The following is a 55,391-nucleotide window of genomic DNA, read 5'->3' as shown; positions in this document are numbered from 1 at the left end:
CGACAGGAACGGCAGGTATTGCTTCGGATTGGCCGACTTTGCGCTCGCCATCGCCGTGGCCATCGCCATCACCGCGTCATACGAATACGGTGCGTAGATCTGCAGTTCCTGGCCATAGCGCTTCTTATAGCGGCCGGCGAACTCTTCCATTTTCTTCTGCTGCGCCGGCGTCACGCCGCCTGCTTCCGCGCACACGATCGCGTCGTCGCCTGCGGTGGGGCCGGCCAGTTTCGGCATCGCTTCGGTGCAGATGCCGTCGCCACCCATCAGCTTGGTCTTGATGCCCAGCGCCTTCATCTGGCGCAGCAGCGGGCCGCCCACCGAATCCATGCCGCCGAAGAAGACCAGGTCGGGATTCTTCGATTTGATGCTGGTAAGGATCGCGTTGAAATCGGTGGCCTTGTCGTTGGTGAACTGCTTGTCGACGATCTGCGCGCCCTTCGCGGCCTTGACGAACTCGGTGGCCACGCCCATGCCGTAGGCGGTGCGGTCGTCGATCACGGCGATCCGCTTCGCACCCAGCTTCTGCACGGCGTACTTGCCCAGCGTGCCGCCCAGCTTCAGGTCGTTGGCGACCACGCGGAACGTGGTGTTGAACTTCTGCCGCGTGTAGACCGGGCTGGTGGCCGATGCCGAGATCTGCGGGATGCCGGCGTTATAGTAGATGCGCGAGGCTGGGATCGACGTGCCGGACGTCTGGTGGCCGATCACGCCGTTCACTTTCTGGTCGGCCAGCTTCTGCGCGGCAGCCGTGGCCTGCTTCGGCTCGGCGGCGTCATCCTCGGCCATCAGCACGAACTTGACGGCTTTGCCGTCGATCTTGAAGCCCTTGGCGTTCAGGTCTTCGACGGCCAGCCGCGCGCCGTTCGAGGTGTCCGTGCCCAGGTGGGCGGACTGGCCCGACAGCGGGCCGACATAGCCGATCTTGACCACTTCCTGCGCCATCGCGCCGCCAGCGGAGAGCAGGGTGGCGCCGATGGCCAGGGAAATCAGCTTCTGTTGCATATGCGGTTTACTCCAATACTTATGCGGCCAGCAAATAAGGGCCGCTGAAAAAACAAAAGGCCGTCCACCAGGGGACGGCCGCACGGTTTGTCTCCGTCTTATCCTTCTTACTTGACCACTTCCATTCGCGTCTTCTTGCCGCCGGTGTACGTGAACAGGGTCAGCGCGCCATCGTTGATGTCGCCGAACTGGTCGAACGTGATCAGGCCCGTCACGCCCTGGTACTTCACTTTCTTCAGGAACGGCAGGTATTTCTTCGGATCGCTCGATCCGGCATCCTGCATCGCCTGCGCCAGCGTCATCACGGAATCGTAGACGTATGGCGCGTACAGCTGCACTTCCTGGTTGTACGCCTTCTTGTAGCGGGCGCGGAAGTCGTCCATGTTCTTCTGCAGCTCCGGCGGCACGCCGCCCGCTTCGGCACAGGTCACCACGCCATCGGCGGCGGCGCTGCCGGCCAGGCGCGGCAGCGCGTCGGTGCAGACGCCGTCGCCGCCCATGAACTTGGCCTTGATGCCCAGTGCCTTCATCTGGCGCAGCAGGGGGCCGCCCACGGCATCCATGCCGCCGAAGAACACCAGGTCCGGATTTTTCGCCTTGATACTGGTGAGAATGGCGTTGAAGTCGGTGGCCTTGTCGTTCGTGAACTGCTTGTCGACGATCTGCGCGCCCTTGGCACCCTTGATGAACTCGGTCGCCACGCCCATGCCGTAGGCGGTGCGGTCATCGATCACGGCGATCTTCTTTGCAGCCAGCTTGTCGACGGCATACCGGCCCAGCGTACCGCCCAGCTTGGCATCGTTGGCGACCACGCGGAACGTGGTGTTGAATTTTTGCTTCGTATAGACGGGGTTGGTGGAGGCCGGCGAAACTTGCGGAATACCGGCATTGTAATAGATACGCGATGCCGGCACCGTGGTGCCCGAATTCAGGTGGCCGACCACGCCGTTGACCTTGGCATCGACCAGTTTCTGCGCCACGGTGGTGCCCTGTTTCGGATCCGCGCCGTCGTCTTCCAGCACGAGCACGAACTTCACCGGCTTGCCGCCGATCTTGATGCCCTTCGCGTTCAGGTCGTTGACCGCCATGTTGGCGCCGTTCTCGTTATCCTTGCCGAGGTGGGACTGGGCGCCGGAGACCGGGCCGACATGGCCGATCTTGATGACTTCCTGCGCGCTGGCCGGCATCGTGGCGGAAGCCGCGAAGGCGAGGGCGATGGCAACTGCGATGGACTTCGTCTGCATACTCGTCTCTCCAATGAAAGTAGGTGGACGCCTCGTGAGCGTCATTCTGGCAGAAGGTACAACAAATTTTTCGATTGGCAAAGGCGCAAATGGCGATTGTTGCGGCGTGCACCGGCAGGGGGCATCCATGCACCGGCCGGGGCCGCCATTCCAGCCGCGGCTCACGCCATTTTCACTCTTGTGGTGCCTGCAGCGCCGCAAGCTCCTGCCGCACCGAGGCTGCCACGGCTTGCGCGATCGATTCGCCGAGGCCGGCCTGCAGGTCGGCGGCGAGATGGCGCAGCACCTGGTCGAGACGCTCCGCGACGAGCGCGTCGACGCGTGGCATCAATTGCCGCACGATGCGTTCGCTGAGCGCCTGCTCCAGCGCGGCGAGATCCAATCCGGCGGCCGCTGCGACGGGCGCTACGGCTTCCTTTGCCGGATCGGCTTCCTTGCCCGGATCGGCTTCCTCGTCAGCTTCCGCTGCCATGCCGGCTTCGACGTCGGCTTCGGCGGGCACGACCAGGTCGATCACCGGGGTCGGTGCCGGAACGGGCCCGGTTGCCGCCGCGCCCACGCCGGTGCGCCAGACCGCCGGCCTGTGACCGGAAACGGCGGGAGCCGGCGCTGGAGGGGCGGGCGGCGGAACTTCCTGCAGCACTTCCGTCAGCACCGGAATGCCGGCATCGAACGGGCCCGGGCTCACGATTTGCCCACGCTGAGGTGGGCGGGCTGGAAGTCCTGCCGTTTATAGGCGACGAAGCGGATGCGGCCGGCGGCCGCGTCGTCTTCATCGGTGGACACCACTTCGATCAGGCGGGGAAAGCTCTCGAACTGCACGGGAGCGCGGCGCGACAGGTTGACCAGCAGGTCGGCCTGCGGCAGTTCCACGCTGTCGCTGTCGACCAGCACGATCGGCGTGTCGGGCGCCAGCGGATCGTTCGCGTGCACATGCGGCAGGAAATCGACACCGGAAAAACTCCACAGCGCCGCATCGAGCCGGGCCAGCTGCGCGCTGTCTTCCGTCATCACGACGATGCGGCTTTTCGCGCCGGATGCGCTCGCGGCGTCGGACGAGCTCGAAGCGTTGTAGGCCTTGCGCAGCAGGCGGCACGCGTAGGCGATCTTGTCGGGAACGTTGGTGTGGAAATCGATGCGGGTCATGGGCGCTATTGTAGCGCGGCGGGGCAGGGGGAAACCGGTGTCGGACACCCGTTGGGTGTCCGGCACCATGCACTTACCGCGGCCGCATCATGCGGCCATGCCGCTGTGGCGGAGAAGGGCGTCGATCTGCGGCTCGCGGCCGCGGAAGGCAGTGAACGATTCCAGCGCCGGCCGCGATCCGCCGACGGACAGGATCTCGTGCAGGAACTTGCGGCCCGTATCGACCACGCGCTCGTCGGCACCTTCCAGTTCCGCCGCTTCCTCGAATGCCGCGTAGGCATCGGCGGACAGCACCTCGGCCCACTTGTAGCTGTAATAGCCCGCCGCGTAGCCGCCGGCGAAGATATGGCCGAACGAGTTCTGGAAGCGGTTGAACGGCGGCGGGACGATGACGGCGAAGCGCCGGCGCACGTCGTCGATCACGTCCTGCACCGACTTGCCGGACTCCGGCTGATAGTCGTAATGCAGGTGCATGTCCAGCAGCGAGAACTCGACCTGGCGCAGCGTCTGCAGGCCGGACTGGAAGTTCTTCGCGGCCAGCATCTTGTCGTACAGCGCGCGCGGCAGCGGCTCGCCGGTCTTCACGTGCGCCGTCATGTGCGACAGCACGTTCCACTCCCAGCAGAAGTTTTCCATGAATTGTGAAGGCAGTTCCACCGCATCCCACTCCACGCCGGCAATGCCGGACACGCCCAGTTCCTCGACGACGGTCAGCATGTGGTGCAGGCCATGGCCGAATTCATGGAACAGCGTGATCACCTCGTCGTGCGTAAACAGCGAAGGCTGTACCTTGCCGTCGATGACGGCCGGCTCCGTGAAGTTGCAGGTGAGGTAGGCGATCGGCGTCTGCAGCTGGCCGGCTTCCACGCGGCGGCTGCGCGCATCGTCCATCCACGCGCCGCTGTTCTTGCCGGGGCGGGCATACAGGTCCAGGTAGAACTGGCCCACCAGGTTGCCATCGCGCTCGATGCGGAAGAAGCGTACGTCCTTGTGCCACGTGGGCGCCTGGTCCGGCAGGATCTGCACGCCGAACAGGTTCTGCACCAGCTTGAACAGGCCGTCGATCACCTTGTGCTCGGGGAAGTACTGCTTCACTTCCTGCGCCGAGAACGCGTAGCGGTGCTGCTGCAGCTTTTCGGAAGCGTACGGCAGGTCCCACGCGTTCAGTTCCGTCATGCCCAGGTGTTCGGCCGCGAACGTCTTCAGCTCTTCCAGGTCCTTCTCGGCATACGGGCGGGCGCGCTTTGCCAGGTCTTCGAGGAAACCGATCACCTGCTCGGGGCTCTGCGCCATCTTCGGCACCAGCGAGACCTCGGCGAAGTTCTTGTAGCCCAGCAGTTGCGCCTCTTCCGCGCGCAGCTTCAGCAGCGTGACGATGTTGGCGCCGTTGTCCCACTTGTCGCGCTCGCTGAATACATCGCCCAGTTCGGAAGCCTTGGTGGCGTTGGCCCGATAAATCTTTTCGCGCAGCGCGCGGCTGTCGGCGAACTGCAGGATCGGGTAGTACGAAGGGAAGTGCAGCGTGAACTGCCAGCCCTGCTTGCCGCCTTTTTCCGCCAGCGACTTCGCGGCGTGCTTCACGTCGTCCGGCAGGCCGGCCAGCTCGGCTTCATCCTCGACCAGCAGTTTCCAGTCGTTGGTGGCATCCAGCACGTTCTCGGAGAAACGGGTGGATGTGGCGGCATGCTCTTCCTGGATTTGCGCGAAGCGTTCCTTCTGCTCGGCCGGCAGCTCGGCGCCGCCCATGCGGAAATCGCGGATCGCGTTGTCGACGATGCGCTTGCGGGCCGGCGACAGCGCCGCGAATTCCGGCGAGGCCTGCAGCGCCTTGTACTTGGCGAACAGCGCCTCGTTCTGGGCCAGCTCGGTCCAGAACTCCGTCACCTTCGGCAGGTTCTCGTTATAGGCCGCACGCAGCTCGGGCGTGTCGGCCACATTGTTCAGGTGACTGACGATCCCCCATGCACGGCCGAGAAGTTCGGTGGCGTTTTCCAGCGGCGTCACGAAGTTCTGCCACGTCACCGGGTCCACCGGCGCTTCCAGCTGCGTCACCACGTCGCGGTTTTTCGCCAGCAGCTCGTCGATGGCCGGCGTCACGTGTTCCGGCTTGATCGCGTCGAAACGCGGCAGGCCGCCAAAGTCCAGCAGGGGGTTGTCAGTCGTCATCGTCTATTCCTAAGGTTGGCTGAAAGGCTTACACCCTTTCAGCGGATTCGATCGTGTTCATCAAAAGCATCGTGATCGTCATCGGGCCCACGCCGCCGGGTACCGGCGTGATGTGCGCGGCCACTTCCTTGATGCCGGCAAAGTCCACGTCCCCGCACAGCTTGCCATTATCGTCGCGGTTCATGCCCACATCGATCACGATTGCGCCTGGCTTCACCATGTCGGCGGTCAGCGTGTTGCGGCGGCCGACGGCTGCCACAACCACGTCGGCCTGCTTCGTATACACGGAGAGGTCCGGGGTAGCACTGTGGCAGATGGTGACGGTAGCGTTGGCCTGCAAGAGCAGCAGGCCCATCGGCTTGCCGACCGTGTTGCTGCGGCCGATCACCACCGCGTGCTTGCCGCGCAGGTCGACGCCGGTCGATTCGATCAGCTTCATGCAGCCGTACGGCGTGCAGGGGCGGAAGCCTTCCAGGCCGGTCATCAGTTCGCCGGCCGACAGCACCGAATAGCCGTCCACGTCCTTCGACGTGGAAATGGCTTCGATGACCTTGTGCGGATTGATGTGCTTCGGCAGCGGCATCTGCACCAGGATGCCGTGGATCGCCGGGTCCGCGTTCAGTGCCGCGATACGGTCGAGCAGGGCCTGTTCGCTCAGGTCGGCGTCATATTTTTCCAGCACCGAGTGGATGCCCACGTCGCCGCACGCCTTCACCTTGTTGCGCACGTACACCTGGCTGGCCGGGTCTTCGCCCACCAGGATCACGGCCAGGCCGGGCTGCTTGCCCTGGGCGGTCAATGCGGCGGCGCGGGAGGCGATTTCGGCGCGCAGTTTCTGGGAGAGGGCAATTCCGTCGATGAGTTGGGCAGACATGATGATTGGCTAGTGGTGGGATGAAAGACCGACATTATAAATGCGCACCGCAAGCCGCCGGCACTTCGCATCGCGCCATAGGGAGGCCAGGCGGGCGGCGGCCATGTCCGGTCCGTCCCGGGCCCGCATCGGGAGCGACTGATGGTTTTCAGCCGGGTTTCGGCGATCCGGGCATCCCGGCGGCGGAAACGCTTCCGTTCCGCTCAATAAGTTGATTTATTTACCTCGAACGATGATCGGAAACCGCGTATTTATGCGGCATTGCAGCATTTTTCCATAGGGGGATTTCACATTATAAAAACAGCTTCCATATTTTGAAAATGGCGAAATTCACTGTTAGAATCCTCACACTTCGTAAAAGTCTTGGTAAATAATCACCCCTCGCGTCCGCCACGATCACCGCATCGGTTCGGGCCAATTCACTCAGGAGACTAGATAGATGTCAGCTCAACTTGACCAGGTCACGGCCCAAACCGCCAACGATCCGGACGCACTGGAAACCAAGGAATGGCTCGAGGCGCTCGAAGCCGTATTGCAGAATGAAGGTCCGGAGCGCGCCCAGTACCTGATGGAGCGCCTGGCCGACCTGGCCCGCCGCCGCGGCGCCGACATTCCGTTCTCGGCCAACACCGCGTACGTGAACACGATTCCTGCCGACGTGGGCGCGCACTGCCCGGGCAACCTGGAATACGAAGAGCGCCTGCGCTCGTGGATGCGCTGGAACGCGATGGCGATGGTGGTTCGCGCCAACCGGGCCGACGGCGACCTGGGTGGCCACCTGTCCTCGTTCGCCTCGCTGGCGAACATGCTGGGCATCGGCTTCAACCACTTCTGGAAAGCCGCGAGCGAAGAGCACGGCGGCGACCTGCTGTACATCCAGGGCCACTCGTCGCCCGGCGTGTACGCGCGCGCCTACCTGGAAGGCCGCCTGACCGAAGACCAGCTGATCAACTTCCGCAAGGAAGTGGACGGCCGTGGCCTGTCGTCGTACCCGCACCCGAAACTGATGCCGGACTTCTGGCAGTTCCCGACCGTGTCGATGGGCCTGGGCCCGCTGATGGCGATCTACCAGGCGCGCTTCCTGAAGTACCTGCACGCGCGCGGCATCGCCAACACCGACGGCCGCAAGGTCTGGGCCTTCTGCGGCGACGGCGAGATGGACGAGCCGGAATCGCTGGGCGCGATCGGCATGGCTGCCCGCGAAATGCTGGACAACCTGGTCATCGTCGTCAACTGCAACCTGCAGCGCCTTGATGGCCCGGTGCGCGGCAACGGCAAGATCATCCAGGAACTGGAAGGCGAATTCCGCGGCGCCGGCTGGAACGTCGTGAAAGTCATCTGGGGCCCGGGCTGGGACGAGCTGCTGGCCAAGGACAAGGAAGGCATCCTGCAGCGCGTGATGATGGAAACGCTGGACGGCGAATACCAGAACTACAAGGCCAAGGATGGCGCCTACGTGCGCAAGCACTTCTTCGGCAAGCATCCGAAGCTGCTGGAAATGGTCGCCAACATGAGCGACGACGACATCTGGCGCCTGACCCGCGGCGGCCACGACCCGCACAAGATCTACGCCGCGTTCAAGGTGGCGCAGGAAGCCCAGGGCAAGCCGACCGTGCTGCTGGTGAAGACGGTCAAGGGCTACGGCATGGGCAAGTCCGGCGAGGCGCGCAACACCGCCCACCAGACCAAGAAGCTGGACGACGAGGCGATCCGCGAAATGCGCGACCGCTTCAACATTCCTATCCCGGACGACAAGCTGGCCGAGATCCCGTTCTTCAAGCCGTCCGACGACGCGCCTGAAATGAAGTACCTGCACGAGCGCCGCAAGGCTCTGGGCGGCTACCTGCCGGCGCGCCGCATGAAGGCGGATGAAACGCTGGTCGTGCCGCCACTGGAAGCGTTCAAGAACGTGCTGGAGCCGACCGCGGAAGGCCGCGAGATCTCGACGACCCAGTCATTCGTGCGCATCATCACCGCGCTGCTGCGCGACCAGAGCCTGGGCCCGCGCGTGGTGCCGATCCTGGTCGACGAATCGCGTACCTTCGGCATGGAAGGCCTGTTCCGCCAGATCGGCATCTTCAACCAGCAAGGGCAGCTGTACGAGCCGGTCGACAAGGACCAGGTGATGTACTACCGCGAAGACAAGGCCGGCCAGATCCTGCAGGAAGGCATCAACGAAGCGGGCGGCATGAGCTCGTGGATCGCGGCGGCCACGTCGTACTCGACGAACAACCGCGTGATGATCCCGTTCTTCACGTACTACTCGATGTTCGGCATGCAGCGCGTGGGCGACCTGGCCTGGGCGGCAGGCGACATGCGCGCCCGCGGCTTCATGATGGGCGGCACCGCCGGTCGTACCACGCTGAACGGCGAAGGCCTGCAGCACGAGGATGGCCACAGCCACCTGTTCGCCGCGGCGATCCCGAACTGCCTGCCGTACGACCCGACCTTCGGCCACGAGCTGGCGGTGATCATTCATGACGGCCTGCGCCGCATGGTGACGGAACAGGAAGACGTGTTCTACTACATCACCATCATGAACGAGAACTACGCTCATCCGGGCCTGAAGGCTGGCCAGGAAGAGGGCATCCTGAAGGGCATGTACCTGCTGCAGGAAGGCACCGCGAACGCCGGCCAGCGCGTCCAGCTGATCGGCTCCGGCACGATCCTGCGCGAATCCATGTTCGCCGCCGAGCTGCTGGAAAAGGACTGGGGCGTCGCCGCCGACGTGTGGTCCGCACCGTCGCTGACGCTGGTGGCGCGCGACGGCCAGGACGCCGAGCGCTGGAACCTCGTCAACCCGACGAAGGAACAGCGCGTGCCGTACGTGACCGGCCTGCTGAAGGACACGCAGGGCCCGATCATTGCCACGACCGACTACATGCGCCTGTACGCCGAGCAGATCCGCGCCTTCATGCCGAAGGACCGCACCTACCGCGTGCTGGGCACCGACGGCTTCGGCCGCTCGGACAGCCGCGCCAAGCTGCGCGAGTTCTTCGAGGTGAATCGTTACTACATCACGGTTGCCGCGCTGCGTTCGCTGGCCGACGAAGGCAAGATCGACCTCGCCGTGGTGGAACAGGCTGTCGTGAAATATGGCCTGAACCCGAACAAGCCAAATCCGGTGACCCAATAACGAGAATACGGAGCAAACGCTATGAGCATTGTGGAAGTCAAAGTCCCGGATATCGGCGATTTCAAGGAAGTCGAGATCATCGAGCTGATGGTGAAGGTCGGCGACACGATCAAGGTCGACCAGTCGCTGGTCACCGTCGAATCGGACAAGGCGTCGATGGAGATTCCGTCGTCGTCGGCCGGCGTCATCAAGGAAATCAAGGTCAAGGTCGGCGACAAGGTCGCCGAGGGTTCGCTGCTGCTGCTGGTGGAAGGTGAGGGCGCCGCTGCCGCTGCACCGGCTCCCGCCGCCGCCGCGCCGGCACCTGCTGCCGCTGCTGCACCGGCTCCGGCGCCTGCGCCGGCCGCTGCTCCGGCAGCCGCCGCCGGCCCGGTCGACGTCAAGGTACCGGACATCGGCGACTTCAAGGAAGTGGAAGTCATCGAACTGATGGTCAAGGTGGGCGACACGATCAAGAAGGACCAGTCGCTGATCACCGTGGAGTCCGACAAGGCCTCGATGGAAATCCCGTCGTCGCACGACGGCGTGGTGAAGGAGATCAAGGTCAAGGTCGGCGACAAGGTCGCCGAAGGTTCGCTGGTGCTGGTCGTGGAATCGACCGGCGGCTCGGCTGCTCCTGCTGCCGCCGCTCCGGCACCTGCCGCTTCTGCTCCTTCCCCGGCTCCTGCTGCTGCCCCGGCGGCGGCACCTGCCGCGGCTCCAGCTCCGGCCGCTGCAGCGCCGGCAGCTCCGGCTGTATCGGGCAAGCTGGCCCACGCATCGCCGTCCGTCCGCAAGTTCGCCCGCGAACTGGGCGTGGACGTCACGAAAGTGCCGGGCACCGGCCCGAAAGGCCGCATCACCCAGCAGGACGTGCAGAACTACGTGAAGGGCGTGATCGCCGGCGCTGCCGCGCCGACCGCCGCCCAAGGTGGAGGAAATGCAGCAGCCGGCGGTGGTGCCGGCATGAACCTGCTGCCATGGCCGTCGCTGGACTTCTCGAAGTTCGGCGAAACGGAACTGCAGCCGCTGCCGCGCATCAAGAAGATCTCCGGCCCGAATTTGCACCGCAACTGGGTGATGATCCCGCACGTGACGCAGTTCGAGGATGCCGACATCACCGACCTGGAAGCATTCCGTGTCGAGACTAACAACGCCAACGCGAAGAACAAGGATGCCGCCAAGCTGACGATGCTGGCTTTCGTCATCAAGGCATCGGCCGCGGCGCTGAAGAAGTACCCGGCGTTCAACTCCTCGCTGGACGCGAAGGGCGAGAACCTGATCCTGAAGAAGTACTACAACATCGGCTTCGCCGCCGACACGCCGCAAGGCCTGGTAGTACCGGTGGTGAAGAACGCCGACCAGAAGAGCGTGTCGCAGATCGCCCGCGAAATGACGGAACTGTCGCTGGCGGCGCGCGAAGGCAAGCTGAAACCGGCCGACATGCAGGGCGCCACGTTCACGATCTCGTCGCTGGGCGGCATCGGCGGCTCGCACTTCACGCCGATCGTGAATGCGCCGGAAGTGGCGATCCTGGGCCTGTCGAAGGCTTCGATGAAGCCGGTGTGGGACGGCAAGCAGTTCGTGCCGCGCCTGATGATGACGCTGTCGCTGTCGTACGACCACCGCGTGGTCGACGGCGCGTCCGGTGCCCGCTTCGCAGTCTACCTGGCAGAAGTGCTGGGCGACATGCGCAAAGTGCTGCTGTAAGGAGCCCGATACATGAGCATCGTTGAGGTAAAAGTACCGAACATCGGCGACTTCAAGGAAGTCGAAGTCATCGAGGTGATCGTCAAGGTGGGCGACACGATCAAGGTCGACCAGTCGATCGCCACCGTGGAGTCCGACAAGGCTTCCATGGAAATCCCGGCCACGCACGCCGGGGTGGTCAAGGAGCTGAAGTTCAAGGTGGGCGACAAGGTGTCCGAAGGCTCGCTGCTGCTGTTGCTGGAGGAAGCGGCAGGCGCCGCTGCCCCGGCTGCAGCTCCGGCGGCGGCACCCGCTGCCGACGTTGCCAAGCCTGCCGAAAAAGGCGAGGCACCCGGCCAGGCGGCGCCGGTCTACGGCGCACCGGCCGTGCCGGCGCCTGCCGCTCCGGCGGCAGGTCCTGCGCCGGCTGCCGGTTCGTACTCCGGCAATGTCGACATCCAGTGCGACATGATGGTGCTGGGCGGCGGCCCTGGCGGCTACTCGGCAGCGTTCCGCGCGGCCGACCTGGGCCAGAACACCGTGATCGTCGAGCGTTACGCGACGCTGGGCGGCGTGTGCCTGAACGTCGGCTGCATCCCGTCGAAAGCGCTGCTGCACCTGGCTTCCGTGATCGACGAGACGGCCCACCTGGGCAAGCACGGCGTCAAGTTCGCCAGGCCGGAAGTCGACATCGACGAAGTGCGCAAGTACAAGGAAGGCGTGATCTCGAAGATGACCGGCGGCCTGTCCGGCATGGCCAAGGCGCGCAAGGTGCAGGTGGTGCAGGGCGTGGGCCAGTTCGTCAGCCCGAACCACATCGAAGTCACCGGCGCCGACGGCACGAAGAAGGTCGTGCAGTTCAAGCAGGCGATCATTGCTGCCGGTTCTTCCGTCGTCAAGCTTCCGTTCGTGCCGGAAGATCCGCGCATCGTCGATTCGACCGGCGCGCTGGAACTGCGCTTCATGCCGAGGCGCATGCTGGTGATCGGCGGCGGCATCATCGGCCTGGAAATGGCCACCGTGTATTCCACCTTCGGCGCGCGCATCGACGTGGTCGAGATGATGGATGGCCTGATGCAGGGCGCCGACCGCGATGCCGTCAAGGTCTGGCAGAAGTACAACGCCGCGCGCTTCGACAACATCATGACCAAGACGAAGACCGTGGGCGTGGAAGCGCTGCCGGAAGGGATCAAGGTCACGTTCGAAGCCGCCGAAGCCGGTGCCACCGCACCGGAACCGCAGATCTACGACATGGTCCTGGTGGCCGTGGGCCGCAGCCCGAACGGCAAGAAGATCGCCGCCGACAAGGCCGGCGTGAACGTCACGGATCGCGGCTTCATCAACGTCGACAGTCAGATGCGCACCAACGTGCCGCACATCTTCGCCATCGGCGACCTGGTGGGCCAGCCGATGCTGGCGCACAAGGCGGTGCATGAAGGCCACGTGGCTGCCGAAGCGGCAGTCGGCCAGAAGTCGCACTTCGATGCCTCCGTGATCCCGTCGGTCGCCTACACCGATCCGGAAGTGGCGTGGGTCGGCCTGACCGAAGACGAAGCGAAAGCCAAGGGCATCAAGGTCGAGAAGGGCCACTTTCCGTGGGCCGCCTCGGGCCGCGCCGTGGCCAACGGCCGCGACGAAGGCTTCACGAAAGTGCTGTTCGACGCTGAAACCCACCGCATCGTGGGCGGCACCATCGTCGGCACGCACGCTGGCGACATGATCGGCGAGATCGCGCTGGCCATCGAGATGGGCGCCGACGGCACCGACATCGGCAAGACGATCCACCCGCACCCGACCCTGGGCGAGTCGATCGGCATGGCCGCCGAAGTGTACGAAGGCGTCTGCACCGACCTGCCGCCAGTGCGCAAGCGCTGATCCCGGCACCCCCCGCAGCACACAAAACGCCACCTTCGGGTGGCGTTTTCACAACAGGGACAGTCCCCGATTTTTTACAACAAAATCCGTTGTATAAATTTGGGGACTGGGAGGAGTAATGGCATGCATGCCATTACCGCTTGTCAGGCGCGGAGCATGCTCCGCGAAACCCCTGCCGCGCCCCCAGTGTTGTTTTGCGACCAGCTGATCAGTCGTGAGGTATCAGGCGAAGCGGGCCTGGTAGTCGCTGGGCAGCACGCCCAGCCTTTGCATGAAGGCGCGCCGCAGGTTGTATTCGCTGCCGTGGCCGCTGCGCCGGGCGGCTTCCTTGACCGTCATGCGCGGCCGCTCCAGCAGGCTGCACGCGACTTCCATCCGCAAGCGGGCGAGCAGTTGTGCGGGTGTGACGTCCGCTTCCTGCCGCAGCCGGCGATGCAGCGTGCGGACGGTGAGCGCGCACGCCGCGGCCATCTGTTCGACATCGAGCTGGCGCTCCAGGCGGGGGCGCAGCCACGCCGTCAGCTGCGCGGTGACGCCTTCCGGCTGCGACTGCGCCAGCAGCTCGGCGCTGAACTGGCGCTGTCCGCCGGGGCGTTTCAGGAACAGCACCATCCGCCGGGCCACCGCCAGCGCGGCTGCGCGGCCCAGGTCTTCCTCGACGAGGCTGAGCGCCAGGTCCATGCCGGCGCTGATGCCGGCGGAGGTGCGGAACTTGCCGTCGCGGACGTGGATCGCGTCGTCCTGCACGTCGATCTCCGGATGCTGCTCGCGCAGCGCAGGCACGTCCTGCCAGTGCGTGACGGCGCGGCGGCCGTCCAGCAGGCCGGCGCGGGCCAGCACGAAGGCGCCGGCGCAGACGGAGCAGCAGCGCGCCGCGCTCTCGCTGGTCCGGGCCACCCAGCGCAGCAGCGCGCATCCTGCGTCCGTCGTGGAGGAAGGCAGCGACGCGCTGCCGCCGCCGGACACTACCAGCGTGCCGCCCGCGATGCCGCGCCGCGGCAACGGCGCAGCCAGCATACTCACGCCGGCCGACGATGCGATGGCGCCGCCGCCTTGCGCCACCAGATGGATGCGGTAGGGCTCCGGCAGGCCGGCATCGCGCGCCTCGTCGTTGGCGCTGGCGAATACCTGGATCGGCCCGGTGGCATCGAGCAGCAGGAAGCCCGGAAACACCAGCAGCCAGATGTCGAGCGGTATGGCAGGGGAGGGAGGCATGTGGCAGATATTCAACCATCGCTGTCATTCCTGTCAATCGCGGCCCGCCTATCATCGGGTCATCGATGAAAGGAAATGCCATGCTCGAACTCAGGCCTACCTGCGAACACTGCAACAAGGCGCTGCCGCCGCACGCGACGGATGCTCGCATCTGCAGCTACGAATGCACGTTCTGCGCCGATTGCGTCGATGGCCTGCTGCAGAACGTCTGCCCGAACTGCGGCGGCGGATTCGTGCCGCGCCCGGTGCGCCCGGCGCGCAACTGGAAGAACGACAATTACCTCGGCAAGGACCCGGCGCGTACCGGGCCGAAATCCCGGCCCGTCGACCCTGCCGCCCATGCTGCGTTCGCCGCGGCTCTCCGCCATATCCCGCCAGACAAAAGATAAGCCCGGCAGCGGATGTGCAGGGCCGCATCGCAGCGTGACGATCCGCGCATTTTGACGGCCTTGCGCGATGCTAGGATGAATGGCTGCATCCCATTGCCATGCTTTCATCCTGAAAGGAATCATGAACAAGCGCATCCTCGCAGTAATGCTCGCCGGCCTTGTGTCGGCCAGTGCCTGGGCCGCCGATACCGGCGCCCGCGCATCCGCAAGCCAGCAGGCCGCGCAGCCCAAGCGCCAGTTGGTCCTCGACCAACCGTACAGTGCCACGCACACGCTGACGATGCGCCGCGAGCAGCCTGGCGGCGGCGAGTCCACGCGCGAGACCGTAACGAAACGGTACCGCGACAGCGCGGGCAGGGAGCGCCAGGATATGCTGGACGGTGACGGCAACCTGGTCACCTCGTTCATCACGGGAACCGATGGCTCGGCAATCGTCCTGAATCACAGGGACAAGACCGCGTCGACGAGGAGCACGGGCCGGCTCGCATCCGTGCATCGCGACAGGCAAAGCGCCATCACCCAGCCGCCTGCGCTGCGCAACGCAGCCGCGAGGCCTGTCGTGGAACAGCTGGGTGAACGCGACATCGAAGGCGTGGCGGCAACCGGCCAGCTCACCCGGTACCAGATTACCGGCGGCGGCAAGACCCGGGACGTCAGCACCGAAAGCTGGACGGCGAAAGAGCTGGGCATTCACCTGTATGTCAAGAACACCGATGCGCAGGGCGAATCCATCCTCGTCATGAGTAACCTCGACCGCAGCGAACCGGATCCCGCATTGTTTGCCGTGCCGGAGGATTACCGTCCGCGCGCCCTCAAGCTTGGCGGGAACTGAGAACTGCCACCATTCGTGCGTTTCGGCGACAGTACGAGGTGTAGCATGAATGCCCCACCTCCTTCGCATGCTGTCCTGCATTCCGAAAGGCACGCCATGAACAAGCACCTACCCTCGATACTGCTGGCCGGCTTCGTGTCGGCCAATGCCAGCTCGGCGAATCAGGAAATCCAGGCGAACCAGGCGAACCAGGCCGATGCCGCGGAGCCCGCCGCCCGGCAATCCCGGCAGGCGGCCGCGTCGCTGGTCACCGGGCGCCCGTACAGCGTCATCCAGACCGTGACGATCCGCCGCCTCCTGCCGGACGGCGACGAATTCACCCGGCAAACCGTGATGCGGCTGTACCGGGACAGCGCCGGCCGGACACGCCAGGACACGCTGGACAGCGAGGGCGAACTCGATCACTCCGTTGTCATCGGGCTCGACGGCGCGACGATCTTCCTCGATCATCAGAACCAGCTGGCAACGGCTGGCGCACGGCGGCCGGCGGCGGCGCTCGACAGGGAGGGCGACCCGGCGCAGGCAAGCGCGGCCAAGGCCGGGTCAGCCGTGGAACAGTTGGGGCAGCGCGACATCGAAGGCGTGAGCGCCACCGGCCGGATCGTCCGCACCAGGGTGGGCGGGGAGGGTGAGAACATCGAGGTGACGAAGGAAAGCTGGTACGCGGAAGAGATCGGGATGACGCTGTACCGCAGGCACAGCGATCCCCGTTCCGGCGAGTCGATCGTCGAGCTGTCGGAGCTCGACCGGAGCGAACCAGATCCGGCGCTGTTCGAGGCGCCGGAGGATTACGAACTGCTGGCCTCGCACTACCGCAAGAACTGAGCGCCGGCCGCGGCGCCGCAGTTCACGCCTCCTTGTGATGGAACGGCGCGAACCAGGTCACCAGGAACGATGGAATGGTGGCCGCCATCACGAACCAGAAGTAATTCACATAGCCCATCCACTCCTGCAGGTGGCCGGACACGGCGCCCGTCACCATCATGCACAGCCCCATCAGGCCGGTACCGAACGCGTAGTGCGTGGTCGAATACTTGCCCGGCGCGAGCTGCTGCATCAGGTAGATCATGAAGCCCACGGAACCAAAGCCGTAGAAGAATTTCTCGATGGCCACGCCGGCGCTGATCGCGAGCAGGCTGCTGGGCTGGTACATCGCCATCAGCAGGAACGTCACGTTCGGGATGTTGACGGCGCAGCACAGCAGGAACAGCGTGGGCTTCAGGCCCCGCTTGGCCACGAAAAAGCCGCCCAGCAGCGAGCCGACCAGCACCGCCACCAGCCCATAGGTGCCGTACACGATGCCCAGCAGTTCGTTGGACAGCCCGAGGCCGCCCTTGGCCACCGGGTCGACCATGAAGAACGGCCCGATCTTTTCCAGCAGCCCGATGGAAAGGCGGAACAGGAAGGCAAAGCCCACCATCAGCCACACGTCGCGCTTCTGGAAGAACGTGACGAACGAATCCCACAGGATATTGAGCGCCTGGCCGATCGACGCGGGGGCGTTTTCCGCCCTGGAGCCTTCCGGCATCGTGCGCAGGTGCCATGCGGACATCACCAGCGTGATGCCGGCCACGATGAAGAACACGATGCGCCAGCTGTCGATCCAGGCTTCGCCGAATACTTTCGGGTCGTGGCCGAACACATTGGCGTGCAGCCAGCCGGACAGGTAGACCATGCCGCCGGAAGCGACGATCGGGCCGACGTTCCACGACAGGCTCTGGATGCCGCAGTACAGCGACTGCGTGCGCGTGTCGAGCGCCGTCACGTACACCCCGTCGGAAGCGATGTCCTGCGTGGCGCCGACGAACGACAGCACGATGAACAGCCCGATCATGATCGCCATGTAGCCGGGCAGGGACATCGCCAGCGCCACCAGGCCGAAGCCGATGCCGATGGCGAGCTGCGCGCACAGCACGAAGAACTTCTTGGTGCGGTACATTTCCACGAACGGCGCGAACAGCGGCTTGATCGTGTAGGCCAGGATCAGATAGCTGGCATATTCGGCCGCCTTGCCGTTGTCCATGCCCAGGTTCTTGAACATGATCGCTGTCACGCTGGTGAGCATGACGTAGGCCAGCGCCATCGTGAAGTACCCGGAGGGCACCCACAGCAACGGGCTGACCCGCGGCGCGGCGCCGGTGGTGCCGTTGGCGGGCAAGGCGCCCGGCGTGGCGGCTTTCGTGTTCATGTCGTCTCCTGTCTTGGTCGTCATTGTCGCGGGCGGCTATATTGCCGCTGTGCCTGCCGCGCTGTACCTGCCATGATAGCGCCAACAGCGCTGCTTTTTGCTTATTTGCGGCGCTGCGTGTCGATGAATTCGCGGTACCAGTGCGCGCTGTCCTTCGGCGTGCGCTTCTGGGTCGCGTAGTCGACGTGGATGATGCCGAAGCGCTTGGCGTAGCCGGAGTTCCACTCGAAGTTGTCCAGCAGGCTCCACAGGAAGTAGCCGCGTACGTCCACGCCCGCGTCCATCGCCTCCTTCAGCGCCGCCAGGTGGCGTTCAACATAGTCGATGCGCTTGGCATCGGCGATGCGGCCGTCGACCAGCTCGTGATCGGGGTTGGCCATGCCGTTCTCGGTGATGTAGATCGGCGGCAGGTCGTATTCGCCCTTCAGCTTCACCAGCAGTTCGGTCAGGCCCTGCGGGTAGATTTCCCAGCCCATGTCCGTGGTGCCCAGCGCGGCGGGCGCCTGGCGCGGCGGCGTCTCGGCGCTGCAGAACGAACGGAAGTAATAGTTCACGCCGAGGAAGTCGATCGTCTGGCGGATGATGTCGAAGTCGCCCGCCTTCACTTCAGGGGCATCGGCACCGTGGCCGCGCAGCGCGTATTCCGGGTAGTGGCCCTTGAAGATCGGGTCCATGAACCACTGCACCGAGCGGGCGTATTCCCAGGTGGCGAGATCGCGGTCGGCCTGGCTGTCGGTGGCCGCGTCGGCGGTCCACTGGTTCAGCACGATGCCCAGCTGGGCCGAGCTGCCGACGGCGCGCATCGCCTTCATCGCCAGGCCGTGCGACAGCAGCAGGTGGTGCGACACCTGCACCGATTGCTTGTTGTCCGCCACGCCGGGGGCGAATTGCGCATTGCCATAGCCCAGGTTGGCCGTGCACCACGGCTCGTTGTGCGTTGCAATCGTTTTCACGCGATTGCCGAAACGGCGCGCCACTTCCGCGGCATATTCGGCGAAGTGGTAGGCGGTGTCGCGGTTCAGCCAGCCGCCTTCATCCTGCAGGCCTTGCGGCAAGTCCCAGTGGTACAGCGTCACGTGGGCAGCGATGTTCTTCTTGTCCAGCTCGTCCAGCAGGCGTTCGTAGAAGGCAAAGCCGGCTTCGTTCCAGGCACCTTTGCCGGCCGGCTGCACGCGCGCCCAGGCCATCGAGAAGCGGTAGGCATCCACGTGCAGGTCCGCCATGATGCCGACGTCTTCCGCGTAACGGTGGTAATGGTCGCAGGCCACGTCGCCGTTGCTGCCATCGATCACTTTGCCAGGCGTGTGGCTGAACGTGTCCCAGATGGACGGGCCCTTGCCATCGGCGGTGGCGGCACCTTCGATCTGGAACGAGCTGGTGGCCACGCCCCACGTGAACGAAGGCGGAAATTGCAGTTTGTCGGTCATTGTCTTAGTCGGCTGGAAGAGAAAAGAGGGCGTGCACGCAAATGCTTGAAAACGATTTCATGCACTGCGGAACATTAGACCGCATGCCGATTCCCCTGTCAATTACAAAAAATCCGGTCCCTCGCACCAATTTTCACCAGCGAAAAAAAACCCGGGACGGCCCGGGTTTCGTATTGCGTGTTTCAGGCTGACGTGTCAGCTGGCGATGAAGCGCGGCGGAATTTCCATGCCGGCGGTAGCCGCATCGGCATACGCACGCAGTTCATTGATCGCCAATTCAAGTTGTTCCTGGCTGGGATTGGCTTGGAAACCACGAATGCGTTCATTCAGCGCAGCAACTTTCTGCGACCATTCCAGCCTGTCGAACTTGCTCATAGAGCCTCCCTGCAAAAATATATTCTTGAGGAAATTATTATCCCTCAGTGGCAGCGCACGGTCCGTGCGACAGCGCACAATTGCGCTGGTCACCAAGGATGAGTTACCGGCGCGAACGTGTCAAGCCTTGGCACCGTGCAGGAACAGGTCCACGCGCTGTTCGACCAGTGCAAGGTCCTCTTGCGGGGTGCCGGCCGCCGGCGCGGCAAACAGATAGCGTTTCAGGTGGTCCCCCATCAGGCAATTCATCAGGTGGACCACCAGCTGGTCGGCGGGGATGTCGCGCAACTGCGCGCGGATGTCCGGCCGGCTGAAGTAGCGCTCCAGTGCCAGCCGGGTCTGCCGTGGACCGGATTCGAAGAATGCCTCGGCCAGCTCCGGATCGTGGTGCGCCTCGGCGATCACCATCCGGTACAGCTTGATCACGGAGCCGGAAGACACCAGGTTGTGGAAGCGTGTGCCGAAGTCGAGCAGCACCTCGCGGATCGGACGGCGGCTGGTTTCCAGGTCTTCCATGGTATCGAAGTAGATACCCCGGCCCGAAGCGAGGATTTCGCGGAACAGGCCGCTCTTGCCGCCGAATTTCACGTAGATCGTGCGCACGGCCACGCGGGCACGGCGCGCGATCATTTCCAGGCTGACCTTGGCATAGCCTTTTTCGAGGAACAGCTCGGCGGCGGCACTCATCAGTTCCTGCGTGCGTGCTTCCGCGTCGCTGGCGCGCGGACGTCCGGCGCCGCGGGCCACGATCGGGCAGGGGGATTCGGCGGTCATTTGCTCGTCAGACATTGGTGTGGACATCTCCTGGAGGCGGGAACGCCAAAGGCTATCAGAGGCCGCCACTTTATTCCAGCTAGAAATGAAATGCAACCGTTTCATTTCTTGACTTCGGGAATCGGATGACCAATAATGCGCGCAGTCCATTTCATTTCTCGGAGTTTCCATGTCCAACCAGGCAGAACAAAAAGCGCTGGGCGCAACCCCGCAGGCAGGCAACGCGGCCGCCGCGGCGAAGAAGCCGAACCGGCGCGTGCTGATCGTGGCCGGCCTGATCGCCGCCGCGGCCATCGCCGGCGGTGGCCGCATGTGGTACCGCAGCGCGCACTTCGTGGAAACCGAGAACGCCTACGTGGCCGGCCACGTGCACCCGGTGTCCTCGCGCGTTGCCGGCACCGTGACGAAAGTGCTGATCGACGATAACCAGTACGTGAAGGCGGGCGACGTGATCGCCGAGCTCGATCCGTTCGACCAGCGCCTGAAGGTCGAGCAGATCCGTGCCCAGATCGCCAGCGCCGAGACGCAGGTGGTGCAGGCCGATGCCCAGGTCGCCCAGGTGAAGGCCCAGGCCAGCGCCAGCGCCGCCCAGGTGAAACAGTCCGAAGCGCTGCTGGTGCGTGCCAACCAGGATGCCGAGCGTTACGGCCAGCTGTACACCAGCCAGATGAAGGCCGTGTCGAAGGCCGAACTGGATGCCGCGAACGCGACCCGCGCCAGCGCGACCGCCGACGTCGCGGCCCGCAAGGACAGTGCCGCCGCCGCCAGGGCGCAGATCGCCGCGGCGACGTCCGCGCGCGATGTGCTGAAAGCGCAGATCGGCGTGCTCGCCGTGCAGCTGAAGGAAGCCGAACAGCAGCTCGCCTACAACACCATCGTCGCGCCGGTCAGCGGCCGCGTGGGCAAGCGCAGCATCGAAGTGGGCCAGCGCGTATCGCCGGGCCAGCAACTGACGGCGCTGGTGCAGGATGACGTGTGGATCACCGCGAACTTCAAGGAAACGCAGCTGGCGCAGATGCATGCGGGCCAGCCGGTGCACATCAGCGTCGACGCACTGCCTGGCCGGGAGCTGACGGGCCGCGTGGACAGCTTCTCGCCCGCTTCGGGCAACCAGTTCGCGCTGCTGCCGGCAGATAACGCCACCGGCAACTTCACCAAGATCGTGCAGCGGGTGCCCGTCAAGATCACGCTCGACGACAAGGACCGGAAGGCGCTGGCCGGCCGCCTGGTGCCGGGCATGTCGGTGATCGCCGAAGTGGCGATCGGCGACGCCGCGCCACGGCATGCGCAGGCCGCTGCGCAGTCCCGGGCGCAAGTTCAGTCGCCAGTACAGCCGCAAGTTCACTAAGCGGCTGACGCAATGAGCACGCAGACAATGGCTGGCAGCCCGCCGGGCGCCCCGGCTTATGGCCAGGCCAGCGGTGCGGTATCCGCCCGCACCTGGGTCGCGGTAGCCGCCGGCATGCTGGGCGCCTTCATGGCGGTGCTGGACATCCAGATCACCAACTCGTCGCTGAAGGATATCCTCGGCTCGCTGTCGGCCACGCAGGAAGAGGGCTCGTGGATCTCCACCGCCTACCTGGTGGCGGAAATCGTCGTCATCCCGCTGACCGCGCTGCTGACGCGGGTGTTCTCGCTGCGCGGCTACATGCTGGGCACCACGGCGCTGTTCCTGGTGTTCTCCACGCTGTGCGGCTTCGCCTGGAACCTGGAAAGCATGATTGCCTTCCGCATGGCGCAGGGCTTTACCGGCGGCGCGCTGATCCCGATGGCGATGACGCTGGTGATGACCAAGCTGCCGCCGTCGAAACGCGCGGCCGGCATGGCGCTGTTCGGCCTGACGGCGACGCTGGCGCCGGCCATGGGCCCCACGCTGGGCGGCTACCTGTCCGAGCTGTATGGCTGGCCGTCGATCTTCTACATCAACTGGGTGCCGGGCCTGCTGCTGATGGCCGGCATTGCCTATGGCCTGGACAAGGAAAGGTGGCAGCTCGACCAGTTGTGGAATGCCGACTGGCTGGGCATCGCCTTCATGGCAATGGGCCTGGCCAGCCTGACGATCTTCCTCGAGGAAGGCAACAGCAAGGACTGGTTCGATTCCGCGTTCATCATCACCTTCGCCGCGCTGGCGCTGGTCGGCCTGCTGGGCTGGGTCGTCACCAGCGCGATGCGCGAGCAGCCGTTCGTCAACCTGGGCCTGTACGGCCAGCGCAACTTCCTCGTCGCCACCATGCTGTCCGCGGTGATGGGCATGGGGCTGTACGGCTCGTCGTTCCTGCTGCCGCTGTTCCTCGGCCAGATCGCCGGCTATTCGCCGATGCAGATCGGCGAAGTGATCATGTGGGTCGGCCTGCCGCAGCTGTTCATCATGCCGTTCGTGGCCAAGCTGTCGGCGAAGATCGACAACCGCATCCTGTGCTCGTTCGGCCTGTTGCTGTTCGGCGGCTCGTGCCTGATGAACGCGTACATGGATGCGACGACGGGCTACGACCAGCTGATGCTGTCGCAGATCGTCCGCGCGTTGGGCCAGCCGTTCGTGATGCTGACCCTGTCGAACTTCGCGATGAACGGCATCGCGCCGAAGGACATGCCGTCGGCATCGAGCCTGTTCAACATGACCCGCAACCTGGGCGGCTCGATCGGCATCGCCCTGCTGGCCACCGCGCTGTCGACGCGCGAGCATTTCCACTCGGCGCGGCTGGGTGAATCGATCACCAGTTTTTCGCTGGCCACGCAGCAGCGGCTCGACCAGATGACGCAGGCCTTCGTCGGCCAGGGATTCGATCCCGCCAACGCGGCCGACAAGGCGCTCAAGGCGATCGACGGCATCGTGCGGCGCGAAGCGTATGTGATGGCCTACAACGACGGCTTCTTCATCGTCGGCGGCATCCTGCTGTCCTGCATCGCCATCCTGTGGCTGTCGGACCCGGTCAAGTCGCCATCGGGCGGTGGCGCCGGCGGACATTGAATACTAGAGGTAACACCATGTTCATCAAGCAAAGCATCTCCGTGGCGGTGGCATCCGCCGTCCTGTTCCTGTCCGGCTGCGCCACCGTCGGCAGCGACTTCACGGCGCCGGCCAACATGGCCGATGCGCACTTCCGGCATGCGCCGCAGGCCGCCGATGCGGCGGCAAGCATGCCGCAGCAATGGTGGAGCGTGTTCGGCGACGACACGCTGGACCGGCTGGAGCGGCAGGCCCTGGCCGACAGCCCGACGGTGAAGGCGGCGGCGCAGCGGCTGCTGCAGGCCGAGGCGCAGCTGGGCGTCACCCGCGCCAGCGAACGGCCGCAGCTGAACGTCAGCGCCGGCGTGTCGAATACGCGCACGTCGGAGAATACGGCGCAGGGCATCGCGCTGGGCCGCCGCGCCGTCGCCGGCAACAATTATTCGGTCGGCTCGACTTTCTCGTATGAACTCGACCTGCTGGGCCGGGTGCGCCGCGCCGTGGAAGCGGCCGATGCGCAGGCACTGGCGGCACAGGCCGACCGCGACGGCGTGATGCTGATGCTGACGTCGCAGGTCGCGACGACCTACTGGCAACTGCGCGGGCTCGATACCGAGATCGGCATCCTGCGTGGCGCGCTCGACACGCGCCGCGAGACCGAGCAACTGGTGAACGCGCGCTTCGATGCCGGCCTGTCCAACGAACTCGACACGTCGCGCGCCAAGATCGAACGCGCCAATGCCGAAGCCGACCTGGAAGAAGTCCAGCGCCAGCGCAACGCGCTGGAGCACGGCCTGGCCGTGCTGCTGGGGGCGTCGCCGTCGTCGGCGGTACTGCCGGTAGCCGCAAATGCCGGCCTGCCGCAGCCGCCGGCCATCCCGGTCGGCCTGCCGGCCAGCCTGCTGGCGCAGCGGCCCGACCTGGCGCAGAGCGTGGCCCTGCTGAAGGCGGCCAATGCCGATATCGGCGTGGCCGAGGGGGCGCTGTATCCGTCGCTGAGCCTGACCGGCAACTTCGGTTTCGCGTCCGAGAGCCTGTCCGAGATCGCCAAGGGCGGCTCGCGCCAGTTCAGCTTCGGCCCGCTGGCCCTGTCGCTGCCGGTGCTGGACGGCGGCCGCAACAAGGCCAACCTGGCCGCCGCGCAGGCGCGCTACGACGAGGCGGTGGCGAACCACCAGGGCAAACTGCTGACCGCCTTGCGCGAAGTGGAAGATGCGCTGTCCGACGTGCAGCAGCGCCAGCGCCAGGGGCAGGCGCAGGCGGTGTCGCGCCAGGCGGCCGAGCGCGCCTATCTGGTGGCGCGTGCCCGCTACGAGCGCGGCCTGTCGACCTACCTGGACGTGACCGATGCGCAGCGCAGCGCGCTGGCCGCCGACCGCGCCGCGGCGCAGATCGATACGCAGCGCCTGCTGGCCGCCGTGTCGGTGGCGCGGGCGCTGGGGGCGGGGTGGCAGCCGGAAGGCAAGCTCGCCCAGCTGGCGCAGGCACCGCGGCAGTAACGGTCAGGCGGAACGCGGCGCGGTTTGCTCGACCAGCAAATCGATCAGCGCCCGTGCGGCAGGGGACAGCCCGCGGTGCGGCGCATAGACCAGCGAGAAGGCGCGCGTGCGCCCGCCCAGCGCGGGCAGCACCTGCACCAGCTGGCCCGCGGCGATGCGTTCGGCGGCCATCAGTTCCGGGCAGGTCGCCACGCCCATTCCCTGCACCGCCAGCGTGACGAGACCCATCACGTCGTCGGACACGGTGATCGCCGGCGGTGGCACCCAGTCGACATCCTTGCCGTCGACCCGCAGTAGCCATGGAATCACGCGGCCGGTGCTGGGGCGCACGAAGGCGATGCAGCGCTGGCGCTGCAGGTCGGCGAAGGTGTCCAGCGGGCCGGCGCCGCGCGCATAGCCAGGCGAGGCGACGAGGATCAGCCGGCCTTCTTCGAGCGTGCGGGCAACCATGCTGCTGTCCGGCAGGGGGCCGGAGCGGATCGCCAGGTCATAGCCTTCGGCGGCCAGGTCCACGTTGCGGTTCGTGATGTTGAGCTCCACCTGCACGCGCGGATGGCGGCCGGCGAACGTGGCCAGCATCGGCGCCAGCCGGCAGTGGCCATAGCTGGTGGGCACGCTGAGCCGCACGCGGCCGGTCAGTTCTTCCCGCGGCGTGCGCCCGCAGATCGCCTGCTCCGCTTTCTCGACCAGCGCGAACGCCTGCCGGGTCTCGTCCACGTAAAGCCGGCCCGCGTCGGTGAGGCTCTGGCTGCGGGTCGTGCGGCGCAGCAGCTGGGCGCCCAGCCGTGCTTCCAGGCGGGCGATCGAGCGGCTGAGCACCGACGGCGTGGTGCCGAGTACCACGGCGGCATTGGTGAGCGAGCCTTCGTCGACGACGCGCAGCAATGCTTCCACGTCGGCCAGGTGATCGAAACGGCGGGCCATTATTGTCTTTTGAGAATAAACGATTTGTCGAAAAGCCAGTTTATCTGCGCTTCAGCGAAAAATACAATGCTCCACATTCATCCTAGAAAGGAAACACATATGCCATTACTGGAAAAACTGCAGTGGCGCTACGCCACCAAGAAGATGGACCCGAGCCGCGCCGTACCGGCCGACAAGGTCGAGCGCATCATCGAGGCGGCCCGCCTGGCGCCCACGTCGAGCGGCCTGCAGCCCTATGAAATCGTGCTGGTCACCAATCCCGACGTGAAAAAGCGCATCGCCGAAGTGGCGTGGAACCAGCAGCAGGTGGTCGACGGCTCGCACTTGCTGGTGTTCGCCGCATGGGACGACTACACGCCCGAGCGGATCAACCAGATGTTCGACTACACCAATGAAGTGCGCGGATTCAGGAACGAAGGCTGGGAGGCCTATCGCCAGCAACTGCTGGCCAGCTACCCGCAGCGTGGCGCCGCCGTGAACTTCAGCCACACCGCGCGGCAGGCCTTCCTGGGCCTGGGCGCCGCGCTGATCGCGGCCGCGTTCGAGGAGGTGGACAGCGTGCCGATGGAAGGCTTCGACCCGGCCGCCGTGGACGACATCCTGGGCCTGCATGCGCGCGGCCTGAAGAGCGTGGCGATGCTGCCGCTGGGCTATCGCGCCGATGAAGGCGACTGGCTGGTGGACTTGCCGAAAGTGCGCCGTCCGCGCGAGAGCTTCGTCACCGAAGTGGCCTGAAGCCGGCCGCGGTATCCGGGCAAGAGCACCGGCAGGAGCGCGGGCGTCGCCGGCGGTTCTACAATGGGCGTTCAATCACAAGGTGAAGGAAGGCCCATGAAAAATCTCCTGCTTCCAATGGTGCTGGCCGTGTCGGCCGCGACGGCGATGGCGGCGCCGGCCGATGTCGCCGAACTGGACAAGATGACGCGCCGTTTCGCGCCCGTCGCGCTGGCCGTCGACACGTCGATGCTGACGGCAGGCGACCGCAAGGCGATCGCCAGGCTGGTCGAGGCGGCGCAGGTCATCGACACGCTGCAGCTGCGCCAGCGCTGGGTGCACAACGAGGCGCTGTGGGCGGCACTGAAGAAGGACCGCACGCCGCTGGGCAAGGCGCGCGCCGACTACTTCTGGCTGAACAAGGGCCCCTGGTCCACCCTGGACGGCAATGCCTCATTCCTGCCGGCGCAGGTGGCCGGCATCGCCATCCCGCCGAAGAAGCCGGAGGGCGCCAATTTCTATCCCGCCGGTGCCGGCAAGGAGGCGCTCGAGAAGTGGATGAACGGCCTGCCGCCGGCCGACAGGCAGCAGGCCCAGTGGTTCTTCACCACGATCCGCGCCGGCAAGGACGGCAGGTTCGCCACGGTGAAGTATTCCGACGAATACAGGCCGGAACTGGAGAAGCTGGCCGCGCTGCTGAAGGAGGCGGCCGCCGCCACCGGCAACGCGTCGCTGAAAAAATTCCTCACGCTGCGCGCCGAAGCGTTCCTGTCGAACGATTACCTGGCATCCGACTTCGCGTGGATGGACCTCGATTCGGCGGTGGACGTGACGATCGGCCCATACGAAACCTATAACGACGAACTGTTCGGCTACAAGGCCGCGTTCGAAGCGTACGTCAGCATCCGCGACGAAGCCGAAACGGCCAAGCTGGACTTCTTCGCGAAGCACATGCAGGAGATCGAGGACAGCCTGCCGCTCGACGCGAAGTACCGCAATCCCAAGGTGGGCGCGGTCGCGCCGATGGTCGTCGTCAACCAGGTGTTCGGCGCCGGCGACGGCAACATGGGCGTGCAGACCGCCGCCTACAACCTGCCGAACGACGAGCGCATCATCAGCCAGCGCGGTTCCAAGCGCGTGATGCTGAAGAACGTGCAGGAAGCGAAATTCAAGGCCACGCTGACCCCGATCGCGAAGCTGGTGCTGCGCCCGCAGGACCAGCAGGACCTCGACTTCAATTCCTTCTTCACGCACATCCTCGCGCACGAGATCACGCACGGCCTGGGCCCGCACAGCACGCAGGGCGGCAAGTCGACGCCGCGCCAGGACCTGAAGGACACGTATTCGACGATCGAGGAAGCCAAGGCCGACGTGACCGGCCTGTATGCGCTGGCGACGATGATGGAGAAGGGCCAGCTGAAGGACACGCTGGGGCAGGGCGAGGCGGCAGAGCGCAAGCTCTACACCACCTTCCTGGCCTCGGCCTTCCGCACCCTGCACTTCGGCCTTTCCAGCTCGCACGCGCGCGGCATGGCGATCCAGGTCAACTACCTGCTGGACCAGGGCGGTTTCGTCGCGCATGACGACGGCACGTTCTCGGTCGACTTCAGGAAGATCCGCCAGGCCGTGACGAACCTGGACCGCGAGTTCCTGACCATCGAGGCCACCGGCGACTACGCCCGCGCGAAAAGCATGATGGCGAAGTACGTGGTGATACGGCCGGAAATCCAGCGGGCGCTGGACCGCATGAAGTCGGTCCCGAACGATATCCGCCCGTCCTTTCCGACCGCCGCCGCGCTGGTGTCGCAGTAAACGGCCGGCAGCCGCATTGCCGTGGCAGGCCATCCGGCCGGCCACGGATTCCCCCGCCCGCGCCCACGTCGGCGCAGCGCCACAGCCTCATTGCGCTCCCGCAAGAAATTCGCTGCCAGCGAATTTTCCGCTCACTACTAATGTAGCTTCTTCGTGTTTCCTCTCGTTAATTCGTGCAACGGTCGTTAACGTTGCGGCAAAGTTGTAAATTCCTGCATGGAAATAATTTGTAACAGCCGCCCGTTGCCGGTAACAAATTGCCTTGCGGCATGTATAGTAATTCTTCCCGATGGAGTACTTCATGCCGACGCTCTTCCGTATCCTCGCCCTTGCCCTTGCGCCACTGCTGCTGGCTTCGACCGATGCCCATGCCGCCCAGCTCACAGCGCTGGAAACCCGCTGGCTGAGCGCGGCCACGCCGGTACTGAACTATGCAAAAAACCTGCGGCTGCCGATCGATATCATCGTGCAGCCGAAGGCCGGGCCGAACGACGTGCCGCTGGCGATGGGGTTTGCCGACGGCCGCTGCAAGCTGGTGCTGTCGATGCGCGGCAATCCGAATGCGGAAACCATCCTTGCCGACGTCGCCGACGAACGGCGCGATGTGCTGATCGAAGCGATGACGGCGCATGAGGTCGGACATTGCTGGCGTTACGCAAGGGGCAACTGGCATGCGCTGCCAGCCGGGTTTACCGAAGTGGGGCATGAGATGGCCGACAATCCCGCATTGCTGGAACTGTCGAAGCAGATGCGCGAAACGCGTCGGGAAGAAGGTTTTTCGGACCTGGTGGCGCTGGCGTGGACGCAGCAGCGCCATCCCGACCAGTATGGCCATGTCTATGGCTGGATGCGCAAGGTGCGCGACGACCAGCCGACCCAGCACGGCTCGCACGATACCCGGGCGTGGCTGCAGCTGGCCCCGCATGGCGGTGTGTTCATCGCCGGGGCCGGGCCGTTCGAGCAGGCCACTGTGCTGTGGAGCAAGGGATTGCTCACCCCCTGAGTAACAAATCGGCAACAAAATCCCGGACTGTGTACGGCCGCGCACAGAAGGAAGCGTTGCGGTAGCGTTTAATCGTTCCTGCCAATCTTCCTAAGGGGACTTATCATGAAAAAAGCCGCATTCATCACGCTGGCCCTGGTCAGCGCATTCGCCACCGCACAGACCGCGAACAACTCGGCGTACAAGGCAGCCCACGACAGGGCCGAAACCAACTACAAGGCAGCCAAGGAACGTTGCGAGAAGCTGAAGGATAACGCCCAGGATGTGTGCGAAGAGGAAGCAAAGGTCGCGCAAGCCCAGGCGGAACGCGATGCCGTGGCCAACCACAAGAACACCGGCAACGAACTGCAGCGCGCCGAGCGCAAGCTGGCCGACGCCAAGTATGAGCTGGCCCAGGAAAAATGCGACGACCTGTCCGGCGACGCCAAGGATTCCTGCCAGGCCCAGGCACGTTCGATGAAAGCCAACATGACCGCGTCGACGGCCGGCGATGGCCGCACCGCCGTGCTGGTCGATAACGGCACCGGCGCCGCCGTGGCCGGTACCGCCGCCGACGTGCGCGACCGCACCGCCGCTGCCGCTGACCGGGCCGGCGACCGCACCGCCGCCGCGATGGACCGTGCCGGCGACCGCACCGCCGCCGCCACCGCGAATGTCCGCGAAAAAGCTTCCGACATGACCCAGTCGGCCAAGGAAAAGACCGCTGACGCGACCGGCACCGCCAAGGCCGCGATGTCGGACACGATGATCACCGCCAAGGTAAAAGCCGACATGGCCGCCGACAAGACCGTGAAGGCGATGGACGTGCACGTGGAAACCCAGAAGGGCGTGGTGATGCTGAGCGGCTTCGTGCCGTCGAAATCCGAAGCCGACCGTGCCGTCGAACTGGCCAAGGGCGTGCAGGGTGTGACGGACGTGAAAAGCTCGATCCAGGTCAAGAAATAAGATTCACTGAGTGTAGCAACTTCGGTCTGGCCCGCCTTGTGCGGGCCTTTTTTACATGGCGCGCCGCGTGATACCAGCTATCGCAATTGACGGCTTCCCAGCCAGCCGTAACCTGCCTAAGCTCATTGGTCATTCCAACAACCATGGAGACCCCAATGAACCTGGCACTGATCGCCACCCTTGCCGGCAGCCTGCTGCTGGCCGCCCCGGCCATCGCGCAGGATAGCGCCACGAAGAAGCCCATAAGCATGCAGGACATGACGGCCTACCTGGCCGCCAATCCGCCCAGGCCCATCAGTCCCGCCAGCGAAAGTTCGATCCCGCTGTCGTCCGCAGGGTCGGCCGACTCCGAAGTGTGGATGGAAATGTTTGGCCGCCGCGTGGTGCGCAACGTAACGCAGCCGGCGCTGTATCCGGTGCGTCCGGCCCCCGGCAAGGCGAATGGCGCGGCCGTCATCATCGCCCCGGGCGGCGCCTTCCTGAGTCTCGCGATCGACAACGAAGGCCTGATGGTGGCGCGGTATCTCGCCGAACAGGGAGTGACGAGTTTCGTGCTGAAATACCGGCTCGACACGACACCGGCGGACAGCGGCCAGTTCCTGAAGGTCGTGGGTGAACGCATGCGCGGCGCCGATCCGCGCAGGACGCATCGCGATGCCGACGAGAGCCGCGCGATCCCGCTGGCGCAGGAGGACGGCCTGGCCGCGGTGCGCTGGGTACGCGCCCATGCCGGCGAATACGGCATCGATCCCGCCAGGATCGGCATCATGGGTTTTTCCGCCGGCGGCATGACGGCCATGAACGTCGCCACTGCCTACGATGCGGCCAGCCGGCCTGATTTCGTCGGCGTGATCTACGGTGCTTCGCCGCAGCGGGTCGTGCCGAAGGATGCGCCGCCCGTGTTCGTCGCGGTCGCAGCCGACGACGGCATCATGGCTTATGCGAGCGTGCCGATCTTCGAGGCGTGGCGTGCCGCCGGCCGGTCCGCTGAGTTGCACGTGTATTCCGCAGGGGAGCACGGCTTCAGCATGCGCAGCGTGGGTACCAGCGCCGATCACTGGAACGAACACTTCGTGCAATGGCTGAAAAGCAGGAAGATCATTCCCTGACGGGGTGCACGGCGGGAGCGCCGCGAGCCAGGGGCCTGCCGTTCGATCGGGCCGGGCTATACTGGCCGTCAGGAGGATGGCCAATGATCAATGGAGTAAAACGGGTGGCGGCGTTCTGCGCCGGTGATGCAGGCAGCAGCTTCGGCGGCAACCCTGCCGGTGTCTGGACCGGTGCCGGACTGCCGCCGGAAGAGACGATGCAACTGCTCGCTGCCGAAGTCGGCTATTCGGAAACGGTATTCGCGGCACGTGACGATGGCGGGAACTGGCGCGTACGCTACTTCTCGCCCGAATCCGAGGTGCCGTTCTGCGGCCACGCAACGATCGCATTGGGCGCCGTGCTGGCGCTGGAACACGGCGCCGGCACGTTCGCGCTGCGCACCAGTCATGCCCGCGTGACTGTCGAAGGCAAGGCTGAAGGCGGCACGGTTGCCGCCATCCTCGTGTCACCGCCCGCTACCGGTGAAGCGGCTCCGCAGGCCATCGTCGACGAGGCGCTGGCATTGTTCGGCTACAGCCGCGCCGATCTCGATGAACGCATTCCCCCGGCGCTGGCCAACGGCGGAGCCGGCCACCTGATCCTCGCATTGCGCTCGCGCGAGGCACTGGCCGCGATGCGCTACGACCTTGCTGCCGGCCGCGTGCTGATGCGGCGCGAAGGCTGGGCCACCATTGCGCTGGTACATGCCGAAACGCCGCGGCGCTTCCACGTACGCAATCCATTCGCTTCCGGCGGCGTCTACGAGGATCCGGCGACCGGCGCCGCGGCCGCGGCGCTGGCGGGCTACCTGCGCGACAGCGGCTGGCCGGAAACGTCGATCGACATCGTGCAGGGCGAAGACATGGGCGTGCCATGCCGCCTGCATGCCCAGGCATTGCCGGAGCGGGGCGGCGCGGTGCGCGTCTCCGGCCTGGCGCGGCTGATCGGGGACGCGCCATGAGCCGCGCGCCATGGCGTACGCCGCTCCGTGATGTGCTCGCCCGCTGCATACTGGCCAGCACGCCGCAGGGCTGCGGTGCGCTGGCCTGCGGCGTGCTGGCGGCGCTGTTGCACGCGCCTGCCGCGGCGTCTCCGGCTGCCTGTCCGGCGCGCGCGCCGGACGCGGAACCGCCCGGCATCTTCGAAGGCTACGAAGGCTGCAACCCGCTGGGAAAATACTACGAAGCACGGCGCAGCGCGGCGCCGGACTGGCAAGCCGTGCACCGCTGCGCCGTGCAGGACCGCAATGACGCCGTGCTGATGATGCTGCATGCGAATGGGTTCGGCGTGCCGCGCGACATCGGCCGCGCCATCGAACATGCCTGCCGGGTCGACAGCGCAGAGGCCGAGATGGAAGGGCGGCTCGAGCATTTGCGGAACATGCAGGCGGGCAGGGACAAGAAACCGTTCGACCTGTGCGACGACATCACCAGCGGCATGATGATGGGATTCTGTGCCGATATCGCCGAAACTGCCGACGGCAAGGCGCGCAATGACGCGCTGGCGAAGATCGGTGCTTCGCTCGCGCCCGGGCCGCGCGCGAAACTTGCCGCGCTGCGCAAGGCCGGCGACGCGTTTGCACGCCATGTCGGCGACATCGAAACGGACCTTTCCGGCACCGCCCGCGCCGCGCTGTCGATCGGCGCGCGGGCGGCCGTGCAGGACGAGTTGCTGGCCGACCTGAGGGCGGCCGAACAGGGCAGGCTGCCGGCCGGCACGGATGCCGCTTTCGCCGCCGCGGACAAGGCGCTGAACGACGCCTACCGCAAGGTGATGGCGCTGCCCGTGGACGAAGAGGGCAGGCTGGGCTATACCACGGTGAGGAAGCAGGACATCCGCGCCACGCAGCGCAGCTGGATCGCCTACCGCGATGCATGGACCGCGTTCGCGCAGGCCCGTTATCCGGCGGTGCCGGCCGCCGCATGGAAAACCCGCCTGACGGCGCGCCGCACGGCGCAATTGCGCGAGTGGCTGCAGTGAAGCAAACACCGTGGAGCAGGCGGCCTCAGTGTGCGGTGGCCTTTGAAAACAGCTGCATGACCAGCACGCCAGCCACGATCAGGCCGATACCGATGAGCGCCGGCAGGTCGAGCCGCTGGCGGAACATGAAGTAGCCCACCAGCGTGATCAGCACGATGCCGGCGCCGGACCAGATCGCGTAGACCACACCCATCGGGATGGTGCGCAGCGTCAGCGACAGCATATAGAACGCGATGCCGTAGCCAACCACCACCAGCGCCGCCGGGATGGGGCGCGTAAAGCCTTCGGACGCCTTCAGCGCGGAGGTGGCGATCACCTCGGCCACGATGGCGATTGCCAGGTACAGCCAGTTCATTGGGTCTCCTCGTTTGCGAAAGCAGCACTGTAGCACCCCCGTTCCGCTACCTTGCCGCAACATGCAAGCCATATGGCATCATCCCGCGCACCGTATGCCACGCATGCTCCGATCACACCATTCAGAAAGGAAACCCGATGCCATCCCGTCTGTTTGCTTCTTTCTTCGTGCTGGCCCTGGCCGGCTCTGCCGCACCAGCCATCGCCCAGGGCTTGGTCTCCAAGCAAGCCGTTACCCTGGAAAAGGTGGCGGACTTCGGCCACCAGGTCACCGGCGTGACCGTGGCGGAGGACGGCCGCATTTTCGTCAACTTCCCGCGCTGGACCGAGGATTCGCCCATTTCGGTAGCCGAAGTGAAGGACGGTGCCGTGACACCCTTCCCGAACGAGCAGTGGAATGCCTGGCGCAATGCCCGCAAGGACGAGCTGTCACCCGGTGAGCACTGGGTGTGCGTGCAGAGCGTGGTGGCGGACAGGCAGGGCAATGTGTGGGTGCTGGATCCGGCCGCGCCGGCGCAGGGGCCGATCGTGCCGGGCGGACCGAAGCTGGTGCGCGTCAGCCTGGCGACGAACGCGGTACTGCAGAACATCCGCTTCGATGAAAGCGTGGCCACGCAAGGGTCCTACCTGAACGACGTGCGGTTTTCGCCGGACGGGAAATGGGCCTACATTACCGATTCCGGCGTGCGCGGCGCAATCGTGCTGGTGGACCTGGGAACGGGCGAGGCAAAGCGGCTGCTGGATGGCGACCCGTCCACGCAGCCGAAGAAGGGCCTGGTGGTGACCGCCGACGGCAAGCCGCTGCGGCGGCCGGACGGCAAGGGCATCGAGTTCGCCGCCGACGGCATTGCCCTGTCGCCGGATGGCCAGTACCTGTACTGGCAGGCGATCAAGGGCGATACGCTGTACCGCATCGCCACCCGCGCGCTGGTCGAGGATGGCTGGCGTGGCGACGATATCGGCGGCCAGGTGGAAACCGTCGGCCGCAACGGCGTGGCGGACGGTTTGCTGATCGACCGCGGCGGCAGGCACATGTATGTCACATCGCCCGAGGACGATTCGGTCAAGGTACGCAGCCTGGTGTCGCCCGGTGCCGAACCGCGCGTGCTGGTTCGCGACGCGCGGCTGCGCTGGCCGGATACGTTCAGCCAGGGACCCGACGGTACCGTGTACGTGACGACGTCGCGCATCCAGGATTCCGCATTCTTCAAGCCTGGCGCGCCGATCGCATTGCCGACTTCGCTGTGGCGGCTGAAGTACGGCCGCTGAACGGCATTGCGGAGCGGGCGCGCTGCTGGTGCGCCGTTCCGCTCAGTTCGGTTCTGCTGGGTTCAGTTGGGTTCAGTTGCGCTCAGCTACGCTCAGCTGCCCACGGTTGCGCTTGGTTGCGCTTTGGTTGCGCGGCGCAACCGCCAGCCGAGGCCGGCGAGGCCAAGTGTCAGCAGCGCCACCTGCGACGGTTCTGGTACCGGGCTGACACCGGCATAGGCGCTGGCCGCATAACCGAGTTCGCCTTCGAGCGTTGCGTTGCCGCTCGCGAACGTCACCGACAGCTGACGCGCTTCCGTGTTGCCCAGCAAGCTGACCAGGACGTCTTCGGTCTGTGTCGGCTCGCCCGTGACCGCGTCATAGGTAAGGCCGAACAGCAGGCTGTAACTCGAGCCGCCGTACTGGGAATCGGCGCCGGCACCGCCCGTGGCGCTGGCGTCGGCATACAGGACCACCTGGGTATTCGCTGTGAGCGTGAACGAATGGCCGACGGCGACAGTGCTGAAGAACTCGCCTTCATTGCCGGTGAAGTGCGCCGATACATTAGCCGTGCCGTCCGCCAGCGAGGCCGTCGCACTGCCGGTGCCGACCGTGGCGGTCACGCTGCCGTCCTCGGTCAGGTATTCGAACGGGTCGGGAATCCCGACATCGTCGTAATAGCCGGCCGTCAGCACCTTGCCGCCGTCGTCCAGGGTCAATGCCGCGGCGATCCCGTCCTCCAGGTCGAGATCGATCACTTCAAAGCGGAAATTGCTGATTTGCGCGGTAGACGTGACATCGGCAAAGGCGGTCAACGGCAGTGACAGCGCGAATGCGGCGGTGCATGCGGCAGTAATGGCGGACGGTCTCATGAAGGGCTCCAGCGTGTTGGGAAAAGAACATGTTAGCGAAGCCAGTTTCTAGTTTTTAAGTTATTTATAAGGAAATTTGTCGTAAAAGTTCATCCCGATGCGTGGTGCACGGGCGCTCGATATCGGCATGGCCTCCCCGGTCCGGATACTTTGTAGCGCCATGGATGGGCTAACTCGGCTATCCTGCCGTCCTTTATAAAATCATCACGGCCTGCCGGGCTGGATGAGCGGTACAAAGGATGTGGATGAAGTCGGTAAGCAAGTCGGTAAGTGAGTCGGTAAGTGGGTCGGTAAGTGAGTCGGTCAAAGGGTTTGCAGGCAAGCCGGCACCTGTGCGGGCCAGGGCGCAGGCGGGACCCGAGTTCGCAGTGATTAATCTGTTGAAGGCGGTGGCCGCACAATTGATCGTGCTGCATCACCTGGCGTTCTACGGGCCGATGGCCGACCATGCACGCCCCCTGGCGCCTGGCCTGATGGAATGGCTTGGCGATACGGCGCGCATTGCCGTGCAGGTGTTTCTCGTGATCGGCGGCTTCCTTGCCGCGAAGTCGCTGAGCCCGGACGGAAGCGGTGGACTGGCCGATCCGCGCGCGGCGATCTGGCGGCGCTATGTGAAGCTGGCCCCGCCGTTCCTGGCCGCCACGCTGCTGGCCGCGCTCGCTACCGCCTGGGCCGCTTCCTGGATGACGCATGACTCGATTTCCGCGCCTGCCACCTTTGCGCAGCTGTGTGCCCATGCGGTGTTGCTGCATGGGGTGCTGGGGTATGAATCGCTGTCTGCGGGTGCATGGTATGTCGCGATCGATTTCCAGCTGTATGCGGCGCTGGCCGTGACGCTGTGGCTGGCGGGCCGGGTGGCCAAGGGCCGGCCACTGCCGTGCCTGATACCCTGTGCCGTTGCGGCAGGCATCGCGGTTTCGCTGTTCTATTTCAACATGGATGCCGGCTGGGACGATTGGGCGCCGTATTTCTTCGGCAGCTATGGCCTGGGCGCGATGGCCTGGTGGGCTGGCGATCGCAACCGCAAGGGCCGCGCGGTGATCTTGCTGGCGGCACTTGCCGTGCTGCCGGTGCTTGCCGCGCTGGTGCTTGAATTCCGCGACCGGATCGCACTGGCGCTGGCTGTCGCCTGCGTATTGTTCCTGTTCGGGCGCGTGCGGGCGCGGCCGGGCCTTGCCATGTCCGCTGTCGGTGGGCTCGGGCGCATTTCGTACGCCGTCTTCCTCGTGCATTTTCCGGTCTGCCTGGTGATCAATGCGGCGTTCACGCGGTATGTACCGGCCGATCCGCAATGGCAGATGGCCGGTGTGCTGGGCGCATGGGCAGCCAGCCTTGCGGCGGGCGCCATGTTCCATCGTTGGGTGGAACTGCCGCTCGGCCTCACGGTACACGCCGCAACGAGGCGCATGGCTGCGCCAGCGTGGGCGGGAGAAAAGATGACGCTGAGGTCTTGAGGCTGCGCCGCAAAAAAAGGCCAACCGCGCGGGTTGGCCGAAGTAGGGAGGGTGGTGCTGTGCTGCTCAGTGCTTACTTCGTTCGCGCGCCTGCCGGCGTCCTTCCTGCTTCCATGAAGTCGAGCGCGGCGGGCGCCGGCCAGGCCGGAGGGCACAGGTCCGCCATCGTTGCCGCGCAGGATGTCGCAACAGGTTCAACGGCTGCTATCGTAGCCGGGCCCGCCGGGTGATTCTTCAGCAACTGTTGAGGGAAATTGTCATGAATGTATGACGGCGCGCAAGGCGTTCAGCCTTAGCTGGACGTGCGGAATTGCTGAACCGATTTGAAGCGAACAGCCAACAAAAAAGCCAACCGCGAACGGTTGGCTTCTCTGATCTATTCGTGGTAGGCCGTGCGGGATTCGAACCTGCGACCAACGGATTAAAAGTCCGCTGCTCTACCAGCTGAGCTAACGACCCGAAAGAGGCCGTATTATATACGCCTCATTGCGCTCTGCCAAGATGCACATCATCAAAAAATATCCGGGTTTCCCACCAGGGCGAATTCCGGATGCTTGCGGTGCCGAACCCTGCCGTCCTGGTCATACCAGCGATGCGGTGGCCTTCAGTACTTCCTCGGCGGTGGTAACCCCTTCGATCACCTTCCAGGCGCCGGCGATGCGCAGCGGTTTCATGCCGTCGGCGATGGCCTGCCGGCGCAGCGCGCCGATATCGGTTTCTTCCTTGACGAGCGCGTTGAATCCGGCGCTGACGGTCAGCAGCTCGTAGATGCCGGTGCGGCCGCGAAAACCCGTCTGCCGGCACTCGGGGCAGCCCACCGGGCGGTAGACCTGCTGTGGTTTCGGCAGGTTCCAGGCACCGCCGATGCCTTGCCAGATGTCGTCCGCCAGCGTGCCGTCCGCCGCCTTGCAATCGGCGCACAGCGTGCGCACCAGGCGCTGCGCCATGATGCCGACGATCGTTGCTTCCAGCAGGTAGTAGGGCACGCCCAGTTCCAGCAGCCGCATCACGGCCGATGGCGCGTCGTTCGTGTGCAGCGTCGACAGCACCAGGTGGCCGGTCAGCGCGGCCTGGATCGCCATTTCGGCCGTAGCCAGGTCGCGGATCTCGCCGACCATGATGATGTCCGGGTCCTGCCGCATCAGCGCGCGCACGCCGTCCGCGAACGACAGCTCGATGCCCGGCTGCACCTGCATCTGGTTGAAGGACGCTTCCACCATCTCGATCGGGTCCTCCACGGTGCACACATTGACTTCGGAAGTGGCGAGCGCCTTCAGCGTCGTATACAGCGTGGTGGTCTTGCCTGAGCCGGTCGGGCCGGTAACGAGGATGATGCCGTGCGGCCGCTGCGTCAGCGCGTCCCAGCGTGCCGCGTCCTCGGGCGGGAAGCCCAGTTCGGGCAGCGTCTTGACGACGACGTCCGGATCGAAGATCCGCATCACCAGTTTTTCGCCGAAGGCCGTCGGCAGCGTGGAAAGCCGCAGCTCGATTTCCTGGCCGCCGGCGGTGCGCGTCTTGATGCGGCCATCCTGCGGGCGGCGCTTCTCGATCACATCCATCCTACCCAGCAGCTTGATGCGCGCGGTCATCGCGATCATCACCACGGCCGGCACCTGGTAGACCTGGTGCAGCACGCCGTCGATGCGGAAGCGGATGTTGCCGATGTCGCGCTTCGGTTCCAGGTGGATGTCGGAGGCGCGCTGCTCGAATGCGTATTGCCACAGCCAGTCGACGATGTTGATCACATGCTGGTCGTTGGCATCGACCTGCCGGTTGCTCTTGCCCATTTCGACCAGCTGCTCGAAGTTGTTGCGCAGCGCGAGGTCCTGGCCGGTGGACTTGTTGGCGTCCCTGATCGACTTCGCCAGGGAAAAGAACTGCGATGTGTACTGGGCGATGTCGAGCGGATTGGCGATCACGCGGCGGATCGAGCGGCGCGAGATCTTGGCGATCTCCGGCTCCCATTCGAGCGCGAACGGGTCGGCGGTGGCGACCGTGAGGGTGTCGGCCGTGATTTCCACCGGCAGGATATTGAAGCGCGCCGCGTAGCTGGCGGACATCACGTCCGCCACGCGCGTGAAATCCACCTTCAGCGGATCGATCCGGTACAGCGGCAGCCGGGCGCGCCCGGCCAGCCATTCGGTCAGCAGGTCCAGCGTCAGCTGCCGGTGCGGCGGCTGGGCGGACAGGATCTTGCAATGCGCCACGGCGCACAGCGGATGCATCGCGCCGGCGGTGTTGCGCAGGATGCCCTGGGCCTGCGTGTAATGGGCCTTGACGCCGGCTTTCTCGACCATGCCGTCGGCCAGCAGCCACGTGAAGATCTGTTGCAGGTCGAGTGTCTTGGCCATGGCGTCAGGTTTTTGCCGGGGCAAGGCCCTTCACCCACGATTTCGCCGGCAGCTTCGTCTGCGCGTGGATTTCCCTGGCACGCTCTTCCAGGGCAGGAATGTCGATCGGGCGGGCACGCTTGAATGCCAGCGCGACCACGTTGCCTTCATGGACCTCCGGCAGGCTGATTACCTGGGGGAAGGCGTACTTCATCGCCTTCAGGTTCTTTGCATAACTGGGGTGGTCGCCGAACAGGTTCACGGTCATGATGCCGTCCTCGGTGAGGCAGGCAGCGCAGGCGGCATAGAATTCGGCGGAATCGAGCACCGGGCCGCGCGCCGTGGCGTCGTACAGGTCCACCTGCAGCGCGTCGAGCGTGTTGTGGTTGGCCACGTCGTTGACGAAATCGAGTGCATCCATCTCCAGCACGCGCAGTCGCGCATCGTCCGGCGGCAGCTTGAACATTGACTGGCAGATCGCGATCACGTGCGGGTTCAGTTCCACCGCCGTCACCTGCGCTTCGGGAAATGCCTTGTAGCAGAACTTGGTCAGCGAGGCGGTGCCCAGGCCCAGTTGCGCGACGCGCCGCGGCGTTGCGATCCACAGCATCCACGCCATCATCTGCTGCGCATATTCCAGTTCCGGCCAGTCCGGCTTGCGGATACGCATCGCGCCTTGCACCCATTCGGTGCCGAAATGCAGGTAGCGTACGCCATCCTGCTCGGACAGCGTCACCGGTGCGAATTTCGGTTTGTAAGGGGCCAGCTTGCGCGCGGCGCTTTTCGCCGCCGGCTTTGCCGGACGCGACGACTCTTCTTTTTCGATGGATTTACGTTTGATCAGCATGGTGGGTTCCGGTGGAGCCTTATTATCCCGCGTCGCTTTGCAACGTAGCAAGCCTCCGGTAGCACGCCGCGGCAGCAAGTCCCGGTCCCAAGCCCCGGGTGCAACCGTTTCCCACAATGCGAACTGCCGGCCCGCGGGCCGGCAGTTCGCCGTTTCCAGGCAAAGGGGCTTTACTGGACCGGTTCGACCGATACGCGCAGGCGTACGCGTTCGCCCGGGTCCTGCGACATATAGCTGGTGTAATTGCGGCCGCGGTAGTCGTACACGACTTCATAGCCGGTGGTACGCGATTCCCAGTTGTCGACGGTGCGGCATTGTTTTACCGCCTGTTCCTGCACGCCCGGGGGCTGCGCGTTCTGGTTGTCGACACGGTCGCCAACCACGGCGCCGGCGATCGCGCCGGCCGCCGCCGCCGCCGTGCGGCCGCTGCCGCTGCCGACCTGGCTGCCCAGCAGCGCGCCGGCAATGCCGCCGACGATCGAGCCGCCCACGCTGCGCTGCTGCGGTTGCTGTACCTGCACGTATTCGGTACGGCATTCCTGCTGCGGCCGATTGACCCGCTCGACCTGGGGCGTGACCCGCACCACACGGCCGTAATCCTCGAAATCGGCGGCCTGCACGGCCGGCAAGGAACCGAGCAGCATGGCCGACAACATTAATTTGAATGGCAACTGAGCTTGCTGTTTCATTTGAGGTACCTCTATTGGTAATTGTCTTATTATCAGCGACAAACTGCGGAAGAACAGGGGAGTGTGTATTACGCGATTCAATGGTAACGCCGCCGTGCCGCACTAATCTGGGTTCATGGCAACAAAATGTAACCCGCACTCATGGTTTGCCGACAGATACCCACTGCGAAGCGCCGGGAGGCGGATTGTCGGCAAGGCATCTTAAATGGCCCTGAAAATGACCGCTTTTTAACAAATCTTGCGCACGCTGCCACATTAAAGTTGATTCATGCTGGACAACACGTTACCCTTACACTCTAGGGATCGAATTGACGGAGAGAAACGCGACTAGCGCTGCCGGTGCAGCGGCACGCCGCGCATCACGAGGTCGCAGTGGGTCGCAGTGTCGGCTGCAGTACTGTTCGCACTGCTGTTCGCACTGATGCTACTTGCCTCGCAGTGTGCCGCAGTGTGCCTTGTATAGGTGCCTTCAATATAAAACACATACCGTACAACAGGTCGATTTTGAGGGAAAAATGAGTTTGTTCTTAACCGTGCCGCCCAACCTCGTTCAGTCCATCAGGGCATTCCGGATCGCTGAACTGCAAGAGGAGGCCGGCCGCCTGGGCCAGCATTTTTTATATGCGTATTGCAATGCCGGCCTGACCAAGCAGCAAGTGCTGGGCATCATTGCCGAATCCTTTCGGTTCCCCAAGCCCTGTGGCAAGAATTTCGATGCGCTCCGCACCACGCTGACGGAAACGCTGTTCCAGGCCGGCGCTCAGCCCGGTTTCGTGATCGTGCTCGAACAACTGCCCAATACCCAGAAATTCGACCGTGAAGCGCGTGAAACGCTGCTCGACGTGTTCCGCGACGCGGCCGACTGGTGGGCCGAAAAGAAGGTGCCGTTCCGCGTTTTCTATTCCTTTGAATAGCGCCGCGCCGATCGCCTGAGGCGTTCCGCGCCGTCCCGGCGCCGCCGGCCGCTGGTCCGCCGCTGGTCCGCCATTGGTCCACCCTCCCGCAGCGGGTACAATGTCGGCCATGAAAAACATCGTCATCCTTATTTCGGGCCGCGGCAGCAATATGGAAGCCGTGGTCCGCGCCGCCGAAGCGGAGCAGTGGCCCGCCCGGATTGCCGCCGTCATCAGCAACCGTGCCGATGCCAAGGGCCTGGAATTCGCCGCCGCGAGGGGCATTCCCACCGCAGTCGTGCCGAACAGGGATTACCCGACCCGCGAAGCATTCGATGCAGCGCTGCAAACCGTCATCGACGGCTTCGCGCCGGACCTCGTCGTGCTGGCGGGCTTCATGCGCATCCTCACCCCCGGCTTCGTCGAACACTACAGCGGGCGCATGCTGAACATCCATCCGTCGCTGTTGCCGCTGTTCCCCGGCCTGCACACGCACGAGGCGGCGCTGGCGGCGGGCCACGCCGAGCACGGCGCCACCGTGCATTTCGTGACCGCCGAACTGGATCATGGCCCGATGGTGGACCAGGCTTCCATTCCGGTACTGCCGGGCGACACGCCGGAAACGCTGGCGCAGCGCCTGCTGGTGCAGGAACACGTGCTGTATCCGCGCGCCATCCGCTGGTTCATCGAAGATAAACTGACTGTCGAGGACGGCCAGGTCTACGGACCGCATCGCCCGCGCTCATCGGCCCCGTCATCGGCCCCGTCATCGGCCCCGCCGTCGGCCGCGATGGCCGCATCGGACCCATCCGCGAACTGATCGCGAACCAATTCATCACCAGGATTCCCCATGAGATTGCCTCCAGTCGTGCTCGCCAGCGCAGAAGAAGTGCTGCGCGAGATCTTGCGCTTTACCGCGCCCGCGGACACCACCTTGTCCCGCTACTTCAAGGACCACCCCCGCCTCGGCGGCCGCGAACGCGGTGCCATTGCCGAGTGCGTGTATGCGGTGCTCCGCAACAAGAACTTCTTCACCGAGTTTTCCGAGCCGAATGGCGGCGCCACGATGCGCCGCCTGATGCTGCTGGGCATGGTCGATGCCGTTGGCGTCGATGCGCTGCCCGGGCTGACGGACGAGGAAACCGAGTGGCTGACGCGGATGAAGGACATCGACCGCTCGCTGCTGCACAAATCGCTGCGCACCAATATGCCGAAATGGCTGTGGGAAAAGCTCGTCGAGCAGTATGGCGAGGCCGAAGCGCTGCAGCTGGCCGATGCGCTGAATACGCCTGCGCCGCTGGACCTGCGCGTCAATGCGCTGAAGGCGGACCGCGACAAGGTCATCGCGCAACTGGCCGAGGCGCCGATCAAGGCCACGGCCACGCCGTTCGCGCCGCTGGGCCTGCGCGTGCTGCGCAAGCCGCAGTTGCAGAACCTGCCGCTGTTCAAGGAAGGCGCGATCGAGGTGCAGGATGAAGGCAGCCAGGTGCTGGCGCAGATCCTCGGCGCGCGCCGCGGCGAGATGGTGGTCGACTTCTGCGCCGGCGCAGGCGGCAAGACGCTGGCGCTGGGCGCACAGATGCGCAACACCGGCCGCCTGTATGCGTTCGATGTGTCGGAAAAACGCCTGGCCAAGCTGAAGCCGCGTCTGGCGCGCTCGGGCCTGTCGAACGTGCATCCGGTGGCGATCGCCCATGAACGAGATGCGAAGATCAAGCGACTGGCCGGCAAGATCGACCGCGTGCTGGTCGACGCGCCATGCTCCGGCATGGGCACGCTGCGCCGCAACCCTGACGTGAAGTGGCGCCAGCCGGTCGAGGCGATCGCCGAGATGCACGAGAAACAGGTATCGATCCTGGATGGCGCCGCGCGCCTGGTGAAAGCCGGCGGCCGACTCGTGTACGCGACGTGCAGCCTGCTGAGGGAAGAAAATGATGCGGTGGCGGAGCAGTTCATCGCCGGCCATCCGGACTTCCAGCTGGTGCCGATGAGCCAGGTGCTGGCTGAACAGAAGATCAACCTGGACATGGGCGACTACCTGAAACTGCTGCCGCACAAGCACCATACGGATGGTTTCTTTGCCGCCGTGTTCGAACGCAAGCCGATGGCCAAGGCGACGCCGGCCGGTGACTCCGCCGAAGAGGCCGTGGACAAGGCCGAGGCCAGAGACGAATGAAGCAGATCCCGCTGTCGGCATTGTGGAACGACCTGCTGGGCGACCTGCGCGATCCGGGCCTGATGTGGCAGCTGGGAGCGCTGGTCCTGTCGGTGGGGCTGGGCTGGATGCTGTCGCGGCTGGTGCTGTCCCGTCTCGGGCAGCGTGCCGACCGGACCGGCATGGCGCGCTTTGGCGTGGAAAGCTTTGCGCGCGTGATCGCGCCGCTGGCGATCGTACTGCTGCTGTGGCTGTCGCAGATCGTGCTGGGGCGCTGGTACCAGGTCAACCTGCTGAAGGTGGCGCTGCCGATCTGGGGCTCGCTGGCGGTCATCCGGCTGACGTTCTACCTGCTGCGGCGGGTATTCGCGCGGCGCGGCGAAATCGGCGCGGCGATGCTGACGTTCGAGAAGATCTTCCAGTTGCTGGTATGGGTGGCGTTTGCGCTGTACATCACCGGTTATTGGGACGACATCTACCGTTATCTCGACAATATGACGCTGCACCTGGGCAAGAACAAGGTGACGGCGGCGGAGATCCTGCAGGGCATCGTGTCGGTCGTCGTCACACTGGTGCTGGCGATGTGGGCCGGCGCGGCGCTGGAAGAGCGGCTGATGGGCGTGGATACGCTCAATTCGAACGTGCGCGTGGTGCTGGCACGGGTCGGCCGGGCGCTGCTGATCGTGTTTGCCGTGCTGTTCAGCCTGAACCTGGTGGGCATCGACCTGACCGTGCTGTCCGTGTTCGGCGGGGCGCTGGGTGTCGGCCTCGGTCTGGGCCTGCAGAAGATCGCCAGCAACTACGTGTCAGGTTTCATCATCCTGCTGGACCGCAGCCTGCAGATCGGCGACATGATCACCGTCGACCGGTTCAGCGGCCGTGTGGCGCGGATCAACACGCGCTACACGGTACTGCAGGGGCTGGACGGCGTGGAATCGATCGTGCCGAACGAGATGTTCGTGTCGAGCGCGGTGCAGAACACCACGTTGACAAACAAGGAAGTATGGATCGGCACGAAGGTGTCGGTGGCGTATGACACGGATCTCGACTACGCGCTGAAGCTGCTGGAAGAGGCGGCGGCATCGGTGCCGCGGGTACTGAAATCGCGGCCGCCGGGCGCCACGCTGCTCAACTTCGGTGCCGACGGCCTGGAACTGCAGGTGGGCTTCTGGATCGGCGATCCGGAAAACGGCCGCGGCGGCGTCACATCCGATGTCAACCGTGCGATCTGGAAAGCGTTAAAGGATCACCAGATCTCTGTGCCGTTCCCGCAGCGGGAAATGCGCATCATCGGGCAATTGCCAATCCCCGAAATACCACATGACGTTAAGTAATCGTCCCGCCTGTCCCGGACGAATGCGCGTACAATTGATGGTAACGTCTGCTGGCGTTGCGCAAGATTTCCGCGCGACTGGAAATCATTGAAAAGGATGGAACTAGCTTGAACGCTGTCTTGGACTTCCTGACGCATGGCATTACCGGTCTGTCGAACTGGCAAACCGTCATCTATACGCTGATCGTCACCCACATCACGATCGCGGCCGTCACGATCTACCTGCACCGGCACCAGGCGCACCGCGCGCTGGAGCTGCATGCGATCCCCAGTCACTTCTTCCGGTTCTGGCTGTGGCTGACCACGGGCCAGGTCACGAAGGAATGGGCGGCGGTCCACCGCAAGCACCATGCCAAATGCGATACCGAGGAAGATCCGCACAGCCCGGTTACCCGCGGCATCAAGAAGGTATTCTGGGAAGGCGCCGAGCTGTATCGCGCTGAAACGAAAAACAAGGAAACGCTCGACAAGTACGGTCACGGCACGCCGGACGACTGGATCGAGCGCAACCTGTACACGAAATACAGCTGGCAGGGCGTGGCGCTGCTGCTGATCCTGAACGTCATGCTGTTCGGCGCCAAGGGTCTCACGGTGTGGGCCATCCAGATGCTGTGGATCCCGATCACCGCCGCCGGCATCATCAACGGTATCGGCCACTACTGGGGTTACCGCAACTTCGACTGCTCGGATGCGGCCACCAACATCATTCCTTGGGGCATCATCATCGGCGGCGAAGAGCTGCACAACAACCACCATACGTATGCCACGTCGGCCAAGCTGTCGTCCAAGTGGTACGAGTTCGACATCGGCTGGGGCTATATCCGCATGATGGAAATGGTCGGCCTGGCAAAAGTGAAGAAGCTGCCGCCGAAGCCGAAGTTCGCTACCGCCAAGCTGCAGGCCGACATTGAAACGCTGCACGCGGTGATCGCCAACCGCTACGACGTGATGGCCAAGTATGCCAAGTCGGTCAAGCATGCGTGGGAAGAGGAAGTGGAGCACCTGAAGCACAAGGCGCAACTGGAATCGGGCGTGCTGAAGTCTGCCCGCAAGGCCATGCAGCGCGAGCCGGCGAAGCTGGAAGCGGTGCAAAAGGCGCATCTGACCGAGCTGTTCCAGCACAGCAAGGCGCTGGAAACGATGCACAATATGCGCGTCGAACTGGGCGTGATCTGGGAACGCTCGCACTTCACCCGCGAAGAGCTGGTGCACAAGCTGCAGGACTGGTGCCAGCGCGCCGAAGCGTCCGGTATCAAGGCGCTGCAGGACTTCTCGCTGCGACTGCGTACCTACGCCTGATCTTCCCGAGCTTCATCGAGACGGCCCTTCGGGGCCGTTTTTATTTGCCTTCATAAACATTTCCCAAACCCGGGGTCAGACCCCGATCTCAGGCAACATTTCCCAAAACCGGGGTCAGACCCCGATTTCAGGCAATTTGCACACCGGGCACGCGCCACGATCCGGGCAGTCCGGCTGGGTTTTGCAACAGTCCTGATGCAAAAAAGCCGCTCGAGAGCGGCTTTTTTAATGGAGCAAGATCGCGCAATCGCAATGATTACTTGATCTTGGTTTCCTTGTACGTCACGTGCTTGCGGGCTTTGGGATCGAACTTCATGATCTCCATTTTGCCAGGCATCGTGCGCTTGTTCTTGGTCGTGGTGTAGAAGTGACCCGTGCCAGCGGTCGATTCCAGCTTGATTTTGTCGCGGCCAGTTTTTGCCATGATAGCTCCCTATTAGACTTTTTCGCCACGAGCGCGCATGTCGGCCAGGACGGCGTCGATGCCGACCTTGTCGATCACGCGCAGACCGGCGTTGGACAGACGCAGGGAGACCCAGCGGTTTTCAGATTCAACGAAGATGCGGCGGTTCTGCAGGTTCGGCAGGAAACGACGCTTGGTCTTGTTGTTTGCATGGGAAACGTTGTTGCCGACCATCGGCTTCTTCCCAGTGACTTGGCAAACACGTGCCATGTTGCACTCCTTAGATAACTTCCAAAATTGGAAAAACAGGAGTTTATCCAAAAAGCTGAGGTTTTTCAATCACTTGTGAAAAACAATTGTGTCATGAAGTGATCGAAAAATTTAACATTTATTCGGAGTGTGAATCCCGAACAACATGACTTGCGCCGAAGTCCTTGATATCTAACGGTAAACGCCGAGCGGGCAGGGCGCGAATTGTTACATCTGGCCGTTTTCCGCGAAGGAATGCACGCGATGTCCGGCGACAACGAAATGATCGAGGATGCGGATGTCGACCAGCGCCAGCGCCTGAACCAGGGCGCGTGTCAGCAACATGTCGGCTTCGCTGGGTTCCGGCGTGCCCGACGGATGGTTATGCGCCAGCATCACGCTGGCGGCGTTGCGCGTCAGCGCTTCGCGCACCACTTCCCGCGGATAGACGCTGGTATGCGTGAGCGTGCCGCGGAACAGTTCGCGTGCTGCGATCAGGCGGTTGCGCACGTCCAGGAACAGGACATGGAACGATTCGTAGGGCCGGCCGGCCATCGCGAGGCGCAGGTATTGCTTGGCGGCCTGCGGCGAGCAGATCGATTCACCGGACAGCATCTCGTCGCTGATTGCGCGCCGGGCCAGTTCGATCACCGCATTCAGCTGCGCATACTTGGCCGGACCCAGGCCCGGCACGTCGGTGAAGTCCTTCAGGCTGGCGCGCAGCAGGGCCTGCAGCGAGCCGAAATGCCGGACCATGTCGCCGGCCAGCTCGACGGCATTCTTGCCGCGCACGCCCACGCGCAGGAAAACGGCCAGCAGTTCCGCGTCGGACAGGGCCTGCGCGCCTTCGCGGATCAACCGTTCGCGCGGGCGCTGGTGCGCCGGCCAGTTCGAGATACTCATGCTTGCCTCCTTGGCTTGATCGGAAGGCCATTATCCGAGCCGGCGAACCGGGCCATACTGATATGGCGAAGACATCGGCGGACTCGCGGCGCGGGCCGCGCGATCCGCCTGCCAATGCCAAGCTGGCTTACAATACCGGTTTGCCCAGCTTATTGCGCCCAACCAAGGGTCACATCATGTCGAACGTCGTCACTCCTTCCGCCTATCTCACCCTGCATTACCGCCTGGCCCAGCTGGACGGTACCGATATCGTTTCCACCTTCGACGGCAATCCGGCCACGCTGATGCTGGGTTCCGGCCAGCTGGCGCCGGTACTGGAAGAGTTGCTGCTCGGCTTGCCGGAAGGTACCCATCAAACCTTCGACCTGGAGCCGGGCGTGGCCTTCGGACCGCGCAACCCGGAGCTGATCCGCCCCGTCACGCGCGCCACGCTGGACGAAAATTCGGTGCCCGGCGCGGAATACCGCGTGGGCGACCTGGTCGATTTCGCGGCACCGGGCGGCGGCCGCTTCTCCGGCATCCTGCGCGAACTGCATGACGATGCCGCCATCTTCGACTTCAACCACCCGCTGGCCGGCCAGCCGGTGCGCTTTGAAGTGAACCTGATCTCCGTCCTGTAATCCCATGCAAACCGATAAAGAAATTCTCCTGGCCCAGCCGCGCGGCTTTTGCGCGGGTGTCGACCGCGCGATCGAGATCGTCGAGCGCGCGCTGCAGCAGTTCGGCGCGCCGATCTATGTGCGGCACGAAATCGTGCACAACGCCTACGTCGTCGAGGATCTGCGCGCCAAGGGCGCGATCTTCATCGAAGACCTGGATGATGTTCCGGCCGGCAATACACTGGTGTTTTCCGCGCACGGCGTGTCGAAGGCGGTGCGCGCCGAAGCGGAAGCGCGTGGCCTGTCGATCTTCGACGCCACCTGCCCGCTGGTGACGAAAGTGCACGTGGAAGTGGCCAAGATGCGCAAGTCCGGCTGCGAGATCATCATGATCGGCCACGACGGCCACCCGGAAGTGGAAGGCACGATGGGCCAGGCCGAAGAAGGCATGCACCTGGTGGAAACCATCGACGACGTGGCGACGCTGCAAGTCGGCAACCCGGAAAACCTGGCCTACGTGTCGCAGACCACGCTGTCGGTGGACGACACGGCCGAGATCATCGAAGCGCTGAAGGCGCGCTTCCCGGCCATCCAGGAACCGAAGAAGGGCGACATCTGCTACGCCACCACGAACCGCCAGGAGGCGGTGAAGTTCATGGCCCCGCAGGTGGAAGTGGTGGTCGTCGTGGGCAGCCCGAACAGCTCGAACTCGAACCGCCTGCGCGAGGTGGCCCGCAAGATGGGCACGCCGGCCTACATGGTGGACCGGGCGGACCAGATCGACCCCGCCTGGCTCGACGGACACCAGCGCATCGGCGTCACGGCCGGCGCCTCGGCGCCCGAGGTGCTGGTGCAGGCCGTCATCGACCGGCTCAAGGAACTGGGCGCGAAGAGCGTCCGGCCGTTGGAAGGCGTGGAGGAAAACGTCACGTTCCCGCTGCCGCGGGGCCTGGCGTGACGTCGTTCTGCGCATTGTCCATGTTATAACTGAATATTGTTCAGCATCGGCGCCGTTTTTCCGCGCGTAGTTTTCATTGGGAATGGCTATGATGGCGGGCCAACTTGCGGGCCAGTCCAGGAAATTGCCGATCAGACTTCTTTTTGACCGGCTTCCGGGAGCGGGGCGGACGTAGTAGGATGCGGCCGCCGTGCCATCTTCGTGGCGTGCACGTTGGCGGCAATGAACAGCGATGCTGAAGAGCGTCATGCGGCGGCACTGCGGGGCTATCCTCCGGGTGCCGTTTTTGTTACGCGGCGGCAGGTGCCACACGTCCTGCCGGCGCATGAGATCGAGCCGATCACACGATCGAAACAAGGGGAGTGATGGATACCTTCATCCAACAAATTATCAATGGGCTCGTGCTGGGCAGCATGTATGCGCTGGTGGCGCTCGGCTACACGATGGTGTACGGCGTACTGAACCTGATCAATTTCGCCCATGGCGACGTGCTGATGATCGGTGCCATGATCGGCCTGACCATCCTGAATATACTCGGGGCCCATTTCCCTGAAATGAATGGCTGGCTGCAACTGGGTATCGCCATCCTCGGCGCCATTCCCGGCTGCATCATCGTCAATGTGCTGATCGAACGCATCGCTTACCGCCGCCTGCGCAACGCGCCGCGCCTGGCGCCGCTGATCACGGCGATCGGCATGTCGATCCTGCTGCAAACGTTCGCGATGATGATCTGGGGCCGCAATCCGCTGCCGTTCCCGCAACTGCTGCCGGCCGACCCGATCGCCGTCGGCGGCGCCGTCATCAGCATCACGCAGATACTGCTGCTGGCCCTGGCCGCGCTGTCGATGTGCGCCCTGGTGCTGCTCGTCGAGAAAACCAAGATGGGCCGGGCGATGCGCGCCGTGGCCGAGAACCCGCGCGTGGCAGGCCTGATGGGCGTCGACTCGAACCGCGTGATCGTCTATACGTTCGCGATCGGCGCCGCGCTGGCTGCCGTGGCCGGCGTGATGTGGGGCGCCAATTATGCGTCGATCCAGTTCGCCATGGGCACGATCCCCGGCCTGAAGGCGTTCTGCGCCGCGGTTCTGGGCGGCATCGGCAATATCTATGGCGCGATGATCGGCGGTATCGTGCTGGGTATCATCGAAAGCCTGGGCGCCGGCTATATCGGCGACCTGACCGGCGGCTTCCTCGGCAGCCATTACCAGGACATCTTCGCGTTCATCGTGCTGATCCTGGTGCTGACGGTGCGCCCGTCCGGCATCATGGGCGAACGCGTGGCCGACCGCGCTTAAGGAGTCCGACATGGCACTGCTCAATTTCGACACCGCGCGCGATCCGAAGAAGGCCTACACCAGCATGGCCCTGCTGCTGGCCGTGATGCTGGTCTTCCCGTTCATTGCCCAGAATTTCGGCAACTCCTGGGTGCGTATCGCCGACCTGGCGCTGCTGTACATCATGCTGGCGCTGGGCCTGAACATCGTGGTCGGCTTTGCCGGCCTGCTCGACCTGGGCTATATCGCGTTCTATGCGGTGGGCGCCTACCTGACCGGCCTGCTGGCCTCGCCACAGTTCGCGGCACTGCTCGAATCGGTCATCATGCTGCATCCGGCGTTCGGCGAAGCGCTGGCGGCGATCCTCGGCGAGGAGATCCGCACCAACGGCATCCACCTGTCGGTGTGGTTCATCGTGCCCCTGGCGGCGGCGCTGGCCGGCCTGTTCGGCGCCATCCTCGGCGCGCCCACGCTGAAGCTGCGCGGCGACTACCTGGCCATCGTCACGCTGGGCTTCGGCGAGATCATCCGGATCTTCATGAACAACCTGAACGATCCGATCAACTTCACCAACGGTCCGCAGGGCATCAACCTGATCGATCCGATCAGGGTATTCGGCGTGGACCTGGCCGGCGAGCAGGGCTCGGGCGCGATGGTGTCCATCGGCGCCTGGCAGATGCCTTCCGTCAATGCCTACTATTTCCTGTTCCTGTTCCTGTGCATCGCCACGATCTTCGTCACCGCGCGCCTGCAGCATTCGCGGCTGGGCCGCGCCTGGGTGGCGATCCGCGAAGACGAGATCGCCGCGAAGGCCATGGGCATCAACACGCGCAACGTGAAACTGCTGGCGTTCTCGATGGGCGCCTCGTTCGGCGGCGTGGCCGGCGCCATGTTCGCCGCGTTCCAGGGCTTCGTGTCGCCGGAATCGTTCTCGCTGACCGAGTCGATCGCCGTGCTGGCCATGGTGGTGCTGGGCGGCATTGGCCACATTCCCGGCGTGGTGCTGGGCGGCCTGCTGCTGGCGGCGCTGCCCGAAGTGCTGCGCCACGTCGTCGAACCGGTGCAGATGCAGCTGTTCGGCAAGGTGCTGATCGAAGCGGAAGTGCTGCGGCAACTGCTGTACGGCCTGGCGCTGGTGCTGATCATGCTGGTCCGCCCGGCCGGCTTGTGGCCTTCGCCCAAGCACGAGGATCGCCCGGACGGCGATTCCGACACCAAGGGCAAGGCAACCGGCGTCGTGGCGGCATAAGGAAAACAGATGAGCGAAGAAGTCATCCTGAACATCCAGGGCGTCAATAAACGGTTCGGCGGGCTGCAGGCGCTGACGGACGTCCGCATCAACATCAAGCGCGGCCAGATCTATGGCCTGATCGGTCCGAACGGCGCCGGCAAGACCACGTTCTTCAACGTGATCACCGGCCTTTACCAGCCCGATACCGGCACCTTCGAACTGGCCGGCAAGCCGTATTCGCCTTCCGCGCCGCATGCGGTGGCCAAGGCGGGCATTGCGCGCACGTTCCAGAACATCCGCCTGTTCGGCGAAATGACGGCGCTGGAAAACGTCATGGTGGGGCGCCACGTGCGCACGCGCCAGGGCGTGTTCGGCGCGGTGTTTCGCCACAAGGCCGCGCGCGACGAAGAGAAGGCGATCCGCCTGCGCGCCCAGGAACTGCTCGATTTCGTCGGCATCGGGCAGTTCGCCAGCCGCACCTCGAAATACCTGTCGTACGGTGACCAGCGCCGCCTGGAAATCGCCCGCGCGCTGGCCACCGATCCGCAACTGCTGGCGCTGGACGAGCCGGCCGCCGGCATGAACGCCACCGAGAAGCTGGCGCTGCGCGAACTGCTGGTGAAGATCAAGGCCGAGGGCAAGACCGTGCTCCTGATCGAGCACGACGTGAAGCTGATGATGGGTCTGTGCGACCGCATCAGCGTGCTCGAATACGGCAAGCTGATCGCCGAAGGCCTGCCGCACGAAATACAAAGCAACCAGGCCGTCATCGACGCCTATCTGGGAGGGTCGCACTGATGGTGGCAACCGATGTGGCCGCGGCAAAGCCGGCGGCCGTGAAGAACGTGCTGAAGATCGACGGCCTGCAGGTCGCGTACGGCGGCATCAAGGCCGTCAAGGGCATCGACCTGGAGGTAAACGAGGGCGAGCTGGTCACGCTGATCGGCGCGAACGGCGCCGGCAAGACCACCACGCTGAAGGCGATCACCGGCACGCTGCCGGCCTGCAAGGTGGACGGCACCATCTCTTACCTGGGCCAGCCGCTGAAAGGCCTGCAGAGCTTCCAGCTGGTCGAAAAAAAGCTGGCGATGGTGCCGGAAGGGCGGGGCGTCTTCACGCGCATGACGATCCTGGAAAACCTGATGATGGGCGCCTACACGCGCGACGACAAGGCCGGCGTCGAGGCCGATATCGCCAAGTGGTTCGACATCTTCCCGCGCCTGAAGGAGCGCGCCGCGCAGCTGGCCGGCACGCTGTCGGGCGGCGAGCAGCAGATGCTGGCGATGGCGCGTGCGCTGATGTGCCACCCGCACCTGCTGCTGCTGGACGAGCCGTCGATGGGGCTGTCGCCGATCATGGTCGACAAGATCTTCGAGGTGATCCGCGACGTCTCGAAGCAGGGCATCACGATCCTGCTGGTGGAACAGAATGCCAAACTGGCATTGCAGGCGGCCGACCGCGGCTACGTGATGGATTCCGGCGCGATCACGATGACCGGCAACGCCGACGACATGCTGCACGACCCGCGCGTGAAGGCCGCATACCTGGGCGAATAGCCACCAAAAAACCGGGGACGTACCCTTGTTTATAGGAAAATTCTTGAAAACAAGGGTCCGTCCCCAGTTTGGATGCGTCGCTTGAAAAATTGGGGACGTACCCTTGTTTCTAGGAAAATTCCTGAAAACAAGGGTACGTCCCCAGTTTATATTGTGGCTGTAAGGAGTCCGCAGCATAAAAAAAGGTTCATCGCACTTTGCCGGGGAACGCATTCTTGATTTTCAAGAAGAAGTAGGATGCGTCCCGGAATCCGTAAGCCATGCGTTTGATCACTTTGATGCGATTGTTGACGCCTTCCAGGATGGATGAGTTCATCGGATAGATGGCCGAAGCCAAGATACCGCGCCGGTATTTGGCCAAGCGTTTAGCGAACTGGATCAGCGGTGCGATCTGGCTTTCCAGGGCGAGCTTGAGCCAGGTTTTCCATCGACGAGCACCTTCCCAGGCCGATGGCGCATACCAGATCTCTTTCAGTTCGGTCTTGAGCAGGTAGACCGTTGCCAAGGGCTGGTTGGCGGCGAGCAGTTCGTCAAGTTTGATCGCCTGGTCGGTTTTGAGATTGTCGCGATTACGCAGCAAAAGCCATCGGCTGCGCTTGATGACCTGACGGGCTTTTGGCTCTGCACGTAGTGCATTGGCTTGATCGACCCGTACCCGGTCAACGACTTCGCGGCCAAAACGGGCCACGACATGAAATAGGTCGTAGACCACCTCGGCATTGGGGCATTGCTGGCGCACTTCGAGATCCATAGCCGTGTTCATGTCCATCGCCACGGCTTCAATCCGCTGGCAGCCTTCCGGTCCCAGCATCTCGAAAAATGGCCGGATCGCTTCCCGGCTATTGCCTTCTCCAACCCACAATACGCGCATCCGTTCAGCATCGAGCGCGACAGTGGCATAGCGGTGTCCCTTGTGCAGGGCGAATTCGTCCATCACCAGGCGCCGTACACCCTCTGCTGAGAAGTCAGCATGCAAGTGCTTCAAGCGCCGATGATCGATCTCTTTGACGGTATGCCAGTGTAGGCCGGTCAGCCGGGCCACATGTGCTATCGGAAGCAGTTGCGCCAGCGCCTCGACCCACAGGCGCACACGATGCGTAATGCGTGAACGCCGGTCAAGCCAGACAATGTGCTCGGCAACCCGTGCATTACAGTGATGGCAGTCCAGTCGCCGCACTGGCACATCAAGCCAGACGCGTTTGTCCAGAATATCGCGGTCGCGCACCTTGCGTCTTCGGCGCTCATGCACCAAGGCGCAAGGCTGGCGGCACGACCCACACAAAGCATCACTTGTCGGACAGGGTTCGAGAACGATCAGCAGGGAACCGTCTTTCTGTTCTTGGACGGAGTCGAGAATATGGCCTTCCCAAAACGGGAGAGACGACATAGCATTGAGCATGGCGGTGGTTTGAAAGATTGACTTGTTTGGCGACTATCAATCTACCAACTTCAGACCCCCGCCACCACTTCCTGCTCAGATCGTCAATCCCGTCTTCCCCCATTCCCCGCGAAGAACC

At 64.4% G+C, this 55,391-nt stretch carries 51 protein-coding genes and 1 tRNA gene (1 of these 52 running past the window's edge); 29 read left to right on the top strand and 23 right to left on the bottom strand.

From position 1 onward, the window contains the following. The 6 genes from ACY34H_RS28510 to folD all read right to left on the bottom strand — a co-directional run. On the bottom strand, positions 1–1,005 hold the 5' portion of the coding sequence (locus ACY34H_RS28510) for a branched-chain amino acid ABC transporter substrate-binding protein (RefSeq protein ID WP_464980791.1). Its footprint begins 126 nt before the window's first position; 1,005 of the gene's 1,131 nt are visible here — the first part of the coding sequence; its start codon is at positions 1,003–1,005; its stop codon lies off the left edge, out of view. Between the two features lie 107 nt (positions 1,006–1,112). Then, positions 1,113–2,249, bottom strand: coding sequence for a branched-chain amino acid ABC transporter substrate-binding protein (locus ACY34H_RS28505; RefSeq protein ID WP_464980790.1), 1,137 nt, complete (start codon positions 2,247–2,249; stop codon positions 1,113–1,115). A gap of 172 nt (positions 2,250–2,421) precedes the next feature. After that, positions 2,422–2,937, bottom strand: a complete 516-nt coding sequence (locus tag ACY34H_RS28500) for a hypothetical protein (protein WP_464980789.1) — start codon at positions 2,935–2,937, stop codon at positions 2,422–2,424. After that, on the bottom strand, positions 2,934–3,395 hold the full coding sequence (locus ACY34H_RS28495) for a DNA polymerase III subunit chi (RefSeq protein WP_464980788.1): 462 nt from the start codon (positions 3,393–3,395) through the stop codon (positions 2,934–2,936). Before ACY34H_RS28495 ends, ACY34H_RS28500 begins: the two co-directional genes overlap by 4 nt. A gap of 87 nt (positions 3,396–3,482) precedes the next feature. After that, entirely contained in the window at positions 3,483–5,561 is a 2,079-nt protein-coding gene (locus ACY34H_RS28490) for a M3 family metallopeptidase (RefSeq protein ID WP_464980787.1), read from the bottom strand. A gap of 28 nt (positions 5,562–5,589) precedes the next feature. After that, positions 5,590–6,435 (bottom strand): bifunctional methylenetetrahydrofolate dehydrogenase/methenyltetrahydrofolate cyclohydrolase FolD, encoded by an 846-nt coding sequence (folD, locus tag ACY34H_RS28485; protein ID WP_464980786.1) that lies wholly within the window; start codon positions 6,433–6,435, stop codon positions 5,590–5,592. Between the two features lie 439 nt (positions 6,436–6,874). Here folD and aceE point away from each other — a divergent pair, with 439 nt between their 5' ends. From aceE to lpdA, 3 genes are read left to right on the top strand one after another with little or no spacing between them, the layout of a single operon-like run. Then, complete coding sequence (gene aceE, locus ACY34H_RS28480) at positions 6,875–9,571, top strand: pyruvate dehydrogenase (acetyl-transferring), homodimeric type (protein ID WP_464980785.1); 2,697 nt, start codon at positions 6,875–6,877, stop codon at positions 9,569–9,571. A gap of 21 nt (positions 9,572–9,592) precedes the next feature. Further along, positions 9,593–11,260 (top strand): dihydrolipoyllysine-residue acetyltransferase, encoded by a 1,668-nt coding sequence (aceF, locus tag ACY34H_RS28475; RefSeq protein WP_464980784.1) that lies wholly within the window; start codon positions 9,593–9,595, stop codon positions 11,258–11,260. A gap of 12 nt (positions 11,261–11,272) precedes the next feature. After that, positions 11,273–13,114 (top strand): dihydrolipoyl dehydrogenase, encoded by a 1,842-nt coding sequence (gene lpdA, locus ACY34H_RS28470; RefSeq protein WP_464980783.1) that lies wholly within the window; start codon positions 11,273–11,275, stop codon positions 13,112–13,114. 222 nt (positions 13,115–13,336) lie between these two features. On the opposite strand, the gene ACY34H_RS28465 is transcribed toward lpdA, so the two are convergent. After that, complete coding sequence (locus ACY34H_RS28465) at positions 13,337–14,329, bottom strand: GlxA family transcriptional regulator (RefSeq protein WP_464980782.1); 993 nt, start codon at positions 14,327–14,329, stop codon at positions 13,337–13,339. 80 nt (positions 14,330–14,409) lie between these two features. Between ACY34H_RS28465 and ACY34H_RS28460 the strand changes: the two genes are divergently transcribed. From ACY34H_RS28460 to ACY34H_RS28450, 3 genes are all read left to right on the top strand, one after another. Next, complete coding sequence (locus tag ACY34H_RS28460; RefSeq protein WP_464980781.1) at positions 14,410–14,718, top strand: DUF1272 domain-containing protein; 309 nt, start codon at positions 14,410–14,412, stop codon at positions 14,716–14,718. 121 nt (positions 14,719–14,839) lie between these two features. Then, positions 14,840–15,550, top strand: a complete 711-nt coding sequence (locus tag ACY34H_RS28455) for a hypothetical protein (RefSeq protein ID WP_464980780.1) — start codon at positions 14,840–14,842, stop codon at positions 15,548–15,550. Positions 15,551–15,646: 96 nt separating this feature from the next. After that, positions 15,647–16,375 carry a hypothetical protein gene (locus tag ACY34H_RS28450; protein ID WP_464980779.1) on the top strand — a complete coding sequence of 243 codons (729 nt, stop codon included), beginning with the start codon at positions 15,647–15,649 and terminating at the stop codon, positions 16,373–16,375. Positions 16,376–16,397: 22 nt separating this feature from the next. On the opposite strand, the gene ACY34H_RS28445 is transcribed toward ACY34H_RS28450, so the two are convergent. From ACY34H_RS28445 to ACY34H_RS28430, 4 genes are all read right to left on the bottom strand, one after another. Then, complete coding sequence (locus ACY34H_RS28445; protein ID WP_464980809.1) at positions 16,398–17,633, bottom strand: MFS transporter; 1,236 nt, start codon at positions 17,631–17,633, stop codon at positions 16,398–16,400. A gap of 206 nt (positions 17,634–17,839) precedes the next feature. Next, positions 17,840–19,165, bottom strand: a complete 1,326-nt coding sequence (locus tag ACY34H_RS28440; protein WP_464980778.1) for a GH1 family beta-glucosidase — start codon at positions 19,163–19,165, stop codon at positions 17,840–17,842. A 195-nt stretch (positions 19,166–19,360) separates the two neighbouring features. Beyond that, positions 19,361–19,540 (bottom strand): hypothetical protein, encoded by a 180-nt coding sequence (locus tag ACY34H_RS28435; RefSeq protein ID WP_464980777.1) that lies wholly within the window; start codon positions 19,538–19,540, stop codon positions 19,361–19,363. A 120-nt stretch (positions 19,541–19,660) separates the two neighbouring features. Further along, on the bottom strand, positions 19,661–20,329 hold the full coding sequence (locus ACY34H_RS28430; protein ID WP_464980776.1) for a TetR/AcrR family transcriptional regulator: 669 nt from the start codon (positions 20,327–20,329) through the stop codon (positions 19,661–19,663). Between the two features lie 154 nt (positions 20,330–20,483). On the opposite strand from ACY34H_RS28430, the gene ACY34H_RS28425 reads away from it, so the two are divergent. From ACY34H_RS28425 to ACY34H_RS28415, 3 genes are read left to right on the top strand one after another with little or no spacing between them, the layout of a single operon-like run. After that, entirely contained in the window at positions 20,484–21,662 is a 1,179-nt protein-coding gene (locus tag ACY34H_RS28425) for an HlyD family secretion protein (RefSeq protein ID WP_464980775.1), read from the top strand. A 12-nt stretch (positions 21,663–21,674) separates the two neighbouring features. Beyond that, a complete protein-coding gene (locus tag ACY34H_RS28420; RefSeq protein ID WP_464980774.1) occupies positions 21,675–23,282 on the top strand; it encodes a DHA2 family efflux MFS transporter permease subunit in 1,608 nt (535 codons plus the stop codon). A gap of 17 nt (positions 23,283–23,299) precedes the next feature. Beyond that, positions 23,300–24,760 carry an efflux transporter outer membrane subunit gene (locus ACY34H_RS28415; protein WP_464980773.1) on the top strand — a complete coding sequence of 487 codons (1,461 nt, stop codon included), beginning with the start codon at positions 23,300–23,302 and terminating at the stop codon, positions 24,758–24,760. A 3-nt stretch (positions 24,761–24,763) separates the two neighbouring features. On the opposite strand, the gene ACY34H_RS28410 is transcribed toward ACY34H_RS28415, so the two are convergent. Continuing rightward, positions 24,764–25,684, bottom strand: a complete 921-nt coding sequence (locus ACY34H_RS28410) for a LysR family transcriptional regulator (protein WP_464980772.1) — start codon at positions 25,682–25,684, stop codon at positions 24,764–24,766. A 99-nt stretch (positions 25,685–25,783) separates the two neighbouring features. On the opposite strand from ACY34H_RS28410, the gene ACY34H_RS28405 reads away from it, so the two are divergent. Next, the gene (locus ACY34H_RS28405) at positions 25,784–26,419 is read left to right on the top strand and encodes a nitroreductase family protein (protein WP_464980771.1); all 636 of its coding nucleotides are present in this window, start codon (positions 25,784–25,786) and stop codon (positions 26,417–26,419) included. A gap of 96 nt (positions 26,420–26,515) precedes the next feature. Next, positions 26,516–28,210: a dipeptidyl-peptidase 3 family protein gene (locus ACY34H_RS28400; RefSeq protein ID WP_464980770.1), complete on the top strand. Its 1,695-nt coding sequence runs from the start codon at positions 26,516–26,518 to the stop codon at positions 28,208–28,210. A gap of 87 nt (positions 28,211–28,297) precedes the next feature. On the opposite strand, the gene ACY34H_RS28395 is transcribed toward ACY34H_RS28400, so the two are convergent. After that, entirely contained in the window at positions 28,298–28,513 is a 216-nt protein-coding gene (locus ACY34H_RS28395; RefSeq protein WP_464980769.1) for a hypothetical protein, read from the bottom strand. On the opposite strand from ACY34H_RS28395, the gene ACY34H_RS28390 reads away from it, so the two are divergent. From ACY34H_RS28390 to ACY34H_RS28370, 5 genes are all read left to right on the top strand, one after another. Further along, the gene (locus ACY34H_RS28390; protein ID WP_464980768.1) at positions 28,512–29,213 is read left to right on the top strand and encodes a hypothetical protein; all 702 of its coding nucleotides are present in this window, start codon (positions 28,512–28,514) and stop codon (positions 29,211–29,213) included. The genes ACY34H_RS28395 and ACY34H_RS28390 overlap by 2 nt on opposite strands. A gap of 105 nt (positions 29,214–29,318) precedes the next feature. After that, on the top strand, positions 29,319–30,158 hold the full coding sequence (locus ACY34H_RS28385; RefSeq protein ID WP_464980767.1) for a BON domain-containing protein: 840 nt from the start codon (positions 29,319–29,321) through the stop codon (positions 30,156–30,158). A gap of 155 nt (positions 30,159–30,313) precedes the next feature. Further along, on the top strand, positions 30,314–31,267 hold the full coding sequence (locus ACY34H_RS28380) for an alpha/beta hydrolase (RefSeq protein WP_464980766.1): 954 nt from the start codon (positions 30,314–30,316) through the stop codon (positions 31,265–31,267). An 83-nt stretch (positions 31,268–31,350) separates the two neighbouring features. Then, the gene (locus tag ACY34H_RS28375; protein ID WP_464980765.1) at positions 31,351–32,208 is read left to right on the top strand and encodes a PhzF family phenazine biosynthesis protein; all 858 of its coding nucleotides are present in this window, start codon (positions 31,351–31,353) and stop codon (positions 32,206–32,208) included. Continuing rightward, the gene (locus ACY34H_RS28370) at positions 32,205–33,227 is read left to right on the top strand and encodes a lysozyme inhibitor LprI family protein (protein WP_464980764.1); all 1,023 of its coding nucleotides are present in this window, start codon (positions 32,205–32,207) and stop codon (positions 33,225–33,227) included. The genes ACY34H_RS28375 and ACY34H_RS28370 overlap by 4 nt, the downstream gene beginning before the upstream one ends. A gap of 25 nt (positions 33,228–33,252) precedes the next feature. Here ACY34H_RS28370 and ACY34H_RS28365 read toward each other — a convergent pair whose 3' ends face one another. Next, positions 33,253–33,582 (bottom strand): DMT family transporter, encoded by a 330-nt coding sequence (locus ACY34H_RS28365; protein ID WP_464980763.1) that lies wholly within the window; start codon positions 33,580–33,582, stop codon positions 33,253–33,255. A gap of 137 nt (positions 33,583–33,719) precedes the next feature. On the opposite strand from ACY34H_RS28365, the gene ACY34H_RS28360 reads away from it, so the two are divergent. Beyond that, a complete protein-coding gene (locus ACY34H_RS28360; protein WP_464980762.1) occupies positions 33,720–34,850 on the top strand; it encodes an L-dopachrome tautomerase-related protein in 1,131 nt (376 codons plus the stop codon). Positions 34,851–34,942: 92 nt separating this feature from the next. Here ACY34H_RS28360 and ACY34H_RS28355 read toward each other — a convergent pair whose 3' ends face one another. Then, positions 34,943–35,701: a PEP-CTERM sorting domain-containing protein gene (locus tag ACY34H_RS28355; RefSeq protein ID WP_464980761.1), complete on the bottom strand. Its 759-nt coding sequence runs from the start codon at positions 35,699–35,701 to the stop codon at positions 34,943–34,945. A gap of 377 nt (positions 35,702–36,078) precedes the next feature. On the opposite strand from ACY34H_RS28355, the gene ACY34H_RS28350 reads away from it, so the two are divergent. After that, positions 36,079–37,155 carry an acyltransferase family protein gene (locus ACY34H_RS28350; protein WP_464980808.1) on the top strand — a complete coding sequence of 359 codons (1,077 nt, stop codon included), beginning with the start codon at positions 36,079–36,081 and terminating at the stop codon, positions 37,153–37,155. A 383-nt stretch (positions 37,156–37,538) separates the two neighbouring features. Here the strand turns inward: ACY34H_RS28350 and ACY34H_RS28345 are convergent. The 4 genes from ACY34H_RS28345 to ACY34H_RS28330 all read right to left on the bottom strand — a co-directional run bounded on the left by ACY34H_RS28345 (position 37,539) and on the right by ACY34H_RS28330 (position 41,021). Next, positions 37,539–37,614: transfer RNA gene (locus tag ACY34H_RS28345), tRNA-Lys, on the bottom strand. Positions 37,615–37,736: 122 nt separating this feature from the next. Further along, a complete protein-coding gene (gene tfpB, locus ACY34H_RS28340) occupies positions 37,737–39,506 on the bottom strand; it encodes a type IV pilus assembly ATPase TfpB (RefSeq protein ID WP_464980760.1) in 1,770 nt (589 codons plus the stop codon). 4 nt (positions 39,507–39,510) lie between these two features. Then, a complete protein-coding gene (locus tag ACY34H_RS28335; RefSeq protein WP_464980759.1) occupies positions 39,511–40,332 on the bottom strand; it encodes a spermine/spermidine synthase domain-containing protein in 822 nt (273 codons plus the stop codon). Positions 40,333–40,502: 170 nt separating this feature from the next. Beyond that, positions 40,503–41,021 carry a glycine zipper 2TM domain-containing protein gene (locus ACY34H_RS28330; protein WP_464980758.1) on the bottom strand — a complete coding sequence of 173 codons (519 nt, stop codon included), beginning with the start codon at positions 41,019–41,021 and terminating at the stop codon, positions 40,503–40,505. Between the two features lie 515 nt (positions 41,022–41,536). Between ACY34H_RS28330 and ACY34H_RS28325 the strand changes: the two genes are divergently transcribed. From ACY34H_RS28325 to ACY34H_RS28305, 5 genes are all read left to right on the top strand, one after another. Further along, a complete protein-coding gene (locus tag ACY34H_RS28325; RefSeq protein WP_464980807.1) occupies positions 41,537–41,935 on the top strand; it encodes a barstar family protein in 399 nt (132 codons plus the stop codon). 109 nt (positions 41,936–42,044) lie between these two features. Next, positions 42,045–42,734, top strand: a complete 690-nt coding sequence (gene purN, locus ACY34H_RS28320) for a phosphoribosylglycinamide formyltransferase (RefSeq protein ID WP_464980757.1) — start codon at positions 42,045–42,047, stop codon at positions 42,732–42,734. Between the two features lie 30 nt (positions 42,735–42,764). After that, the gene (locus tag ACY34H_RS28315) at positions 42,765–44,090 is read left to right on the top strand and encodes an RsmB/NOP family class I SAM-dependent RNA methyltransferase (RefSeq protein WP_464980756.1); all 1,326 of its coding nucleotides are present in this window, start codon (positions 42,765–42,767) and stop codon (positions 44,088–44,090) included. Next, on the top strand, positions 44,087–45,403 hold the full coding sequence (locus ACY34H_RS28310; protein ID WP_464980755.1) for a mechanosensitive ion channel family protein: 1,317 nt from the start codon (positions 44,087–44,089) through the stop codon (positions 45,401–45,403). The genes ACY34H_RS28315 and ACY34H_RS28310 overlap by 4 nt, the downstream gene beginning before the upstream one ends. Before the next feature lie 107 nt (positions 45,404–45,510). Beyond that, on the top strand, positions 45,511–46,701 hold the full coding sequence (locus tag ACY34H_RS28305) for a DesA family fatty acid desaturase (protein WP_464980754.1): 1,191 nt from the start codon (positions 45,511–45,513) through the stop codon (positions 46,699–46,701). Between the two features lie 256 nt (positions 46,702–46,957). Here ACY34H_RS28305 and rpmG read toward each other — a convergent pair whose 3' ends face one another. The 3 genes from rpmG to radC form a co-directional block, all read right to left on the bottom strand. Next, a complete protein-coding gene (gene rpmG / locus ACY34H_RS28300; protein WP_050411857.1) occupies positions 46,958–47,125 on the bottom strand; it encodes a 50S ribosomal protein L33 in 168 nt (55 codons plus the stop codon). A gap of 12 nt (positions 47,126–47,137) precedes the next feature. Then, positions 47,138–47,374 (bottom strand): 50S ribosomal protein L28, encoded by a 237-nt coding sequence (rpmB, locus tag ACY34H_RS28295; RefSeq protein ID WP_008451488.1) that lies wholly within the window; start codon positions 47,372–47,374, stop codon positions 47,138–47,140. A 207-nt stretch (positions 47,375–47,581) separates the two neighbouring features. Next, a complete protein-coding gene (gene radC / locus ACY34H_RS28290) occupies positions 47,582–48,256 on the bottom strand; it encodes a RadC family protein (protein WP_464980753.1) in 675 nt (224 codons plus the stop codon). Between the two features lie 176 nt (positions 48,257–48,432). Here radC and ACY34H_RS28285 point away from each other — a divergent pair, with 176 nt between their 5' ends. From ACY34H_RS28285 to ACY34H_RS28260, 6 genes are all read left to right on the top strand, one after another. Further along, a complete protein-coding gene (locus tag ACY34H_RS28285; protein ID WP_464980752.1) occupies positions 48,433–48,876 on the top strand; it encodes an FKBP-type peptidyl-prolyl cis-trans isomerase in 444 nt (147 codons plus the stop codon). Between the two features lie 4 nt (positions 48,877–48,880). Next, positions 48,881–49,813 carry a 4-hydroxy-3-methylbut-2-enyl diphosphate reductase gene (gene ispH, locus ACY34H_RS28280; protein WP_464980751.1) on the top strand — a complete coding sequence of 311 codons (933 nt, stop codon included), beginning with the start codon at positions 48,881–48,883 and terminating at the stop codon, positions 49,811–49,813. Between the two features lie 365 nt (positions 49,814–50,178). After that, on the top strand, positions 50,179–51,108 hold the full coding sequence (locus ACY34H_RS28275) for a branched-chain amino acid ABC transporter permease (RefSeq protein WP_464980750.1): 930 nt from the start codon (positions 50,179–50,181) through the stop codon (positions 51,106–51,108). A 10-nt stretch (positions 51,109–51,118) separates the two neighbouring features. Next, on the top strand, positions 51,119–52,336 hold the full coding sequence (locus ACY34H_RS28270) for an ABC transporter permease subunit (protein ID WP_464980749.1): 1,218 nt from the start codon (positions 51,119–51,121) through the stop codon (positions 52,334–52,336). Between the two features lie 9 nt (positions 52,337–52,345). Beyond that, positions 52,346–53,116 (top strand): ABC transporter ATP-binding protein, encoded by a 771-nt coding sequence (locus ACY34H_RS28265; RefSeq protein WP_464980748.1) that lies wholly within the window; start codon positions 52,346–52,348, stop codon positions 53,114–53,116. Continuing rightward, positions 53,116–53,874, top strand: coding sequence for an ABC transporter ATP-binding protein (locus ACY34H_RS28260; protein ID WP_464980747.1), 759 nt, complete (start codon positions 53,116–53,118; stop codon positions 53,872–53,874). Before ACY34H_RS28265 ends, ACY34H_RS28260 begins: the two co-directional genes overlap by 1 nt. A gap of 187 nt (positions 53,875–54,061) precedes the next feature. Here ACY34H_RS28260 and ACY34H_RS28255 read toward each other — a convergent pair whose 3' ends face one another. After that, positions 54,062–55,273, bottom strand: coding sequence for an ISL3 family transposase (locus ACY34H_RS28255; RefSeq protein ID WP_464975433.1), 1,212 nt, complete (start codon positions 55,271–55,273; stop codon positions 54,062–54,064). Positions 55,274–55,391 lie beyond the last annotated feature (118 nt).

Source organism: Pseudoduganella sp. jia 9, from assembly GCF_055502615.1.
The sequence above is the reverse complement of the archived record's forward strand: the minus strand, read 5'-3'. Positions and strand labels throughout refer to the sequence as shown.

What these genes read in the sequence shown, in the direction of transcription:
- ACY34H_RS28505 (WP_464980790.1), bottom strand. Translation starts at nt 2,249, where the DNA reads ATGCAGACGAAGTCCATCGCAGTTGCCATCGCCCTCGCCTTCGCGGCT.
- ACY34H_RS28495 (WP_464980788.1), bottom strand. Translation starts at nt 3,395, where the DNA reads ATGACCCGCATCGATTTCCACACCAACGTTCCCGACAAGATCGCCTAC.
- ACY34H_RS28490 (WP_464980787.1), bottom strand. Translation starts at nt 5,561, where the DNA reads ATGACGACTGACAACCCCCTGCTGGACTTTGGCGGCCTGCCGCGTTTC.
- folD (WP_464980786.1), bottom strand. Translation starts at nt 6,435, where the DNA reads ATGTCTGCCCAACTCATCGACGGAATTGCCCTCTCCCAGAAACTGCGC.
- aceE (WP_464980785.1), top strand. Translation starts at nt 6,875, where the DNA reads ATGTCAGCTCAACTTGACCAGGTCACGGCCCAAACCGCCAACGATCCG.
- aceF (WP_464980784.1), top strand. Translation starts at nt 9,593, where the DNA reads ATGAGCATTGTGGAAGTCAAAGTCCCGGATATCGGCGATTTCAAGGAA.
- lpdA (WP_464980783.1), top strand. Translation starts at nt 11,273, where the DNA reads ATGAGCATCGTTGAGGTAAAAGTACCGAACATCGGCGACTTCAAGGAA.
- ACY34H_RS28465 (WP_464980782.1), bottom strand. Translation starts at nt 14,329, where the DNA reads ATGCCTCCCTCCCCTGCCATACCGCTCGACATCTGGCTGCTGGTGTTT.
- ACY34H_RS28460 (WP_464980781.1), top strand. Translation starts at nt 14,410, where the DNA reads ATGCTCGAACTCAGGCCTACCTGCGAACACTGCAACAAGGCGCTGCCG.
- ACY34H_RS28455 (WP_464980780.1), top strand. Translation starts at nt 14,840, where the DNA reads ATGAACAAGCGCATCCTCGCAGTAATGCTCGCCGGCCTTGTGTCGGCC.
- ACY34H_RS28450 (WP_464980779.1), top strand. Translation starts at nt 15,647, where the DNA reads ATGAACAAGCACCTACCCTCGATACTGCTGGCCGGCTTCGTGTCGGCC.
- ACY34H_RS28445 (WP_464980809.1), bottom strand. Translation starts at nt 17,633, where the DNA reads ATGGCGCTGGCCTACGTCATGCTCACCAGCGTGACAGCGATCATGTTC.
- ACY34H_RS28440 (WP_464980778.1), bottom strand. Translation starts at nt 19,165, where the DNA reads ATGACCGACAAACTGCAATTTCCGCCTTCGTTCACGTGGGGCGTGGCC.
- ACY34H_RS28435 (WP_464980777.1), bottom strand. Translation starts at nt 19,540, where the DNA reads ATGAGCAAGTTCGACAGGCTGGAATGGTCGCAGAAAGTTGCTGCGCTG.
- ACY34H_RS28430 (WP_464980776.1), bottom strand. Translation starts at nt 20,329, where the DNA reads ATGTCTGACGAGCAAATGACCGCCGAATCCCCCTGCCCGATCGTGGCC.
- ACY34H_RS28425 (WP_464980775.1), top strand. Translation starts at nt 20,484, where the DNA reads ATGTCCAACCAGGCAGAACAAAAAGCGCTGGGCGCAACCCCGCAGGCA.
- ACY34H_RS28420 (WP_464980774.1), top strand. Translation starts at nt 21,675, where the DNA reads ATGAGCACGCAGACAATGGCTGGCAGCCCGCCGGGCGCCCCGGCTTAT.
- ACY34H_RS28415 (WP_464980773.1), top strand. Translation starts at nt 23,300, where the DNA reads ATGTTCATCAAGCAAAGCATCTCCGTGGCGGTGGCATCCGCCGTCCTG.
- ACY34H_RS28410 (WP_464980772.1), bottom strand. Translation starts at nt 25,684, where the DNA reads ATGGCCCGCCGTTTCGATCACCTGGCCGACGTGGAAGCATTGCTGCGC.
- ACY34H_RS28405 (WP_464980771.1), top strand. Translation starts at nt 25,784, where the DNA reads ATGCCATTACTGGAAAAACTGCAGTGGCGCTACGCCACCAAGAAGATG.
- ACY34H_RS28400 (WP_464980770.1), top strand. Translation starts at nt 26,516, where the DNA reads ATGAAAAATCTCCTGCTTCCAATGGTGCTGGCCGTGTCGGCCGCGACG.
- ACY34H_RS28390 (WP_464980768.1), top strand. Translation starts at nt 28,512, where the DNA reads ATGCCGACGCTCTTCCGTATCCTCGCCCTTGCCCTTGCGCCACTGCTG.
- ACY34H_RS28395 (WP_464980769.1), bottom strand. Translation starts at nt 28,513, where the DNA reads ATGAAGTACTCCATCGGGAAGAATTACTATACATGCCGCAAGGCAATT.
- ACY34H_RS28385 (WP_464980767.1), top strand. Translation starts at nt 29,319, where the DNA reads ATGAAAAAAGCCGCATTCATCACGCTGGCCCTGGTCAGCGCATTCGCC.
- ACY34H_RS28380 (WP_464980766.1), top strand. Translation starts at nt 30,314, where the DNA reads ATGAACCTGGCACTGATCGCCACCCTTGCCGGCAGCCTGCTGCTGGCC.
- ACY34H_RS28375 (WP_464980765.1), top strand. Translation starts at nt 31,351, where the DNA reads ATGATCAATGGAGTAAAACGGGTGGCGGCGTTCTGCGCCGGTGATGCA.
- ACY34H_RS28370 (WP_464980764.1), top strand. Translation starts at nt 32,205, where the DNA reads ATGAGCCGCGCGCCATGGCGTACGCCGCTCCGTGATGTGCTCGCCCGC.
- ACY34H_RS28365 (WP_464980763.1), bottom strand. Translation starts at nt 33,582, where the DNA reads ATGAACTGGCTGTACCTGGCAATCGCCATCGTGGCCGAGGTGATCGCC.
- ACY34H_RS28360 (WP_464980762.1), top strand. Translation starts at nt 33,720, where the DNA reads ATGCCATCCCGTCTGTTTGCTTCTTTCTTCGTGCTGGCCCTGGCCGGC.
- ACY34H_RS28355 (WP_464980761.1), bottom strand. Translation starts at nt 35,701, where the DNA reads ATGAGACCGTCCGCCATTACTGCCGCATGCACCGCCGCATTCGCGCTG.
- tfpB (WP_464980760.1), bottom strand. Translation starts at nt 39,506, where the DNA reads ATGGCCAAGACACTCGACCTGCAACAGATCTTCACGTGGCTGCTGGCC.
- ACY34H_RS28335 (WP_464980759.1), bottom strand. Translation starts at nt 40,332, where the DNA reads ATGCTGATCAAACGTAAATCCATCGAAAAAGAAGAGTCGTCGCGTCCG.
- ACY34H_RS28330 (WP_464980758.1), bottom strand. Translation starts at nt 41,021, where the DNA reads ATGAAACAGCAAGCTCAGTTGCCATTCAAATTAATGTTGTCGGCCATG.
- ACY34H_RS28325 (WP_464980807.1), top strand. Translation starts at nt 41,537, where the DNA reads ATGAGTTTGTTCTTAACCGTGCCGCCCAACCTCGTTCAGTCCATCAGG.
- purN (WP_464980757.1), top strand. Translation starts at nt 42,045, where the DNA reads ATGAAAAACATCGTCATCCTTATTTCGGGCCGCGGCAGCAATATGGAA.
- ACY34H_RS28315 (WP_464980756.1), top strand. Translation starts at nt 42,765, where the DNA reads ATGAGATTGCCTCCAGTCGTGCTCGCCAGCGCAGAAGAAGTGCTGCGC.
- ACY34H_RS28310 (WP_464980755.1), top strand. Translation starts at nt 44,087, where the DNA reads ATGAAGCAGATCCCGCTGTCGGCATTGTGGAACGACCTGCTGGGCGAC.
- rpmG (WP_050411857.1), bottom strand. Translation starts at nt 47,125, where the DNA reads ATGGCAAAAACTGGCCGCGACAAAATCAAGCTGGAATCGACCGCTGGC.
- rpmB (WP_008451488.1), bottom strand. Translation starts at nt 47,374, where the DNA reads ATGGCACGTGTTTGCCAAGTCACTGGGAAGAAGCCGATGGTCGGCAAC.
- radC (WP_464980753.1), bottom strand. Translation starts at nt 48,256, where the DNA reads ATGAGTATCTCGAACTGGCCGGCGCACCAGCGCCCGCGCGAACGGTTG.
- ACY34H_RS28285 (WP_464980752.1), top strand. Translation starts at nt 48,433, where the DNA reads ATGTCGAACGTCGTCACTCCTTCCGCCTATCTCACCCTGCATTACCGC.
- ispH (WP_464980751.1), top strand. Translation starts at nt 48,881, where the DNA reads ATGCAAACCGATAAAGAAATTCTCCTGGCCCAGCCGCGCGGCTTTTGC.
- ACY34H_RS28275 (WP_464980750.1), top strand. Translation starts at nt 50,179, where the DNA reads ATGGATACCTTCATCCAACAAATTATCAATGGGCTCGTGCTGGGCAGC.
- ACY34H_RS28270 (WP_464980749.1), top strand. Translation starts at nt 51,119, where the DNA reads ATGGCACTGCTCAATTTCGACACCGCGCGCGATCCGAAGAAGGCCTAC.
- ACY34H_RS28265 (WP_464980748.1), top strand. Translation starts at nt 52,346, where the DNA reads ATGAGCGAAGAAGTCATCCTGAACATCCAGGGCGTCAATAAACGGTTC.
- ACY34H_RS28260 (WP_464980747.1), top strand. Translation starts at nt 53,116, where the DNA reads ATGGTGGCAACCGATGTGGCCGCGGCAAAGCCGGCGGCCGTGAAGAAC.
- ACY34H_RS28255 (WP_464975433.1), bottom strand. Translation starts at nt 55,273, where the DNA reads ATGCTCAATGCTATGTCGTCTCTCCCGTTTTGGGAAGGCCATATTCTC.